General features: G+C 72.2%; 49 protein-coding genes and 1 pseudogene (1 of these 50 only partly in view). 20 read left to right on the top strand and 30 right to left on the bottom strand.

From position 1 onward, the window contains the following. A pseudogene (locus ACH4D3_RS38865) lies at positions 1–160 on the top strand (class II glutamine amidotransferase); the annotation flags it as partial. After that, positions 157–1,128, top strand: a complete 972-nt coding sequence (gene egtD / locus ACH4D3_RS38860; protein WP_398332497.1) for an L-histidine N(alpha)-methyltransferase — start codon at positions 157–159, stop codon at positions 1,126–1,128. The pseudogene ACH4D3_RS38865 and the gene egtD, both read left to right, overlap by 4 nt. Positions 1,129–1,164: 36 nt before the next feature. On the opposite strand, the gene ACH4D3_RS38855 is transcribed toward egtD, so the two are convergent. Then, positions 1,165–2,433 carry an extracellular solute-binding protein gene (locus ACH4D3_RS38855; protein WP_398332496.1) on the bottom strand — a complete coding sequence of 423 codons (1,269 nt, stop codon included), beginning with the start codon at positions 2,431–2,433 and terminating at the stop codon, positions 1,165–1,167. Between the two features lie 251 nt (positions 2,434–2,684). On the opposite strand from ACH4D3_RS38855, the gene ACH4D3_RS38850 reads away from it, so the two are divergent. Further along, entirely contained in the window at positions 2,685–2,900 is a 216-nt protein-coding gene (locus tag ACH4D3_RS38850; RefSeq protein WP_016325534.1) for a dodecin, read from the top strand. Positions 2,901–2,933: 33 nt separating this feature from the next. Here the strand turns inward: ACH4D3_RS38850 and ACH4D3_RS38845 are convergent, their stop codons facing one another. Continuing rightward, on the bottom strand, positions 2,934–3,425 hold the full coding sequence (locus ACH4D3_RS38845; RefSeq protein ID WP_398332495.1) for a hypothetical protein: 492 nt from the start codon (positions 3,423–3,425) through the stop codon (positions 2,934–2,936). 59 nt (positions 3,426–3,484) lie between these two features. Here ACH4D3_RS38845 and ACH4D3_RS38840 point away from each other — a divergent pair, with 59 nt between their 5' ends. Continuing rightward, complete coding sequence (locus ACH4D3_RS38840; protein ID WP_398332494.1) at positions 3,485–4,504, top strand: LLM class flavin-dependent oxidoreductase; 1,020 nt, start codon at positions 3,485–3,487, stop codon at positions 4,502–4,504. A gap of 41 nt (positions 4,505–4,545) precedes the next feature. After that, positions 4,546–6,891, top strand: a complete 2,346-nt coding sequence (locus ACH4D3_RS38835) for an ATP-binding cassette domain-containing protein (protein WP_398332493.1) — start codon at positions 4,546–4,548, stop codon at positions 6,889–6,891. Between the two features lie 45 nt (positions 6,892–6,936). Here ACH4D3_RS38835 and ACH4D3_RS38830 read toward each other — a convergent pair whose 3' ends face one another. The 6 genes from ACH4D3_RS38830 to ACH4D3_RS38805 form a co-directional block, all read right to left on the bottom strand. Further along, on the bottom strand, positions 6,937–7,899 hold the full coding sequence (locus tag ACH4D3_RS38830; protein WP_398332492.1) for a DUF2382 domain-containing protein: 963 nt from the start codon (positions 7,897–7,899) through the stop codon (positions 6,937–6,939). 72 nt (positions 7,900–7,971) lie between these two features. Continuing rightward, positions 7,972–8,799, bottom strand: a complete 828-nt coding sequence (locus ACH4D3_RS38825; RefSeq protein WP_398332491.1) for a lysophospholipid acyltransferase family protein — start codon at positions 8,797–8,799, stop codon at positions 7,972–7,974. Next, positions 8,799–9,569, bottom strand: coding sequence for a GNAT family N-acetyltransferase (locus ACH4D3_RS38820; protein ID WP_398332490.1), 771 nt, complete (start codon positions 9,567–9,569; stop codon positions 8,799–8,801). Before ACH4D3_RS38820 ends, ACH4D3_RS38825 begins: the two co-directional genes overlap by 1 nt. 231 nt (positions 9,570–9,800) lie before the next feature. Further along, a complete protein-coding gene (locus ACH4D3_RS38815; RefSeq protein WP_398332489.1) occupies positions 9,801–10,550 on the bottom strand; it encodes a succinate dehydrogenase/fumarate reductase iron-sulfur subunit in 750 nt (249 codons plus the stop codon). After that, a complete protein-coding gene (locus ACH4D3_RS38810; protein WP_398332488.1) occupies positions 10,547–12,496 on the bottom strand; it encodes a fumarate reductase/succinate dehydrogenase flavoprotein subunit in 1,950 nt (649 codons plus the stop codon). Before ACH4D3_RS38810 ends, ACH4D3_RS38815 begins: the two co-directional genes overlap by 4 nt. Before the next feature lies 1 nt (position 12,497). Next, positions 12,498–13,169 carry a succinate dehydrogenase gene (locus ACH4D3_RS38805; protein WP_398332503.1) on the bottom strand — a complete coding sequence of 224 codons (672 nt, stop codon included), beginning with the start codon at positions 13,167–13,169 and terminating at the stop codon, positions 12,498–12,500. A 131-nt stretch (positions 13,170–13,300) separates the two neighbouring features. Between ACH4D3_RS38805 and ACH4D3_RS38800 the strand changes: the two genes are divergently transcribed. Further along, positions 13,301–14,185, top strand: a complete 885-nt coding sequence (locus ACH4D3_RS38800) for a LysR family transcriptional regulator (protein ID WP_003977934.1) — start codon at positions 13,301–13,303, stop codon at positions 14,183–14,185. A 25-nt stretch (positions 14,186–14,210) separates the two neighbouring features. On the opposite strand, the gene ACH4D3_RS38795 is transcribed toward ACH4D3_RS38800, so the two are convergent. Next, positions 14,211–15,110 carry an NAD(P)H-binding protein gene (locus ACH4D3_RS38795; protein ID WP_398332487.1) on the bottom strand — a complete coding sequence of 300 codons (900 nt, stop codon included), beginning with the start codon at positions 15,108–15,110 and terminating at the stop codon, positions 14,211–14,213. 179 nt (positions 15,111–15,289) lie between these two features. Here ACH4D3_RS38795 and ACH4D3_RS38790 point away from each other — a divergent pair, with 179 nt between their 5' ends. Beyond that, positions 15,290–16,132, top strand: a complete 843-nt coding sequence (locus ACH4D3_RS38790) for a LysR family transcriptional regulator (protein WP_398332486.1) — start codon at positions 15,290–15,292, stop codon at positions 16,130–16,132. 204 nt (positions 16,133–16,336) lie between these two features. Here the strand turns inward: ACH4D3_RS38790 and rmdA are convergent, their stop codons facing one another. From rmdA to ACH4D3_RS38775, 3 genes are all read right to left on the bottom strand, one after another. After that, positions 16,337–18,481, bottom strand: coding sequence for a cyclic Di-GMP phosphodiesterase RmdA (gene rmdA, locus ACH4D3_RS38785; protein WP_398332485.1), 2,145 nt, complete (start codon positions 18,479–18,481; stop codon positions 16,337–16,339). Beyond that, positions 18,478–19,290, bottom strand: coding sequence for an SAM-dependent methyltransferase (locus ACH4D3_RS38780; RefSeq protein WP_398332484.1), 813 nt, complete (start codon positions 19,288–19,290; stop codon positions 18,478–18,480). The genes rmdA and ACH4D3_RS38780 overlap by 4 nt, the downstream gene beginning before the upstream one ends. Positions 19,291–19,515: 225 nt before the next feature. After that, positions 19,516–20,463 carry an SCO0930 family lipoprotein gene (locus ACH4D3_RS38775; protein ID WP_398332502.1) on the bottom strand — a complete coding sequence of 316 codons (948 nt, stop codon included), beginning with the start codon at positions 20,461–20,463 and terminating at the stop codon, positions 19,516–19,518. A 748-nt stretch (positions 20,464–21,211) separates the two neighbouring features. Here ACH4D3_RS38775 and ACH4D3_RS38770 point away from each other — a divergent pair. The 3 genes from ACH4D3_RS38770 (at position 21,212) to ACH4D3_RS38760 (ending at position 22,831) form a co-directional block, all read left to right on the top strand. Continuing rightward, positions 21,212–21,343, top strand: a complete 132-nt coding sequence (locus tag ACH4D3_RS38770) for a hypothetical protein (RefSeq protein ID WP_016325543.1) — start codon at positions 21,212–21,214, stop codon at positions 21,341–21,343. A gap of 15 nt (positions 21,344–21,358) precedes the next feature. After that, a complete protein-coding gene (locus ACH4D3_RS38765; protein ID WP_398332483.1) occupies positions 21,359–22,123 on the top strand; it encodes a hypothetical protein in 765 nt (254 codons plus the stop codon). A 189-nt stretch (positions 22,124–22,312) separates the two neighbouring features. After that, a complete protein-coding gene (locus ACH4D3_RS38760; RefSeq protein ID WP_398332482.1) occupies positions 22,313–22,831 on the top strand; it encodes a hypothetical protein in 519 nt (172 codons plus the stop codon). An 82-nt stretch (positions 22,832–22,913) separates the two neighbouring features. Here the strand turns inward: ACH4D3_RS38760 and ACH4D3_RS38755 are convergent, their stop codons facing one another. Further along, entirely contained in the window at positions 22,914–23,408 is a 495-nt protein-coding gene (locus ACH4D3_RS38755; protein ID WP_398332481.1) for a hypothetical protein, read from the bottom strand. Between the two features lie 330 nt (positions 23,409–23,738). Between ACH4D3_RS38755 and ACH4D3_RS38750 the strand changes: the two genes are divergently transcribed. After that, positions 23,739–24,404, top strand: coding sequence for a class F sortase (locus tag ACH4D3_RS38750; RefSeq protein ID WP_398332480.1), 666 nt, complete (start codon positions 23,739–23,741; stop codon positions 24,402–24,404). Positions 24,405–24,435: 31 nt separating this feature from the next. Here the strand turns inward: ACH4D3_RS38750 and ACH4D3_RS38745 are convergent, their stop codons facing one another. Beyond that, positions 24,436–25,275, bottom strand: coding sequence for a polysaccharide deacetylase family protein (locus tag ACH4D3_RS38745; protein ID WP_398332479.1), 840 nt, complete (start codon positions 25,273–25,275; stop codon positions 24,436–24,438). Between the two features lie 110 nt (positions 25,276–25,385). On the opposite strand from ACH4D3_RS38745, the gene ACH4D3_RS38740 reads away from it, so the two are divergent. Further along, positions 25,386–25,847: a universal stress protein gene (locus tag ACH4D3_RS38740; protein ID WP_398332478.1), complete on the top strand. Its 462-nt coding sequence runs from the start codon at positions 25,386–25,388 to the stop codon at positions 25,845–25,847. Between the two features lie 167 nt (positions 25,848–26,014). After that, the gene (locus tag ACH4D3_RS38735; RefSeq protein WP_398332477.1) at positions 26,015–27,421 is read left to right on the top strand and encodes an amino acid permease; all 1,407 of its coding nucleotides are present in this window, start codon (positions 26,015–26,017) and stop codon (positions 27,419–27,421) included. Here the strand turns inward: ACH4D3_RS38735 and ACH4D3_RS38730 are convergent. Next, positions 27,418–28,233 (bottom strand): alpha/beta fold hydrolase, encoded by an 816-nt coding sequence (locus tag ACH4D3_RS38730; RefSeq protein WP_398332476.1) that lies wholly within the window; start codon positions 28,231–28,233, stop codon positions 27,418–27,420. The genes ACH4D3_RS38735 and ACH4D3_RS38730 overlap by 4 nt on opposite strands. Before the next feature lie 58 nt (positions 28,234–28,291). Here ACH4D3_RS38730 and ACH4D3_RS38725 point away from each other — a divergent pair, with 58 nt between their 5' ends. Beyond that, positions 28,292–28,765, top strand: a complete 474-nt coding sequence (locus tag ACH4D3_RS38725) for a MarR family winged helix-turn-helix transcriptional regulator (RefSeq protein ID WP_398332475.1) — start codon at positions 28,292–28,294, stop codon at positions 28,763–28,765. Position 28,766: 1 nt separating this feature from the next. Here ACH4D3_RS38725 and ACH4D3_RS38720 read toward each other — a convergent pair whose 3' ends face one another. Beyond that, entirely contained in the window at positions 28,767–29,921 is a 1,155-nt protein-coding gene (locus ACH4D3_RS38720; RefSeq protein WP_398332474.1) for a CapA family protein, read from the bottom strand. Between the two features lie 275 nt (positions 29,922–30,196). On the opposite strand from ACH4D3_RS38720, the gene ACH4D3_RS38715 reads away from it, so the two are divergent. The 3 genes from ACH4D3_RS38715 to ACH4D3_RS38705 all read left to right on the top strand — a co-directional run bounded on the left by ACH4D3_RS38715 (position 30,197) and on the right by ACH4D3_RS38705 (position 32,242). Beyond that, positions 30,197–30,751: a sigma-70 family RNA polymerase sigma factor gene (locus tag ACH4D3_RS38715; protein ID WP_003977918.1), complete on the top strand. Its 555-nt coding sequence runs from the start codon at positions 30,197–30,199 to the stop codon at positions 30,749–30,751. A gap of 141 nt (positions 30,752–30,892) precedes the next feature. Next, the gene (locus ACH4D3_RS38710) at positions 30,893–31,408 is read left to right on the top strand and encodes a hypothetical protein (protein WP_264334485.1); all 516 of its coding nucleotides are present in this window, start codon (positions 30,893–30,895) and stop codon (positions 31,406–31,408) included. A 183-nt stretch (positions 31,409–31,591) separates the two neighbouring features. Continuing rightward, positions 31,592–32,242 carry a zf-HC2 domain-containing protein gene (locus ACH4D3_RS38705; RefSeq protein ID WP_398332473.1) on the top strand — a complete coding sequence of 217 codons (651 nt, stop codon included), beginning with the start codon at positions 31,592–31,594 and terminating at the stop codon, positions 32,240–32,242. Here the strand turns inward: ACH4D3_RS38705 and ACH4D3_RS38700 are convergent, their stop codons facing one another. Further along, the gene (locus ACH4D3_RS38700; RefSeq protein ID WP_398332472.1) at positions 32,243–33,106 is read right to left on the bottom strand and encodes an Fpg/Nei family DNA glycosylase; all 864 of its coding nucleotides are present in this window, start codon (positions 33,104–33,106) and stop codon (positions 32,243–32,245) included. It abuts the gene before it with no gap. Between the two features lie 40 nt (positions 33,107–33,146). Then, positions 33,147–35,237: a SpoIIE family protein phosphatase gene (locus ACH4D3_RS38695; RefSeq protein WP_398332471.1), complete on the bottom strand. Its 2,091-nt coding sequence runs from the start codon at positions 35,235–35,237 to the stop codon at positions 33,147–33,149. 126 nt (positions 35,238–35,363) lie between these two features. On the opposite strand from ACH4D3_RS38695, the gene ACH4D3_RS38690 reads away from it, so the two are divergent. After that, positions 35,364–36,776: a lipase maturation factor family protein gene (locus ACH4D3_RS38690; protein WP_398332470.1), complete on the top strand. Its 1,413-nt coding sequence runs from the start codon at positions 35,364–35,366 to the stop codon at positions 36,774–36,776. 19 nt (positions 36,777–36,795) lie between these two features. On the opposite strand, the gene ACH4D3_RS38685 is transcribed toward ACH4D3_RS38690, so the two are convergent. The 5 genes from ACH4D3_RS38685 to ACH4D3_RS38665 form a co-directional block, all read right to left on the bottom strand. Then, entirely contained in the window at positions 36,796–39,819 is a 3,024-nt protein-coding gene (locus ACH4D3_RS38685) for an alpha-mannosidase (RefSeq protein WP_398332469.1), read from the bottom strand. A 63-nt stretch (positions 39,820–39,882) separates the two neighbouring features. Further along, positions 39,883–41,175, bottom strand: a complete 1,293-nt coding sequence (locus ACH4D3_RS38680; protein WP_398332468.1) for a glycosyl hydrolase — start codon at positions 41,173–41,175, stop codon at positions 39,883–39,885. Between the two features lie 31 nt (positions 41,176–41,206). Further along, complete coding sequence (locus ACH4D3_RS38675; RefSeq protein ID WP_398332467.1) at positions 41,207–42,127, bottom strand: carbohydrate ABC transporter permease; 921 nt, start codon at positions 42,125–42,127, stop codon at positions 41,207–41,209. Then, positions 42,124–43,056 carry a carbohydrate ABC transporter permease gene (locus tag ACH4D3_RS38670; protein WP_398332466.1) on the bottom strand — a complete coding sequence of 311 codons (933 nt, stop codon included), beginning with the start codon at positions 43,054–43,056 and terminating at the stop codon, positions 42,124–42,126. The genes ACH4D3_RS38675 and ACH4D3_RS38670 overlap by 4 nt, the downstream gene beginning before the upstream one ends. A 6-nt stretch (positions 43,057–43,062) precedes the next feature. Next, positions 43,063–44,355 carry an ABC transporter substrate-binding protein gene (locus ACH4D3_RS38665; protein WP_398332465.1) on the bottom strand — a complete coding sequence of 431 codons (1,293 nt, stop codon included), beginning with the start codon at positions 44,353–44,355 and terminating at the stop codon, positions 43,063–43,065. Between the two features lie 243 nt (positions 44,356–44,598). Between ACH4D3_RS38665 and ACH4D3_RS38660 the strand changes: the two genes are divergently transcribed. Beyond that, complete coding sequence (locus tag ACH4D3_RS38660; protein WP_398332464.1) at positions 44,599–45,648, top strand: LacI family DNA-binding transcriptional regulator; 1,050 nt, start codon at positions 44,599–44,601, stop codon at positions 45,646–45,648. 91 nt (positions 45,649–45,739) lie between these two features. Here ACH4D3_RS38660 and ACH4D3_RS38655 read toward each other — a convergent pair whose 3' ends face one another. Together ACH4D3_RS38655 and ACH4D3_RS38650 are read right to left on the bottom strand one after the other, a co-directional pair. Beyond that, positions 45,740–46,222: a GNAT family N-acetyltransferase gene (locus tag ACH4D3_RS38655; RefSeq protein ID WP_398332463.1), complete on the bottom strand. Its 483-nt coding sequence runs from the start codon at positions 46,220–46,222 to the stop codon at positions 45,740–45,742. Positions 46,223–46,277: 55 nt separating this feature from the next. Continuing rightward, positions 46,278–46,454, bottom strand: a complete 177-nt coding sequence (locus ACH4D3_RS38650) for a hypothetical protein (RefSeq protein WP_398332462.1) — start codon at positions 46,452–46,454, stop codon at positions 46,278–46,280. 474 nt (positions 46,455–46,928) lie between these two features. Here ACH4D3_RS38650 and ACH4D3_RS38645 point away from each other — a divergent pair, with 474 nt between their 5' ends. Continuing rightward, a complete protein-coding gene (locus ACH4D3_RS38645) occupies positions 46,929–47,372 on the top strand; it encodes a hypothetical protein (protein ID WP_398332461.1) in 444 nt (147 codons plus the stop codon). A 22-nt stretch (positions 47,373–47,394) separates the two neighbouring features. Here ACH4D3_RS38645 and ACH4D3_RS38640 read toward each other — a convergent pair whose 3' ends face one another. The 5 genes from ACH4D3_RS38640 to glgC all read right to left on the bottom strand — a co-directional run. Then, on the bottom strand, positions 47,395–48,897 hold the full coding sequence (locus ACH4D3_RS38640; protein WP_398332460.1) for an SDR family NAD(P)-dependent oxidoreductase: 1,503 nt from the start codon (positions 48,895–48,897) through the stop codon (positions 47,395–47,397). A gap of 102 nt (positions 48,898–48,999) precedes the next feature. Further along, positions 49,000–50,340, bottom strand: coding sequence for a wax ester/triacylglycerol synthase family O-acyltransferase (locus ACH4D3_RS38635; protein WP_398332459.1), 1,341 nt, complete (start codon positions 50,338–50,340; stop codon positions 49,000–49,002). A 187-nt stretch (positions 50,341–50,527) separates the two neighbouring features. Then, positions 50,528–52,846 carry a GH92 family glycosyl hydrolase gene (locus ACH4D3_RS38630; protein ID WP_398332458.1) on the bottom strand — a complete coding sequence of 773 codons (2,319 nt, stop codon included), beginning with the start codon at positions 52,844–52,846 and terminating at the stop codon, positions 50,528–50,530. Between the two features lie 58 nt (positions 52,847–52,904). After that, on the bottom strand, positions 52,905–55,532 hold the full coding sequence (locus ACH4D3_RS38625; protein ID WP_398332457.1) for a PA14 domain-containing protein: 2,628 nt from the start codon (positions 55,530–55,532) through the stop codon (positions 52,905–52,907). 202 nt (positions 55,533–55,734) lie between these two features. Continuing rightward, positions 55,735–56,183, bottom strand: the final stretch of a protein-coding gene (gene glgC / locus ACH4D3_RS38620) for a glucose-1-phosphate adenylyltransferase (protein WP_398332456.1). It continues 772 nt past the right edge of the window; 449 of the gene's 1,221 nt are visible here — the last part of the coding sequence; the start codon falls outside the window, past its right edge — the gene reads right to left on this strand; its stop codon occupies positions 55,735–55,737.

The following is a 56,183-nucleotide window of genomic DNA, read 5'->3' as shown; positions in this document are numbered from 1 at the left end:
CGACGACGACCCGCACTGGCAGGAGGTCCCCGACCGCACTCTGCTCACGGCGAGCCGCACGGACGTGCGGCTCACCCCGCTCAAGGACCCGGGCGGGACCACCGCCCCCGCCCTCGGCCCGACCGACGCTTTCGTCTCTGCGAAGGAGCCCCGCACGTGAGCCAGTTCCGTCTGACCCGGACGCTGCCCGAGGACGCCACGGACGCCGCCCTGCGCGCCGACGTCCTGGCGGGCCTGACGGGCACGCCCAAGTGGCTGCCGCCGAAGTGGTTCTACGACGCGCGGGGCAGCGAACTGTTCGAGGCGATCACCGCGCTGCCCGAGTACTACCCGACCCGGGCCGAGCGGGAGATCCTCGTCGACCGGGCCGGGGAGATCGCGGCGGCGACCGGTGCCCGCACCCTGGTGGAGCTGGGCTCCGGCTCCTCGGAGAAGACGCGCGTGCTGCTCGACGCGCTCACCGGGCAAAACGGGCTGCGCGGCTACGTGCCGGTCGACGTGAGCGAGAGCGCCCTCACCCAGGCCGGACAGGCGCTCGTCGCCGAGCGCCCCGGCCTCCAGGTGCACGCGCTGATCGCCGACTTCACGGCCGGGCTGACGCTGCCCGACACACCGGGCCCCCGGCTGGTGGCCTTCCTCGGCGGCACCATCGGCAATCTGCTGCCCGGGGAACGCGCCGGGTTCCTGGCCTCCGTGCGCTCCCTGCTCGCCCCGGGCGACACCCTGTTGCTGGGCACGGACCTGGTCAAGGACGAAGGGGTGCTGGTCCGCGCGTACGACGACGCGGCCGGGGTGACGGCCGAGTTCAACAAGAACGTGCTGTCCGTGGTGAACCGCGAGCTGGAGGCCGACTTCGCGCCCGCGGCCTTCGATCACGTGGCGCTGTGGAACGCCGAGCAGGAGTGGATCGAGATGCGGCTGCGCTCGCGCACCGCGCAGACCGTGAAGATCCAGGCGCTCGACCTGGCCGTGGACTTCGCGGACGGGGAGGAGTTGCGCACCGAGGTGTCCGCGAAGTTCCGGCGGGAGGGGGTGCGGGCCGAGCTGGCGGCGGCCGGTCTCGACCTGGCCCACTGGTGGACGGACGGCGAGGAGCGTTTCGCCCTGTCGCTGAGCGTGGCGCGCTGAGTCCGGGGCGCCGGCCCGCGCCCCGGCACCCGTCGGTCAGCGCGTGTTGACGTCCAGCAGTTCGGTGATGCGGTCGGAGGCCTTCTGGGCCTCCGACTTCGCCTTCGCCCCCTTGAGCACGTTCGTCATGTACTCCTTGATCGGGTTGTCCGCCTCCACCGCGCCCCACCGGGGCGTACCGGGGGTCGCCCGGCCCTGTGCGGCGCCGGCCGCCATGGCCTCGATCCCCTCCTCGCCGGAGACGTCCTTGGCGAGCGACTTCTTGTTGGGCACGTAGTTCATGGTGCGGGCCAGGTCGGTGTTCCACTTGGTGCTCACGAGCGCCTCGACCACGGCACGGGCACCGTCCTCCTGGTCGGTGTTCTTCGGGACGACGAGGTCGGAGCCGCCGGTGAAGACGGCGCCGGGCTTGTCGGCGCTCTTGCCGGGCACGGGGAAGAAGCCGATCCTGCCCTTGAGTTCGGGGTTCTCGCGCAGGATGGACTGGGCCTGGCCCGGCACCGCGATGATCTGGGCGACCTGCCCCTTCGCGAAGACCCCGGCCTGCGGCGGATGCTCCTCGTCGGCGTCGACCGGGCCGTCGCCCAGGGCCTGCAGTTCGCGGTAGAAGTCCATGCCGCGCAGGGCCGCCGCGGAGTCCAGGGAACCCGTCCAGACGCCGCCGTCGCCCTCCTGGGTGGCGAGTTCGCCGCCCTCGTCCCAGATGAACCCGGAGAGCGTGTACCAGTCCTGGCCGGCCAGGTAGATGCCCTGGCCGCCGTTCTTGTCGAGCTTCTCCGTGGCGGTGAGCCACTCCTCGCGGGTGCGGGGCGGCTCGCCCACGCCGGCCTGCTCGAAGAGGTCCTTGCGGTAGATGACGACGCGGTTGGCGGCGTACCAGGGGATGCCGAACTGCTGGGACATCCACTGCCCCGGTTCGGCGAGACCCGGCAGCCAGTCGCGGATGCCCCAGTCGCGCATCGACTCCAGGGTCAGGTCCTGCAGCCTGCCGCCCTCCGCGTACTGCGGGACCTGGGTGTTGCCGACCTCGATGACGTCGGGGCCGTCCGTGCCGTCGGCCTTCAGCGCGGCCTGCACCTTGTCGCCGATCCCGGTCCACTCCTGGATGCGGACGTCCAGGTCGAGGTCGGGGTGGTCGGCCTCGAAGCCCTCGGTGAACCGCTTCAGGAAGTCCTGCGAGGCACTGTCCTTCATCAGCCACACGGTGACAGTGTGCCGCTCGCTCCCGCCGTCCTGCGAGATCAGGCCGCAGCCGCTGAGCACGGTGGCGGACACACAGACAAGGGCGAGGAGGCGACGTCTCACGAGGGGTCCTTCTGACTGACGAACAGAGGGCGCGGGCAGGAGGGTCCTGCACACGCGAAGGGAGACCCGACGTGGGGGACGAGCCCGAGGCTCGAACGGGTGTCTGGGATTTTGGTATGGACCATTACAAAGGTCAAGGGGAGGTACCGGAGGGTTTCCACCCCGAAGGCCGATGCCTCGCGCTCCGTCCCGTCTTGGGGCACGGTGGAGTGACGCAGGGCACACCGCTGCCCCGTGGAAGGGAGCACCGCATGTCGAACCACACCTACCGGGTCACCGAGGTCGTCGGCACCTCGCCCGACGGCGTCGACCAGGCCGTCCGCAACGCCGTCACGCGCGCCTCGCAGACCCTGCGCAAGCTGGACTGGTTCGAGGTGACGCAGGTGCGCGGCCAGATCGAGGACGGGCAGGTCGCGCACTGGCAGGTCGGGCTCAAGCTCGGCTTCCGCCTGGAGGAGTCCGACTGACGCCCCCGGAGCCCCCCGCGGCGACCACGTCCCTCAGGTGCGGCCCTCGCGCTCCTGCGCCACGCGCAGCTCGGCCGACCGGGCCGCCCAGCGTGCCCGGAGCACGGGGATTCCGGCCCGTTCGGCGTCGTCGCAGACCAACTCGTCGTCGTCCACCAGGACCCGGACCTCACGGGTCCGCGCGAGCCGCCGCAGGATCTCCAGCTTGGTGCGCCGGGCGGGCCTGCGGTCGGTGTTGCCGCGCATGTGCACGGCACCGTCCGGCAGGCCGTGCGCGGCCAGCCAGTCGAGCGTGTCGCGCCGGCAGCGCTCGGGCCGTCCGGTGAGGTAGACGATCTCGCACTCCTTCGCGCTCTCCCGCACCAGCGCGATGCCCTCCGCGAGCGGCGGATCGTGCGGCGCGGCGGCGAAGAAGGCGTCCCAGTCACGAGGCCTGCGCTCCAGGAACCGCTGCCGGTGCGCGGTGTCGGCGAGGGTGTTGTCCAGGTCGAACACGGCCACCGGGGGCCCACTGCTGTCGCTCACCCGCCCAGCCTAGGGCGCGCCGCCGGGAATCTGTGCGGTGTGCGGGCGTTGAAGTCCATGTGACCTCTGTACTCGACACCATCCGCTTCTCCGTCCTCGACCGCTCCCGCATCCGGGCGGGCCGCAGTGCCGGGGAGGCACTGCGCGACACCGTGCGGCTGGCCCGGGAGGCCGAGCGGCTCGGCTACCACCGGTTCTGGGTGGCCGAGCACCACGGCGTGCCCGGAGTGGCCGGCTCGGCGCCGACCGTCCTCGCGGCCGCGGTGGCCGGGGCCACGGGCCGTATCCGGGTAGGCACCGGGGGCGTGATGCTGCCCAACCACCGGCCGCTGGTGGTCGCCGAGCAGTTCGGCGTGCTGGAGTCGCTCTTCCCCGGCCGGATCGACATGGGGCTCGGCCGCTCGGTGGGCTTCACCGACGGCGTGCGCAGGGCGCTGGGCCGGGAGAAGGACGACGCCGAGGACTTCGACGCGCAACTGGCCGAGCTGCTCGGCTGGTTCCGGGGCACCTCGCCCACGGGCGTGCACGCGCGCCCCGCGGAGGGGCTGACCGTACCGCCGTTCGTGCTGGCCATGGGCGAGGGCGCGGCCGTCGCCGCCCGTGCGGGCCTGCCGATGGTCATCGGGGACCTGCGCGACCGGGACCGGATGCGGCGCGGCATCGACCGCTACCGCGCCGCGTTCCGCCCCTCCGAGTGGAGCCCGGAGCCGTACGTCGTCGTCTCCGGCACCGTCGCGGTGGCCGCCACGCCCGAGGCGGCCCGGCGGCTCCTGGTCCCGGAGGCGTGGTCCATGGCCGAGGCCCGCACGCGGGGCTCCTTCCCGCCGCTGCCGACGGCCGAGGAGGTCGAGGCCCGGACCATGACCGGCAAGGAGCGCGACCTGTACGAGGCCGGTCTCGCCGGCCACATCACCGGCACCGAGGAGCAGGTCGCCGACGAACTGGAGACGCTGGTGAAGGAGACGGGCGCACAGGAGGTGCTGGTCACCACCAGCACGTCCGACCGTGCCGCGCTGCTCGACTCCTACCGGCGGCTCGCCCGGGTCACCGGTACGGGGCCGCTCGGCGCCCCGGCGTAGAATCGCGGGGTTTGTCCCACCCACCGTACGGAGCCCCCGCGATGCACAGCCCCCACGACCCGTACGTCCGGGTGCGCGACGCCCGCGAGCACAATCTCAAGGGCGTCGACGTGGACGTCCCCCGGGACGTGCTGGCGGTGTTCACGGGCGTCTCCGGATCGGGGAAGTCGTCGCTGGCCTTCGGGACGGTCTACGCGGAGGCGCAGCGGCGCTACTTCGAGTCGGTCGCGCCCTACGCCCGGCGGCTGATCCACCAGGTCGGCGCGCCCAAGGTCGGCGGGATCACCGGGCTGCCGCCCGCAGTGTCGCTCCAGCAGCGGCGGGCGACGCCGACGTCCCGCTCCTCGGTCGGGACGGTCACCAACCTCTCCAACTCCCTGCGGATGCTCTTCTCCCGGGCCGGCACGTACCCGGCGGGCGCCGAGCGGCTGGACTCCGACGCGTTCTCGCCGAACACGGCGGCCGGGGCCTGCCCGGAGTGTCACGGGCTCGGCCGGGTGCACCGCACGACCGAGGAACTGCTGGTCCCGGACCCGTCGCTGTCCGTCCGGGACGGGGCGATCGCCGCGTGGCCGGGCGCGTGGCAGGGCAAGAACCTGCGGGACGTGCTCGACGCGCTCGGGTACGACGTGGACCGGCCCTGGCGCGAGCTGCCCGCGAAAGCGCGGGAGTGGATCCTGTTCACCGACGAGCAGCCGGTGGTCACGGTCCACCCGGTGCGGGACGCGGGCCGCATCCAGCGGCCGTACCAGGGCACGTACACGAGTGCCCGGCGCTATGTGCTGAAGACGTTCGCGGACTCGAAGAGCGCCACGCTGCGGGCGAAGGCGGAGCGCTTCCTGACGAGCGAGCCCTGCCCGGTGTGCGGCGGCGGCAGGCTGCGGGCCGAGGCGCTCGCGGTGACCGTCGGCGGCCGCGGCGTCGCCGAGCTGGCGGCGCTGCCGCTCGCCGAGCTGCCCGGCCTGCTGCCGACCGAGGGCGAGACGGCCAAGGTGCTGACCGAGGACCTCACCTCCCGGATCGCGCCCGTCGTGGAGCTGGGACTCGGCTATCTCAGCCTGGACCGGCCCACCCCCACCCTGTCGGCGGGCGAGTTGCAGCGGCTGCGCCTCGCGACCCAGCTGCGCTCCGGGCTGTTCGGCGTCGTGTACGTCCTCGACGAGCCCTCGGCGGGACTGCACCCGGCGGACACGGAGGCGCTCCTGACGGTGCTCGAACGGCTGAAGGCGGCCGGCAACTCGGTGTTCGTGGTGGAGCACCACCTCGCTGTGATGCGCGGCGCCGACTGGATCGTGGACGTCGGTCCGCTGGCCGGGGAGCACGGCGGGCGGGTGCTGTACAGCGGCCCGGTCGACGGGCTGGCCCGCGTCGCGGAGTCCGCCACCGCCCGTCACCTCTTCGACCGCTCCCCCGCGCCCGCCCGCACCCCGCGCACCCCGCGCGGCACCGTGACGGTCGGTCCGGTGACCCGGCACAACCTGCGCGAGGTGACCGCGCGGTTCCCGCTCGGGGTGCTGACCGCGGTGACCGGCGTGTCGGGCTCGGGGAAGTCGACGCTGGTCGGCGAGGTCACCGAGGACCTGCCGGGGGTGGACCGGCTGGTCTCGGTCGACCAGCGGCCGATCGGCCGCACCCCGCGCTCCAACCTCGCCACCTACACGGGCCTGTTCGACGTGGTGCGCAAGGTCTTCGCCGGCACCGACCGGGCGCGGGAGCGCGGTTACGGCGTGGGCCGGTTCTCCTTCAACGTGCCGGGAGGGCGCTGCGAGACCTGCCAGGGCGAGGGTTTCGTCAGCGTCGAGCTGCTGTTCCTGCCGAGTACGTACGCCCCGTGCCCGGACTGCGGCGGGGCGCGCTACAACCCTCGGACGCTCGAAGTGACCTACCGGGGACGGAACATCGCGGAGGTACTGGACCTGACGGTGGAGGGCGCGGCGGAGTTCTTCGCGGACACGCCGGTGGTGGCCCGCGCCCTGGCCGCCCTGCTGGACGTCGGTCTGGGCTACCTGCGGCTCGGCCAGCCCGCGACCGAACTGTCCGGGGGCGAGGCGCAGCGCATCAAGCTGGCCGGCGAGCTGCAGCGGGGCCGTCGCGGCCACACCCTGTATCTGCTCGACGAGCCCACGACCGGTCTGCACCCGGCCGACGTCGAGGTGCTGATGCGCCAGTTGCACGGTCTGGTGGACGCCGGGCACACGGTGGTCGTGGTCGAGCACGACATGATTGTGGTGGCGGGGGCCGACCACGTGATCGACCTCGGGCCGGGCGGCGGGGACGCGGGCGGCCGGATCGTCGCCGCGGGGTCGCCGGCCGAGGTGGCGCGCGCCCGGGAGAGTGCCACCGCGCCCTATCTGGCGCGGGCCCTGGACGGCGGGAAGCGCCGGTGAAGTCCGTTCACCGGCGCACGGTCCCGCGCTGACGACGGGGGACGGTCACTCGCGGCCCCGCCGCTTGCCGCCCCGGCCCGCCTCGTCCTCCGTGAAGGACTCGGTCTCGGCCTCGATGCGCTCCTTGCGGACCTGGCCGCGCACCGTCTCGTTCTCCGTGAGCTCCTCCGTGGTCATCCGGACGCGCTCCACCGGCACCGTCTCCGTCTTCACGACGGGGCGTTCCGCGTGCAGCGTGACCTCGTGCTCGGCCTCGCTGATCTCCGGCCCGGCCATGGCCTCGTCACGGTTGGCGTCCGTGATGGGCTCGCGCACCACGCGCACTTCCTCGTGGGTGACCGGAACGGTCTGCTGGACCTCTTCCGTGACCACGTACTTGTGCAGCCTGGCCCGGCCCGACTCGTGGCGTTCGACGCCGATGTGCATCTGCTCCTCGGAGCGGGTCATGGCCTGATCGCCGCGCATGCCCTCGCGTTCCATGGCGCCCTTGCGGCCGGTCATGCCGCCCGCGGTCCCGGCGGTGCCGCCGGTGCCGGCCGCGGAGCGCATGTCCTTCCCGCCGGCCTGGCCGGTCCGGCCGGCCATTCCCGCCGCGCCCGCCGCTCCGGCGGCGCCCGCGGCTCCGGCCGCGCCCGGTCCCGCGGCGGAGCGGCCGTCGTCGGTGCGCTCGGCCTCGGACAGCACGCTGTCCCAGTTGATGCCGTAGTAGTCGTAGAGCCGGTGCTCCTCGGTCTCCGACAGATGGCCGCCCGCGTCGACGTCGACAGAGGGCGCGCCCTTGACCTGGTCCTTGCCGTAGGGAACCTCGAGGTGGTCCTGCACCAGTGCGGCGTCCCGGATGGGCACGAAGGACTCGGTGGAGCCGAACATGCCCGTCTTGACGCTCACCCACTCGGGGCGCCCGGTCATGTCGTCGAAGAAGACATGCTTCGCGTCGCCGATCTTGTTGCCGTCACCGTCGTAGACCGGTTGGTCCAGGACGTTGGCGATCTCTTCACGGGTGATCATCTGCCATCACCCTCCTTTCGAGTGCCTGCTTTCCGGTTGTCCGCATCCAGCGGTACGGAAACGGCACAAACCTCACAAAGCACACATACTTTTCGAAGGTGCTTTCCCCTGGTCACCGTGGACCGCGTACTCGACGGCCCGGGCCAGGGCACGGCGGTCACGGTGGCGGCCGGGTGGTACGACCGGCCGCACCTCCACCTCGGCGGTCAGTCCGCGCGATGACGCCACCCGCCACAGGGAGGCGAGCAGCGTGTCCACGCCGACGAACGCGGGCGTCGTGCTCACCGCCCGTTCCCCGGCCCGGTAGCGGATCCGGACCGGCTGGACCGGCACCCCGGCGTCCAGGGCGGCCTGGAACACCGCCCGGCGGAAGGGTCCGTGGGCCCGACCGCACCACGTGCTGCCCTCGGGGAAGGCGGCCACGGCGGCGCCCGCGCGCAGGGCCCGCGCGATCGCGTCGACGGTGCCCGGCAGGGCCCGCGGCCGGTCCCGTTCGATGAACAGCACCCCGGCGCGCGCCGTCGGCCCGCCCGCCACGGGCCAGCGCCGGATCTCGCTCTTGGCCAGCATCCTCGCGGGGCGTACGGCGGCCAGCAGCGGGATGTCGAGCCAGGAGACGTGGTTGGCGACGAGGAGCAGCCCGCCCCGGGGGACGGCGGCTCCCGTGACGCGGACCCGGACGCCCGCGGCCCGCACCACCCACCGGCACCAGCGCCGCACCAGGACCGCGGGCAGCCTGCGCCGCAGGCCGGAGGGGGCCAGCACGACGGCGATCCCGGCGAGGAGCAGCACGGCGACCGCGGTCAGGCGCAGCACGGCCCGCGGTACGGCCGCCGCGGCCCGGGTCCGTTCCACGCACGCGGCGGGCGTGCAGGGCGCCACGGGCAGCCAGCCGCTCATCAGGCCGGGGCCAGCGAGAGGAAGTGCCGCAGGTAGCGCGGGTCGACCCGGTTCATCGGCAGCAGCACGTACAGGTCCGCGACGCCGAAGTCCGCGTCGTGCGCGGGCTCCCCGCAGACCCAGGCGCCCAGCCGGAGGTAGCCGCGCAGCAGCGCCGGCAGCTCGGTGCGGGCGGCGGGCGCCGCCGGGCGCGGAACCCACGGCAGCAGCGGCCGTACCCGGTACTCCTCGGGCGCCAGGTGCTTGGTCCGCACCCGGTCCCAGGCTCCGGCGGCCAGCGCCCCGCCGTCGGCGAGCGGGAGCGAGCAGCAACCCGCCAGCCAGGCGTGGCCGCGGTCGGTCATGTAGCGGGCTATGCCGGCCCAGACGAGTCCGATGACGGCGCCGTCGCGGTGGTCGGGGTGCACACAGGACCGGCCGACCTCGACCAGGGAGGGCCGGATCGCGTCCAGGGAAGTGAGGTCGAACTCGCCCTCCGCGTACAGCCGTCCGGCGACCGCGGCGCGCTCCGGCGGCAGCAGCCGGTAGGTCCCGACGACCTGCCCGGTCGTCTCCTCGCGCACGAGCAGGTGGTCGCAGTAGGCGTCGAAGGGGTCGACGTCGTACCCGGGCTGCGGGCTCGCCAGCAGCGCGCCCATCTCCCGGGCGAACACGTCGTGCCGCAGCCGCTGGGCGGCCCGTACGTCGTCCTCGTCGCGGGCGAGGCTGACGGTGTAGCGGCGGGGAGCGGCGGGCTTCGGGGGACGGTCAGCGGTCAGTACGCCGGTCATGGGTGCTCTCCTGGTCGTGAGAGAGGTGGTCGTGGGGACGGCTCCGCCCCAGTTCTTCCGACGCCGGCTGTACTGCACATGACGACTGCCGGGAGCGCGGATGTGCGCTTCCTGAATGCCGGGCTCCCGCTCGCGCTTCCCGGGCGCCGGGCGCGACCGAGCGAAACGGGGCCGGGAGGAGCACCTCTCCCGGCCCCGTCCGTCCGCACCTGTCGGCGAACGTCGTGGGTGCTACTTCTTGGCCACCTTGCGCGTGGCCCGCAGCCATTCCTTGTTCATGCTGGTGATGGAGACCAGCGGGATGCCCTTGGGGCAGGCCGTCGCGCACTCGCCGGTGAGCGTGCAGCCGCCGAAGCCCTCGTCGTCCATCTGGGCCACCATGTCGAGGACCCGCGTCTCGCGCTCGGGCGCGCCCTGCGGCAGGACGCCCAGGTGGTTCACCTTCGCGGACGTGAACAGCATCGCCGCTCCGTTCGGGCAGGCCGCCACGCAGGCGCCGCAGCCGATGCACTCCGCGTGCTCGAAGGCGAGGTCGGCGTCCGGCTTCGGCACCGGCGTGGCATGGGCCTCGGGCGCCGCACCGGTGGGCGCGGTGATGTAGCCGCCGGCCTGGATGATCCGGTCGAAGGCCGAGCGGTCGACGACGAGGTCCTTGACGACCGGGAAGGCGGAGGCCCGCCACGGCTCGATGTCGATGGTGTCGCCGTCCTGGAAGGACCGCATGTGCAGCTGGCAGGTGGTGGTGCGTTCGGGGCCGTGGGCGTCGCCGTTGATGACCAGCGAGCAGGCACCGCAGATGCCCTCACGGCAGTCGTGGTCGAAGGCGACCGGGTCCTCGCCCTTGAGGATGAGCTCCTCGTTGAGGGTGTCGAGCATCTCCAGGAAGGACATGTCGCTGGAGATGCCGTCCACCTGGTACGTGGACATGGCGCCGTCGGCGTCGGCGTTCTTCTGCCGCCAGACGCGCAGGGTGAGCTTCATGCGTAGCTCCGCTGGGTGGGGTGGACGTACTCGAAGACCAGGTCTTCCTTGTGCAGGGTGGGGGCGTCGCCGGTGCCGGTGAACTCCCAGGCGGCGGCGTAGCCGAACTCGTCGTCCCGGCGGGCCGCCTCGCCGTCGGGCGTCTGGGACTCCTCGCGGAAGTGGCCGCCGCAGGACTCGGCGCGGTGCAGCGCGTCGAGGCACATCAACTCGGCGAGTTCGAGGTAGTCGACGATGCGGTTGGCCTTCTCCAGCGACTGGTTGAACTCCTCGCCGGTGCCGGGGACCTTGATGCGCCGCCAGAACTCCTCGCGGATCTGCGGGATGCGCTCCAGGGCCTTGCGCAGGCCGGAGTCGGTGCGGGCCATGCCGCAGAACTCCCACATCAGCTCGCCCAGTTCCCGGTGGAAGGAGTCCGGGGTGCGGTCGCCGTCCACGGACAGCAGCAGGTTCAGCCGGTCCTCGGTCTCGGCCAGCACCTCCCGCACCACCGGGTGGCCGTCGTCGACGTCCTCCTCGTGGGGGTTGCGGGCGAGGTAGTCGTTGATGGTGGCCGGCAGTACGAAGTAGCCGTCGGCCAGGCCCTGCATCAGCGCGGAGGCGCCGAGCCGGTTGGCGCCGTGGTCGGAGAAGTTGGCCTCCCCGACCGCGAACAGGCCGGGGACGGTGGTCTGGAGGTCGTAGTCGACCCACAGGCCGCCCATGGTGTAGTGCACGGCGGGGTAGATCCGCATCGGCACCCGGTACGGGTCCTCGTCGGTGATCCGCTGGTACATGTCGAAGAGGTTGCCGTACTTGGCCTCGACCGCCTTGCGGCCCATGCGCTTGATCGCGTCGGCGAAGTCCAGGTAGACGCCCTGGCCGCCGGGGCCCACGCCCCTGCCCTCGTCGCACACGTTCTTCGCCGCGCGGGAGGCGATGTCGCGGGGGACGAGGTTGCCGAAGGACGGGTAGATGCGCTCCAGGTAGTAGTCGCGCTCGTCCTCGGGGATCTTGTTGGCGGGGCGGTCGTCGCCCTTGGCCTTCGGCACCCAGATCCGGCCGTCGTTGCGCAGCGACTCGCTCATCAGCGTCAGCTTGGACTGGTGGTCGCCGGTGCGCGGGATGCAGGTGGGGTGGATCTGCGTGAAGCAGGGGTTGGCGAAGTAGGCGCCCCGCCGGTGCGCCCGCCAGACGGCGGTCGCGTTGGAGTTCATGGCGTTGGTGGAGAGGTAGAAGACGTTGCCGTAGCCGCCGCTGGCCAGGACGACGGCGTCCGCGAAGTAGGTGTCGATCTTCCCGGTGATCAGGTCCCGGGCGACGATCCCGCGGGCCCGGCCGTCCACCACGATCAGGTCCAGCATCTCGGTGCGGGCGTGCATCTCGATGTTTCCGGCCGCGATCTGCCTGCTGAGCGCCTGGTAGGCGCCGAGCAGCAGTTGCTGGCCCGTCTGGCCGCGGGCGTAGAAGGTGCGGGAGACCTGCACACCGCCGAAGGAGCGGGTGTCGAGCAGTCCGCCGTACTCACGGGCGAAGGGGACGCCCTGCGCCACGCACTGGTCGATGATCTCGACCGAGATCTGCGCCAGCCGGTGCACGTTGGACTCGCGGGAGCGGAAGTCGCCGCCCTTGACGGTGTCGTAGAACAGTCGGTGGATCGAGTCGCCGTCGTTGCGGTAGTTCTTCGCGGCGTTGATGCCGCCCTGCGCGGCGATGGAGTGGGCGCGGCGCGGGGAGTCCTGGTAGCAGAACTGGACGACGTGGTAGCCCTGTTCGGCCAGCGTCGCGCCGGCGGAGCCGCCCGCGAGGCCGGTGCCGACGACGATGACGGTCTTGCCGCGCCGGTTGGCGGGGTTGACCAGCTTCGCCTCGAAACGGCGGGTGTCCCAGCGCTCGTTGACGGGTCCGGCGGGGGCCTTGGTGTCGGCGACCGGCTCTCCGGTCGTGTAGTCGGCGTAGGTTGTCATGTCAGCTCACCACTCCGGTCATGACGCCCACGGGTACGGCGATGAAGCCGATCGTGAGCACCAGCGCGAGGACGTTCGCGGTCGTCTTCAGGGCACGGTCGCGGGTGCGGCTTCCGGCGCCGAGTGTCTGGGCGGCGCTCCAGAAGCCGTGCTGGATGTGCAGGCCGAGGGCGAGCATCGCGACGATGTAGATCACGTTGCCGTACCAGGTGGAGAAGGTGTCCACGACGTTCTGGTAGGGCTTGCCCGTCTCGAAGCCGCCGGAGTGCACGGTGCCGGTGGTCAGGTCGAGGAGGTGCCAGACGATGAACAGGGCGAGGATGATCCCGCCCCAGCGCATGGTGCGCGTCGCGTAGCTGGAACGGGGCTTCTTGTGCACGTACTTGCTGGGCCGCGCCTTGATGTCGCGGCGGCTGAGCTGGTACGCGGAGACGGCGTGGGCGACGACGGCGACCACCAGCACGACGCGGATCAGCCAGAGCGTCCACTCGTAGTGCATGAACGGCTCGCCGACCGTGCGCAGCCAGTGGGCGTAGTGGTTGAACTCCTCGACCCCGAAGTAGATCTTCAGGTTCCCGATCATGTGGGCGACCAGGTAGAGCAGCATGACGAGACCGCTGACCGCCATCACTGTCTTCTTGCCGACGGTCGAGTCCCACACGGTGCGCGCCATGGACGGCCGTCGGTCCGTCCGCGTTGCCAGAGCCATGTCACAGGACGTTACGGGGGCGGCGCCTCATCGGTCCAAGACATGGAACGCCTGGATTCCATAGGGACTGCCTATCGACCACGTATGCTCGCGGTATGCAGTTGCAACAGCTCCAGTACTTCGTGGCGGTCGCCGAGACCCGGCACTTCACCCGGGCCGCCGAGGTGGTCCACGTGGCGCAGCCCTCGCTGTCGCAGCAGATCAAGGCGCTGGAGCGGGAGCTGGGCGCCGACCTCTTCCTGCGGGCGCGCGGGAACATCACCCTCACCGACGCCGGGGAGGCGCTGCTGCCGCTGGCCCGGCGCATCCTGGCGGACGCGGACACCGCCCGGCACGAGGTGCTGGAGCTGGCGCAGCTGCGCCGGGGCCGGGTCCGGCTGGGCGCCACCCCGAGCCTGTGCACCGGCCTGCTCCCGGACGTGCTGCGCGCCTTCCACGACCGCTATCCCGGCATCCAGCTGCTGATCGAGGAGGGCGGCTCGCACGATCTGGTGCGCGAGCTGGCGCGCGGCGCGCTGGACCTCGCCCTGGTCGTGCTGCCGCTGCCCACCGCGTCACCGGCGCTGACCACGGTGGAGCTGCTGCGGGAGGACCTGGTGGTGGTGTCGTCGCCGGAGTCGCCGCGGCCGGGCGGCGGGCGGCGTGCCGTGCGCATCACCGACCTGGAGGGCGAGCGTCTGGTGATGTTCCGGCACGGCTACGACCTGCGGGAGCTGACCGTGGCCGCGTGCCGCTCGGCCGGGTTCGAACCGGACTTCGCCGTGGAGGGCGGAGAGATGGACGCGGTACTGGGCTTCGTGCGGGCCGGGCTCGGCATGGCGGTCGTCCCGCGGATGGTGGCCGCCCGCTCCGGACGCGGACTGCGGGTGACCCCGCTGGCCCGGCCCGGCCTGTACCGGACGATCGCGCTGGCCCACCGCAGCGACGTGGCTCCACCGCGGGCGGCGCGGGAGCTGCAGCGGATGCTCCTGGAGCGGTGACGGCCTCCGGCCCGGGGGCTCGGTTTCAGGAGAGCGTGGCCGGCCTGAGGACCTCCTCGCACCAGCGGCGGAAGCTCGTGGGCGCGGTGTCCGGGGTGCTGGGCTCGGCCGCGCCGTAGAAGCCCTGGGCGTCCATCGCCGAGGCCATGTCGGCCAGACCCTGGGCCCCGCTCTCGCTCGCCCCGAACCGCAGGGCGGACGCCTTGTACGCCTCCGGGGTGGTCTCCCGTACCCGTACCGGACGGCCCAGTACGTCGGACAGCACCGTGGCCATGCCCTCCGGGGTGAGGTCGTCGGGGCCGACGAGCGGGACGTCGGCGCGGCCGGTCCAGGAGTCGTCGAGGAGCAGCCGGGCGGCGGTGGCGGCGATGTCGGCGGTCGCGCAGGTCCGCAGGACGCGGTCGGTGGCGTACGCCATGCGGAACTCGCCGGTGTCGCGCAGGGCGGCCGCCTGCCCGAGCAGGTTCTCCATCAGGAAGGGCGGGCACAGCGCCCGGTAGTGCACGCCGGTGGCCGCGATCCGGTCGTCCATGGCGAGCGAGGCGGAGACCGGTCCGGCGTCCTTGGCCACGCCGCGGCCCAGGCTGGAGACGGCGACGACCCGTGCGACGCCCTGCCGCGCGATCGCGTCGCACAGCGGCAGTGTGAAGTCGCGGAAGTGGCCCTCGACGCTGTCGGCGCCGGGCGCGGGCGGCACCAGCCAGAACACCTGGTCGGCGCCCTCGCAGGCCGCGCCCAGGACCTCGGGGTCGGCGTGCGAGCCCTGGAGCACCTCGGCCCGTTCGCGGGCGCGTGCGGTGAGCCGGCCGGGATCGCGGGCGACGACGCGCAGGGCGGTCCCGTCGTCGCGGGCGTCGAGGCCGTCCAGGACGTTGTCGAGGACCTGTCGGCCGATGCCGCCGGTCGGGGTGGTGATGACGATCACGAGCACAACTCCGGTTCGGGGAGGGAGAAGAGAGTGGATGCGCGCCGGGGCGGGAAGCCGGTTCCCTTCGCTCCGGGGCGCTCTTCCATCCTGTTCGCCGGGCTCGCGGAACTGAAGGACCGATCGGATCCCGCTTGTTACCCTGAAGGCAATACCGGGCGGCATCGGAGGAGGGGAGCATGGAGTCACGTCCGCTGCGCTACTTCTTGGCGGTCGCCGAGGAGCTCAACTTCGCGCGCGCCGCCGAGCGGCTGGGCATCTCTCCGCCGCCCCTGTCCAGGGCGATCCGCCGCCTGGAGAAGGAGCTGGGCGTCAGCCTGTTCGAGCGGACCACCCACAGTGTGACCCGGACCCCGGCCGGGGACGTGCTGCTCGCCGAGGCGCGCGTCGCGCTGGACGCCCTGGACGCCGCCGGGCGGCGGGCCGCACGGGCGGCCGAGGGGCCGAAGCTGGTGCTGGCCGTGAAGGCCGACGGGGACGCGGGGCTGCTGGAGCCGATCCTGGCGCGCTACGCCCGCGAGCCGGGGTCCGTGCCGGTCACCGTCCGGCTGTGCGGGTGGCAGGAGCAGCCGGGGCTGCTGCGCGCCGGTGAGGCGGACGCCGCCCTGGTCCACGCGCCGTTCGACGGCACCGGACTCGACACCGAGACGCTGGCCGCCGAACCGCGCGTCGCCGTCCTCGCCGCGGACCACCCGCTCGCCGCCCGCGACCGGCTGGAGCTGGCCGACCTGGGCCTCGACGCGGGCAGCGTGGAGCGGCACATCGACGAGGCCCGGCGCGGCCACGACGACCTGGCCCAGGTGCTCGCGGCCGTCTCCCTCGGCAAGGTCGTCACCCTGCTGCCCGCCTCGGTGACCGCCCGCTACCCGAGGCCGGGCGTCGTCTACCGCCCGGTCCCGGACGCGCCGCCGGTCGTCCTGGCCCTCGCCTGGCCCCGCCAGTCCCGCTCGACGGCGACCGCGGCCCTCGTCCGCGCGGCCACGGAAGTCGCCACAGCCGCCCGGGAACCGGGCGGCACGTGACCCGGGCGGTGCCCCGCCGAATCCCGGTACTCCGCCGCGACGGCGAGCGCCACCCGCGGCCGCGCCCAGCCCACCGCCCCGAACGCACCGCCCGCCGCCACGGAAGTCGCCGAAGCTGCCCGTAACGGGGCTTGAGCCGGGCGGTGGGCCCGCACAACCCCGCCGTTCGAGCCGCCGTCACAGGTCGTGAGCCGGGCGTCCCGCTCAGCCCGTCGCGTCGACCAGGGCGAGTTCGTGCAGCCGCTCCGGCGGGCCCGGGCGGGCGTAGTACCAGCCCTGGGCCGTGTCGCAGCCCAGTATGCGCAGCTGCTCGGCCTGGGCGCCGGTCTCCACGCCCTCCACGGTGACCGCGAGGTCCAGGCTGTGGGCCAGGGCGACGATGCCCTCGACGATCTTCAGGTCGACGGGGTCCGCCGGGAACTGCTGCATGCTCTGCGTGAACGAGCGGTCCAGCTTGAGGACGCTCACCGGCAGCCGGCGCAGGTTCGCGAGGTTGGAGTAGCCGGTGCCGAAGTCGTCCAGGGCGATGTCGACGCCCATCTCGGCCAGCCGGCGCAGCGGCTTCAGCAGGTCGTCGTCCGCGCCGATCAGCGCCGACTCGGTCACTTCCAGGCACAGCGCGTCGGGCGCGACGCCGGTCCGCTCCAGGATCTCCACGGTGTCCTGGACCAGGCCGGGATGGGTGAGCTGGCAGGGCGAGAGGTTGACGTTGATGCGCAGCGGGCCCGCGGCGCCGCTCTCGCCGTACCGTTCCCGCCAGACGCGGGCCTGCCGCACGGACTGCTCCAGGACCCAGCGGCCCAGCGGCACGATCAGCCCCGTGTGCTCGGCGAGCGGGATGAACCGGTCGGGGCCGAGCACCCCGTGCTGCGGGTGCAGCCAGCGCACCAGCGCCTCGGCGCCGCGCACACTCCCGTCGCCGAGGTGGACCAGCGGCTGGTACTCGATGAAGAACTCGCCGCGCTCCAGGGCCGCGGGCAGCGCCGTGGTCAGCCCGTGCCGGGTGATGACGCGGGCGTCGGCCTCCGGGTCGGCCAGCTCGAAGCGGTTGCCGCCCGCCGACTTGGCCCGGTACATGGTGATGTCGGCGCTGCGCAGCACCTCGGCCGGGCTGCGCTCCCCCGCCGGGCCCTCGACGATGCCGATACTGCCGCGCACGGTCAGTTCGCGGCCGTCGACGCTGACCGGGGCGAGCAGCGCGTTCATGATGCGGCCGGCCAGCTCGTCGACCTCGTGCCGGGTGTCCGGTCCGGTGGTCAGCGCCACGAACTCGTCGCCGCCCAGCCGGGCCACCATCTCGCCGGGCGCGGTGGCGCAGCCCTGGAGCCGGTCGGCGACCTCCACGAGCAGCCGGTCGCCGGCCGCGTGGCCGAGGCTGTCGTTGACGGTCTTGAAGCCGTCGAGGTCGAGGTAGCACAGGCCGAAGCGCTGGCCCTGACCGGCGTTCAGGGCCTTCTCCAGGCGTTCGAAGAAGAAGCTGCGGTTGGGCAGGCCGGTGAGCGCGTCGTGGGTGGCCTCGTAGCGCAGCCGCAGGTTGAGCAGCCGCCGCTCGGTGGTGTCCTCCATCAGCGCGAGCTGGTACTGGGGGATGCCGTCGGCGTCGCGCAGCAGGGAGACGGTGAGGTTGGTCCACAGGACGGTGCCGTCGGGCCGGTAGAAGGCCTTCTCCACGTGGTAGTGCTCGCGATCGCCGCGCACCAGCTCGTCGTAGAGCCGCCAGGTCTGCGGCGCGTCGTCGGGGTGTGTCCAGTCGGTGGCCCGGCGGCCGCCCAGCGTGGGGTCGGCGATGCCGAACATGCGCATCAACGCCTCGTTGACCTGGAGGACGTTGCCGTCCAGGTCGGCGATGCCGATGCCTATGGCGGCACCCTCGAAGACCGCGCGGAAGCGGGCCTCGCTGGCGTGCAGGGCCTCGGCCACCACGCCCTGCGCCTTCAGGGCTGCCTGCGCGATGGCCTCCTGCTCGGCGAGGGTCCTGGCGCGCAGCGCCCCGGCGAACCCGGCCGCCATGGCGTGCTGGAGCCGCGCCGAACGGGCCCGCAGATCCTCCGGGTCGCCGTCCTCGCCGCAGTACAGCACCAGGTAGGCGTCGACGCAGTCCAGCGTCCGGGAGAGCGCCTCCGGGTCGGTGCAGTGCGAGTCGACGAGGGCGGCGCCGACCGCCGTGGCCTCCTCCGCGTCGAAGCCGCGGGAGCGCAGCACGTCGCTCAGCCGGCGGGCCAGCGGCAGCAGTTCCGCCTCGAACTCGGGCCGGGTGGACGACGTCGAGGTCACCGGGAAGACCGCCCGGCTCCAGATCGTCGCGAACCGACGCAGCCTGTCCTCCGGCCCGTCCGGCTCGGCGCTCACGCCGTACGCCCCACGCCGGCGAACCCGGAGAACGCGTACGGGTCCTCTTCCTCCGGCTCCCCCTCCGGCCGCCAGCGCGGCATCGGAACCAGTCCGGGTTCCACCATGTCGTACCCCTTGAAGAACCGCGCGATTTCCTCGCGCGAACGCATGATCAGCGGATTGCGGATGTCCTTGTACACGTCCACCGCGCCCCCGGCACGCTCGGCGGGCAGCGGGATGTTCTCGTACGAGGCGTGTGTGAGGACGAGCAGGCTGCCGGGCGCGAGCGCGTCGCTCAGCTCGGCCACCGCGGCGTACGGGTCGTCCTCGTCTTCCACGAAGTGCAGTATGGCAACCAGCAGCAGGGCGACCGGCCGATTCAGGTCGATCAGCCGCTCCACCTGGGCGCTGGCCAGGATCTCCCGCGGCTTGAGCAGGTCGCCCGCCACGACGTCCGCGTCGTCGTGGCCCGCCAGGACGGCCTCGCTGTGCGCGACCGCCACCGGGTCGTGGTCCACGTACACCACGCGGGCGCCGGGGCGGCTGCGTCCGGCCACCTCGTGGACGTTCCCGAAGGTCGGGATGCCGGAGCCGATGTCGAGGAACTGGTCGATGCCCTCGCCGGCCGCGAAGCGCACGGCCCGGCGCATGAACGCCCGGTTCGCCTGCATGATCTTGGGGAGCCCCGGCATGAACTCCATGGCCTTGCGGGCCGCTTCGCGGTCCACCTCGAAGTTGTGCGAACCGCCCAGGTAGAAGTCGTAGATCCGGGACACGCTGGGCACCGAGATGTCGATGCTGCGAGGGGCCCAGGCGGGACGCTCCATCTAGCTCTCCAAGGCATAGGCGATCCGGTGTTCGAGCTGAGGCTACTGATCGCCCGCCAAAGGGGCGAGCCCAAACGGAAATTGACCGTCCGTTCCCGGTCACTGCCCCGGGCACGTGCCGTGGGCGAAGGCATGCCAAAGCACACGAACGGGACCGTCCCCTCCGCTGGGCACGGAGAGGACGGTCCGATGGCCGGACGCCGAAGGGCGGCGGGCGGGAGGTCGCTACTTCTTCGGCGCGCCGACCGGCTTTCCGTCGGGCTTGACGGCGTACCAGGTGCCGCCGACGCCCTGACCGTTGGTGTCCCCGGCCTTCTTGTCGCCGGCGAAGGTGTAGATGGGCCAGCAGTCGATCGTCTGCTGGGCGGCGCCGTCGGGCCGGGTGAAGCTCATCAGGCCCTTCTTCTCGACGCCCTCGGTGTCGTTCGCCTCGACGGGCGCCACGACCGGCCACTTCTCCAGGCAGGCACCGGTGCAGGCCGACACCGGCTTCGGCCAGGCCTCGTCCTTCATGAAGCGGTAGACGGTCATGCCGTTCTTGTCGACGACGATCTCGCCGAGCTTCGGGTCCTCGCGGGTGGACAGCCCGGCGGCCGGCTCGGCCTTGGCCTTCTTGCCGTCGGCGGCCAGCGCGTACCACTTCTTGCCGACGCCCTGGCCCTTGACGTCCCCGGCGGCGGTGTCCTTGGCGTAGCGGTACGCGGGCCAGCCGCCGATCGTCAGCTGCTTGGTGCCGTCGGGGCGGGCGACCTCGCCGAGCAGGTCCTTGTCGATGCCCTCGCCGGCGAGGGCGTCGTCCGCGGCGACCGGCGGCCACTTGGTGGCGCAGTCGTTCTCGCAGGTGGTCTTGGGCGGCTGGGCGGTGTCGGCGTCGAAGCGGTACAGGGTGCGGCCCGCTCCGTCGGTCACCAGATCGCCGATCTCGGCGTTCGCGGAGACGGACAGCTTGCCCGCCGGCTCCGGAGCGCTCGCCGAGGTCTGCCCGGCGCCCGCGCCGGTACCGAGTCCGTCGCCGGCGCCGGTGCCGAGGTCGCCGACGTCGCCGGGCGCGGCCGTCGCGCCCACGTTCTGGCTGCCGTTGGCGCCGCCGCCGTCCTGGCCGCACGCCGTCGTCAGCGCCAGCAGCGCCGCGGCGCCCGCCACGAGTGAGGCGCTCCGCCAGGAGGTCTTCATCGTCAATCCCCGATCGTCACGAAGGTGTTGGGGCGCCCTGCTGGGCCGCCGCACGACACTGGGTACGCGCGGGGAAGCCCGTTGTGTTCAACCCGTCGCGGGTTTTCTTCCCGTCCGCCACCGGCGCGCGGTGCCTCGTACAGGTTTGCGGGCCTCGGCGGGGGCAGGTCCGCCGTCGTCAAACCCCTGGTGGGGCCATGTCCCTCCTTCGAGGCAATCGCCGGGCACTCGGGCGTGGGGCGGTGCGCCAGGCTTCATGATCTGCGTCGTGCATGGACCCGAACCGACCCGATCCGCTGCTGCCGGACGGGTGTTGGCCCTGGTGACGTTGACGTTCACCCTCGTCGGCATACCGGTCGGCGCGGCCCGGGCCGACGCGTGTGCGTACGCGTCGACCGGACCGGACGGCACCGACGCGGTGGCGGTCGCCGGGAGCGCCTCCTGGCCCACCTTTCCGCCCTGCCCCAAGCCGACACCGACACCGACGCCGACTCCCCCGCCGGACCCCGAACCGACGCCTCCGCCGCCCGAGCCCACTCCGCCGCCCGCCCCGAAACCGCCCCCGCCGAAGCCACCGGCGCCGGAGCCAGAACCGCCGCCGCCTCCCGCCCCGCGACCGGCGCCGCCGCGGCCCGCCCCGGAGCCGAGCCCGACGCCGACGCCCGTTCCCACTCCGCCGCCGGTCCGCCCCGCGGCGCCCGCCCCCGCGCCCTCGGTCACGCCCACGCCCCGTCCGTCGCTCAGCCCGGTGCACTATCCGCGCCACCGTGCCGCCCGGGCGCCGCAGCGTTCCTCGCGCGGGACCACGTCACCGCTCGTCTTCGTCCTGCTCATCACGGTGCCCGCGGTGGTCGCCGTCGCCGCGCTCCGTGCGCGCTGATCCTGGAGGCCTCTCTTGCCGGAATGGCTTGTTCTCACCCTCGCGATGCTGGCCGCCTGCGTCGTGGTGGTCATCATCACCCTCCTGCGGCACCGCGCCGCGTCCGACGACGAGGACATCACCGAGACCCCGGACGTCATCGAGTACATGACGATGTGGATCGGCGTGGTGTACGCCATCGTCCTGGGCCTGGCCATCGCCGGGGTCTGGGAGGCACGCAGCGCCGCCGAGGCCGACGTGCAGACGGAGGCCGTCGCGCTGCACGAGGTCTCGGAACGGGCCCGGGTCTACCCGGACGACGTCCGTGACCGCATCCGGGCGGATGTCAACGCCTATGTCGGACACGTCGTCACCACCGAGTGGAAGGCCATGGCCGACCACGGCGAGGTGACCGAGCGCGGCACCGAGCTGCTCGACCGGGTACGCGCGGACGTCACGGACTACGAACCGAGGTCGGACTTCGAGGCGCAGGCGTACCAGCCCCTGGTGGACCAGGTGGCCATCGCGGACCAGGCGCGCAACGCCCGGGCGCAGTCGACCGGGGCGACCATGCCGGGGGTGGTGTGGTTCGGGCTGATCGCCGGCGCCGTCATCACCATCGGGATGGTCTTCGCCCTGCAGATCCGGCGCACCACCCGCGAACTGGTCCTCGCGGGGCTGTTCTCCGCACTGATCGCCTTCCTGCTCTTCCTGATCTGGGACTTCGACGCCCCCTTCAGCCGGGGCGTCGCGGCGTCGACCGACCCGTTCCTGAGCCTGTTCCCCGGCGCGGGGGACTGACACGACACCGGGGACGGCGACGGCCGACACGCCGTCACCGTCCCCTGAGCGGCCCACACTCTTGCCCCATTCGCGCGACTGCGATCGCGGCGACGTGCACGGCTTCCTAGCGTTTCGGACATCGAGGTGCATTCCTGGCGCGAGCGGAACAGGTCCGCCGCTGCTCCTCGGGGACCCGGAGGATTCACCATGCGCGCGATACCCGTCGCCTCGGTCGCACTGCTGGGCGCCGCCGCCCTCTCCGCCTGCGTACCGGCCGGGGCCGTGGGCTCGAACACGTTCGGCTTCACCGTCAGCCCCGCCACCGTGGCACCCGGCGGCCAGGTCACGCTGGGGGTGGGCCGTACCGAGGCGGGCTGCCGGGGGCGGGTCACGGTGACCTCGCCGGTGTTCGACACGGTCACCATCCCCCGGGACGAGTCGTCCGCCACGGCGCGGGTCGACCGGGACGCCCGGCGCGGGGCGGTGTACCGGGTGACGTTCGCCTGCCGGGACAAGACCGGCACGGTGGACCTGACGATCGCGGGCGGCGGCTCGCACCGCCCGACCGACGAGCCCTGGCACGACAAGGGCGTGCACGCCGGGCAGGGCGGCAGCGTCGCGGGGTTCGACCTGAAGCAGATCGGGCTCGGCGCGGCGCTCATCGCGGGCGCGGTGGGCACCGCTTACCACCTCTCGCGCCGCCGTTCCGGCGAGGACCGGGCCTGACCCGTCCGCACCGCGCGCGGCACTTCGCCCCGGATCCCACCGGATCCGGGGCGAAGTGCCGCTGCCGTCCTCCGCCGTGCGTTCAGATCCGCCGCTCGGACCGGCGACGCATCCAGAACAGTCCGCCACCGGCGACGGCCGCGGCGACGAGCCCGCCGCCGATCGCGATGTCGGTCGGGGTCGCCCCGCTGGAGCTGCTGCCGCCGAGGCCGCCGCGGACCCCGCCGATGACGGTGAAGGCGGCCGGCCGGGTCAGCCGGCGGCCCGAGCAGTTGACGGTGATGTCGTACGAGCCCGGTCTGGCGTCCTGCTTGATGGTGGCGGTGCCCTTGGACGTCTCGTTGGCTCCCCTGACCGGGGTCAGGTGGGTGGTCCGGAACGCGTCCGAGGTCATGGTGCCGCCCTGGGGGCAGCCGTCGACCGTGACGGTCATCTGGCCGCCGCGGGCGATCACGCTGGGCAGCGCGACGATGTTGCTCGGCTGGTTGTGGTCACCGCCCGCGGTGGCCGCGGGGGCGGCCAGTCCGAGGACAGCGACGGCGGCGCCGGCTGCCGCGAGGGCACGAGTGTTGCGCATGTGATCCTCCGCGGAAGACGCCCCGGGTCCCGTCCCCGGTCGATCGGCGAGAAAGCGCCTCCCAGAAAGACCCTCAGTTGCCGTGCCCGCAGTCGCATTTCGGGAATGGTCCGTCCTGGTGAGCGGCTTGCCGGACCGAAACCGCGCGAGTGGATATCGCCGCAGGTCACGCCCCGTCAGAAAATCTTGCCGGTCGTCTCCCGGATGGCGCACGGAAGGAGGCGCGCACCACCCGTTCGCCGCCGCCCCGTCGCCGGTGTCCCGCACGGCGCTTAGCGTGCTCGTATGCGCGGATGATCCGGCGACGGCCGGGTCGAGAGGGGATGGCGAATGTACGACTCCGAGTTGGCCGAAGAGGAGGAGCGGCGCAGGAAGCGCGCTCCCTGGGGCGTGATAGCGCTTGTTCTGCTGACCGGTCTCGCGCTCATCCGCAACGGCTCCGGGGAATTCGACGTGGGCCCCCCGCAGCCCGCGTCGGCCGCCGCGTCGGACACCCGCTCGGCGGCCGGCGACGGTGCCGCGGCCGGAGTGACCCCGCTGGCGTACTCGGTGCCCGACCAGGTCTCCATCCCGGCCATCCAGGTCGACGCGCCGGTCATGGGGGTCGGTCTCGACGCGGACGGCTGGGTCGACGCGCCGCCGCCCGAGGACCCGAACCTGGCCGGCTGGTTCACCGGCGCGGTCTCCCCGGGGGAAAAGGGCACAGCGGTCGTGGTCGGCCATGTCGACAACCAGCAGGGCCCCGCCGTCTTCTACGGACTCGGGGCCCTGAAAAAGGGAAACAAGGTGGAAGTGCACCGCCAGGACGGAAAGACGGCGGTTTTCGAGATCTACGGCATCGAAGTGTTCGAGAAGAACAATTTCCCCGGCGACCGGGTCTACGGCTCGAAGGGCAGTCCCGAATTGCGGGTCATCACCTGCGGCGGCGGTTTCACCAAGCAGAACGGCTACGACGGGAACGTCGTCGCCTTCGCCCGCCTGGTCGGGGTCCGCTGAGCGTGCCCCGGCCGGGCGGGCCCGGCGGCGGTCAGATCAGGCGCCGCCGGGGGACGGTGAGGTGGTAGCCGGAGTCGAGCAGTTCGGGCAGATAGCGCCGCAGGGCGCGGACACTCTGCGAACGGTCGCCCCCGGCGTCGTGCGAGAGCACCACGACACCGGGGGCCGCGCCTTCCTCGACCCGGTCGACGATGGTGCCGGTGCCGGGCGTCGTCCAGTCCAGGGTGTCCACGGTCCAGGCGAGCGGCTCCATGCCGAGTTCCGCGCCGAGCTGGAAGACGGCCCGGTTCCACGCGCCGTACGGGGCCCGGAACCAGCGGGGCGCCTCGCCGTAGGCCTGCTCTACGACCTCGCTGGTGCGCTCCATCTCGGAACGGATGCGGCGCCGGGTGAGTTTGGTCAGCAGCGGGTGGGACCAGGTGTGGTTGCCCACCACGTGTCCCTCGTCCGCCATCCGGGTCAGCAGGTCCCGGTTGTAGTCCGCCATCTCCCCGCACACGAAGAACGTCGCCCGCACCTCGTACTTCGCCAGGGTGTCCAGGATCGGCGGGGTGTACTCGGGGTGGGGTCCGTCGTCGAAGGTGAGCAGCATGGTGCGGCCCCGGCCCGTCATGCGCAGGATCGGCTCGCTGCGCACCGGGGGCCGGCCGGACGCGGCACGCGGTGCGCCGTATCCGGTCAGGGGCTCGAGCCGGTAGGCGGAGGGTTTGAGCGGGCTGCGCTGCGGAGGTCCCGGGGCGGGTACGGGGGCGGGCGGCCGGGACGGTCCGTGTCCCAGGCCCGCCGCGAGTGCGCCGCCGGCGCCGGCCGCGCCCAGGGCCGCGACGCCGGTGAGCAGGGTGCGACGGGTGAGCAACTGGTCCTTCTTCATGACTCATCAGTCGCCCGGTCACGGCACGCCGCACCTGTGCAACACCGGGGCGGCGGCATGAAACCACCCGCCCGGCTCAAGATCGCCGGGGACTCCGATAACCTCGCCGCGTGACGGAACAGCACTCCCATCAGTTCGAACGCGGCACGGACGGACCCAAGGTCATCGTCGTCGGTGTGGACGGCTCCGACTCCTCACTGCGGGCCGCGGCCTACGCCGGTGGGATGGCCCGGCGGCAGGGCGCCCTGCTCGCCGTGGTGTACGTGCAGCCGGTGCTGGCGGGTGGCGCGGCGCTCGGGGCGTCGGTGGCGGAGACGACCGACGAGATCGCGGAGGAACTGGTGGCCCAGATCCGGGAGGCGACCGAGCGGGCGAAGGGGATATTCGACATCCGCTGGGAGTTCCACACCTTCCGCGGCGACCCGTACAGCGGTCTGAAGCAGACGGCCGACGAGCTGAAGGCGGACGCGGTGGTGGTCGGCGCCTCCGAGCAGGCCGGTCACCGGTTCGTCGGCTCGGTCGCGGTGCGGCTGGTGAAGGCGGGGCGCTGGCCGGTGACGGTGGTGCCATAGCGCCGGTGACGGTGGTGTCGTGGCGCCCGGTCGCGTCGGTGTCGTAGCGCCGGTCGCGTCGGTGTGTGCGTCTTGGGACCTTTGTGCGTCGTGACTTCCGTCACGGACGTGTGTGCGTCATCATGATCCACCGTCAGCCGTTTGCCGTTCACGAAGAGGTGAGGCGCATGGCCCGGTTCCGCATGGGTGAGGGTGTTCTCCGCCGCAAACCCATCGAACACATCGAGGAGACGGAGAGCGGCGGGGGCCTGGTGCGCTCGCTGGGGCTGTGGCAGCTCACCGCGATCGGTGTCGGCGGCATCATCGGGGCCGGCATCTTCACGCTGGCCGGCACGGTCGCCAACGGCACGGCGGGTCCCGCGGTCCTGATCTCCTTCCTCATCGCCGGTGTGGCGAGCGCCGCGGCCGCCCTGTCCTACGCCGAGTTCGCCGGGCTGATCCCGAAGGCGGGCTCCGCCTACACCTACGGCTACGCGGTCCTGGGCGAGCTGGTGGGCTGGTTCATCGGGTGGGACCTGCTCCTGGAGTACACGGCGATCGTCGCGGTGGTCGCGATCGGCATCTCGGGCTACTTCAGTTTCCTGGTCGGCGAGATGGGTGCCGACCTGCCGAACTGGATGCTGGGGGCGCCGGGCACCGGGGACGGGCACAAGGTCGACCTGTTCGCGGCCGTGCTGTGCCTGCTGATCGCGTACCTGCTGACGCTGGGCATCAGGAACGCCGCCCGCTTCGAGATGGTCGTGGTGGTGCTGAAGGTACTGGTGGTGCTGCTGGTGATCGGGGTCGGCGTCTTCCACATCAACAGCTCGAACTACCACCCGTTCTTCCCGTTCGGTGTCGGCGGGGCGTTCACCGGTGCGGCGACGGTGTTCTTCGCGGTCTTCGGCTACGACGCCATGTCGACGGCGGCCGAGGAGTCGAAGGACGCCCAGCGGCACATGCCGAAGGCGATCATCTACTCGCTGATCATCTCGATGGTGCTGTACGTGGCGGCCTGTCTGGTGCTGACGGGCATGCAGAACTACAAGGACATCGACCCCGAGAGCGGCTTCTCGACGGCGTTCAAGTCGGTGGGGCTCAGCTCGCTGGCCGACATCATCGCGGTGGGCGCCATCATCGGCATCCTCACGGTGATGTTCACCTTCATGCTGGGCGTGACCCGGGTGTGGTTCTCCATGTCGCGCGACGGGCTGCTGCCCAAGTGGTTCGCCAAGACGCACCCGACGCGGCACGTGCCGACCCGGGTCACCTGGATCGTCGGGGTCGCGTCCGCCGTGATCGCCGGGTTCCTGCCGATCGGCGAGGCGGCGGAGCTGACCAACATCGGCATCCTGCTGGCGTTCGTGGTGGTGTGCGCGGCGGTGATCGTGCTGCGCTACCGGCAGCCGGAGCTGCCGCGCACCTTCCGTACCCCGTGGATGCCGTTCGTGCCGGCGCTGGGCATCGTCTTCTCGATCTGGCTGATCACGTTCCTGCAGTGGCAGACCTGGGTGCGGTTCGCCGTGTGGTTCCTGGTCGGCCTGGTGATCTACTTCGCGTACTCGTACCGGAAGTCGGAACTGGCGCGGCGTTAGAGGGTGCGCAGGAAGTCCAGCAGGATCTTGTTGAACTCCTCCGGCCGCTCCAGGTTCGTGTAGTGGCCCGCGCCGTCGACGGTCACGGACCGGCCGTCACGGACGGTGCGGACCAGCCGCTCGGCCGCGCCGGTGAGGTCGTCCGGTTCGAGCGTGCCGTTGACGGCGAGGACCGGCACGTCGATTTCCGGCACCCGAGCCCACGTGTCGGTCATCGGCGTGTGCAGGTCGGGTTCGCCGGGACTGTGCTTGGACATCGTGTGGAGGGCCATCTCGCCCAGCCGGCGCATGACGCCGGGGTCGATGTCGTCCGCCGTCCGGGCCGGCCCATGGACCACGCGCAGGAACGCGGCGAGCCAGCCGTCGAGGTCGCCCGCCGCCAGGGTGCGGGCGTATTCCGCCTGAATCCCCCGGTACCAGGGATCGGTGTACTCGAAGTCGCTGGTCGCGGCGCCGCAGGCGACCACCGCCCGGACCAGCTCCGGGTGTTCGAGGGCGGTGTCGGTGGCGATCCCGCCGCCCATGGACAGACCGACGAGCACCGCGGGACCGGCGTCCAGGTGGCGCAGCAGCCCGGCCAGGTCGTCCGCCCAGCGGAAGCGCTCCGTGGCGTTGGCCGAGAAGCCGTGGCCGCGCACGTCGGGAGCGATCACGCGGTGGTCGGCGGCCAGGGCCGGGATCTGGGCGTCGTACAGACGGTGGTCGACGAACCCCGAGTGGATGAGCACCACGAGGTCCCCGGATCCGGTGTCGCGGTACGCGAGGTCCCCGTCCGAGGAGGTGAAGAAGCGGAGATCCGAAGCGGTATTCATGACAACCAGGGTGTCATGTCACTCCCGGCTTTGGCAACCAAGGTGTCATGATGGCGGGGTGAACGACATCGACGCACCCCTCCCCCCGGACGCCCTCGCCCGGCGGCTCACCGAGGTGTACGACCTGGTCGGCCCGCTCTACCGGCGCGCGCAGCGCGACGTCGAGCAGGGCCTGGCCGCCGACGGCCTGTCCGTGGGCGTCCGCGCCGTGCTGACGATGCTGCGGCGCGGCGGGCCGATGACCGTGCCGCAGATGGGCCGGGCCCAGGCGATCAGCCGTCAGTTCGTCCAGCGGATGGTCAACGACGCCGCGGCCCAGGACCTGGTGGAGAGCACCCCCAACCCGGCGCACCGCCGGTCCTCGCTGATCCGGCTGACCGCCAGGGGCCGGGACACGATCGACGCGGTCCTCGACCGGGAGCACCGACTGCTGCGCGAGGTCGGCTCGGACCTCACGGACGCCGACGTCACCACCTGCCTGCGGGTGCTCGGCGCCATGCTGACGGCGCTGGACCGCGTGGCGGACGCCTGACCTACTTCCCCATCACGAGCCCGTCCTCGGCGGCGCCCCGGCTGAGCACCACGTCGCGGATGCGGTCGCGCACGCCGCGCAGCTCGGCGCCCTTCTCCAGCGCCCGGTTGAGGTTCACCACCCGGCCGGCGTCGACGTCGAACAACTGCGGGACGAACTCGGCCTTCGTCACCTTCCAGCGTTCGCCGTCCCGGTCGGGCGGCGCGAAGGTGAAGCGGCCGACCGCCGACTGGTTGCCGCGCGGATCGCGGACGCCCTCGTCGTTGACCATCTCGCCCGCGATCTGGTCCCCCATGCCGTACACCACCCAGGTGCCGTTGACCTTCTCGTAGGCCTGCGGGACATGGGCGTGGGTGCCGAGGATCAGGTCGATGTCGGGGCGGTCGCCGGTGCGGGCCGCGGTCAGGCTCCGGGCGAGGGCCAACTGGTCCTGGTCGGGCTCGTCCTGCCATTCGGTGCCCCAGTGCATCGACACGACGACGACGTCGGCGCCGGCCTTCCGGGCGGCCCGCGCGTCCTCGACGATGCGCGCCTCGTCGATCAGACCGACCGCCCAGGGCTGGTCCGCGGGCAGCGGGTGGCCGTTGGTGTGGAGGGTGTAGGCGAGGTGGGCCACCTGGGCCCGGCCCGCGCGCAGCACCGTCGCGATGTCCGCCTCGGCCTCGGTGCGCGCCGTACCGGCGTGCCGTACGCCCGCCCGGTCGAGGGCGTCCAGGGTGCGGCAGATGCCGTCCGCGCCGTCGTCGACGCTGTGGTTGGAGGCGGTGGAGCAGCCGTCGTAGCCGGTGGCGGCCAGCGCCTTGGCCACCTCGGGCGGGGACTTGAAGAGCGGGTAGCCGCTGTAGTCGCCGTTCGCGCCGTAGACGGTCTCCATGTGGCACAGCGCGAGGTCGGCCGGCGCGACGACGGGCCGGGCGCCGGCGAGCATGGGGCGGAAGTCGTAGCCGGTGCCACCGGCGTCGAAGCGGGCCCGTTCGATGATCGAGTCGTGCGGGAGCACGTCTCCGGAGGCGACCAGGGTGAAGGCACCGGTGTCCGCGGCGGACGGGGCCGGGGCCGGCGGCTTCGGCGGTTCGTGGTCGCGGGCCTGGCAGGCCGCGCCCGCGGTGAGGAGGGCGGTCAGGGCCAGGGCCACCTGCCGACTGCGTGTGATCATCCGTTCACTCCGCTGGGTCGCACACACCGATGAAAAGTCACATTTACGTATGAACAGGTAAAGAGTCACGTCCCGTCACGGGCGGCTCCGACACGCCCATTAGCCCGTCCGGCGTGCGCGAACCGGGTGTCCGGACCACACGCCCACCACACGCCCACCACGCGCCGACCGCACGCCGACCGTTCGTCGAACCGTTCGTCGACGCGATCGACCGTCCGCCGCACGCCCGTGCGTACGCCCTGTCCCCGCACGGTCCCCTGCGGTGCCATACGGCCATGACGGCCGGAATCACCCTCACGGACACAGCGAACGGGACGACCGCCGAGCACGAGCTCGCCGCACTTCAACGCGAGCACGGCCGGCCGCTCTTCGCGCTGCTGCTGCGGCTCAGCGACGGCGACCGGCAGCGCGCCGAGGACCTGGTGCAGGAGACCCTGGTCCGCGCCTGGCAGCATCCCGAGGCCCTGCGCGCCGACGACTTCGACTCCGTACGGCCGTGGCTGCTCACCGTGGCCCGGCGGCTCGCGATCGACGCGCGCCGCGCCCGCCAGGCCCGCCCCCCGGAGGTCGGCGACGCCGTGCTGGAGAACGCGCGCGTCTGCGCGGATCACGCCGAACGGGCCGCCGCCGCCCTCGATGTGCGCGAGGCTGTGAAGACTCTCACTCCGGAGCACCGTGAAGTCCTGGTGCTGGTGTATTTCCAGGGGGCGAGTGTGGCGGAAGCCGCGGCCGCCCTCGGCATCCCACCCGGTACCGTGAAGTCCCGCGCGTACTACGCGCTGCGCGCCATGCGCAGGGTGCTACCGGGATACGCCGCCGACCTGCGGTGAAACCGACCTTTTGGTCAAGCCTCCGTAAAGCGCCTTGCCCGGGACCCCGGTTGAGCAGTCGGCTGTCCTCATCCGTGTTCCGTACGGGGGTCCATGACCCGGGTCGGGCGACGCGCACGCACCGGAGGAAGGCAGGAAGGGATGCTGCACAGAGGTCAAGAGAGCACGGACGGCACCGGCGGGGGCGAACTGAGCGTTCCCATGGCGTGGTTGTACGCCGAGTACATCGCCGACGAGCTGCTGCGGACCGGCGACCTGATGCCGCCGACGTCCTTCGAGTTCCGCGCCGGACGCGACGCGCTCGCACTCACCGTCTTCCTGTCCGACACGGAGAACGAACTGAGCGGCATCCGGGTCGTCACCCACCTGGAGACCTGGCTGTCCCTGACGGCGTACGACCAGCCCTGGCACGAGTGGGTGCACGGGCGGCTGGCCGAGGTCACGGCCGACGCCCTCGCCGCCGGACGCCACTCGCCGGACCTGGAGCTGGCCCGGGCGGCCTGGCGCTGGCTCCAGGACACCGAACTGCTCGCCCCGGACCTGAACGCGGTGCCCGGGGGTGCGCCGGTGACCGGAGAGGACGAGGGACCGAAGGTGTGGACGCCCGCCTGGCAGCTCGGGCTGCCGCTGGGACACCTCGCCATCCACCTGTTCTAGCCTCCCCGGCCGGTCCCGCGAACTTCCCGCGAACTTTCCGGCGGGACGGACCAATCCGCGCCCCTGGCCGCTCCGAACACCTTGGTTGCGATTCCGGGGTGGCTTGAGTGATTCGGCTGTCGGGTGCGTACGGGTGGGAGCAAGGAGTAACCCCACCCGCACCCAACGGTACGAGGATTCGGCATGAGGTCCCTGGAAAGGCATCGTGACGTCGGCGCCTACGCGCTCGGCGTGCTGGACGAAGCGGAAGCCTTCCGCTTCGAGGACCACCTCATGGAATGCCCCCGGTGCGCGGCCCAGGTGACCGAATTCGGTCCCGCCACCCGCCAGTTGATGCTGTTCCGGCAGGCGACACCCCGTATCGTCCACCCCCTGACCAGGCCGGGACCCCGGCTGCTCGACCGGCTGCTGTCCGAGGTGACCACGCGCCGGCGGGCCGGCCGGCGGCGGGTGCTGTACGCCGTGGCCGCCGCCGTCGTGTGCGCCGTGGCCGGGCCCGGCGCCGTGCTGTACGCGAGCCAGGGCGACCCGGCGGGGCCGGTCACCGCGACCGATGCCCGGTCCGGGGTGTGGGCGCGGATCACGACCGAGGACGAGACCTGGGGCACGGACGTGCGGTTGGAGGTCAGGGACGGGGGCGGCCCGCGGTCCTGCCGGCTGGTCGCCGTGGGCCGCGACGGGTCCGAACAGACGATCACCAGCTGGATGGTCCCCGGGCACGGCACCCGGCCGCACACCATGCGCGGCGGCGCCGCCCTGCATCCGGGCCAGATCGACCGCTACGAGGTGCGGACGGCGGACGGCGAGCACCTGGTGACGCTGCCGGCCGGATGACTACTTCAGCAGCCGGGACATCCTGCGGTCCGCCAGCGGTTTGCCGCCGGTCTGGCAGGTCGGGCAGTACTGGAGCGAGGAGTCGCTGAAGGAGACCTCACGGATGGTGTCCCCGCACACCGGACAGGGCTCTCCGGTGCGGCCGTGGACCCGCAGCCCGCTCTTCTTCTCGGCCTTCAGGCGTCCGGCGGCGATGCCCCGGGAGCGTTCCACGGCCTCGGTGAGCGTGCCGCGCAGGGCCGCGTACAGCCGGGCGGTCTCCTCGCCGGTCAGGGAGGCGGCCAGCTTGAACGGGGACATCTTCGCGGCGTGCAGGATCTCGTCGCTGTACGCGTTGCCCACGCCCGCGATCAGGCTCTGGTCGCGCAGGGCGCCCTTGAGCTGCCGCCGCTCGCCGTCCAGCAGGGCGGCGAAGCGTGCCTCGTCGAAGTCGTCGGCGAGCGGGTCGGGGCCGAGCCGGGCCACGCCCGGCACCTGCCGCGGATCGGCCACAACGTACACCGCGAGCCGCTTCTGCGTGCCCGCCTCGGTCAGGTCGAAGCCCGCGCCGGTCTCCAGGGCCACCCGCAGCGCGAGCGGGCCCTTGCCCGGCCTGGGCATACCGCTGGGCAGGCTGTCCTTCCAGTGCAGCCAGCCGGCCCGGGCCAGATGGGTCACCAGGTGCGGGCCGCCGGCGGTCTCCACGTCGAGGAACTTGCCGTGCCGGTGCACGGCCGCCACCCGGTGCCCCTCCAGCGCCGTGAGCGGGGGGTCGTACGTCTTCAGGACGCTGATCGCCACGGGCAGCACCCGGACGATCTCGCGGCCGGTGAGGTGCTCGGTCAGGAAGTCGCGGAGCGCCTCGACCTCGGGCAGTTCTGGCATACGTCCAGAGTGCCACCGGCCGCCGGCGGCGCCAGTGGGTTCAGCCCGCCCCGTGCGCCACCACGAACTCCGCCCAGACGACCTTGCCGCCGCCGCGCGCCTCCACGCCCCACTCGTCGGCGAGCGTGTCGACCAGGAGCAGCCCCCGTCCGGACACCCCGTCGTCCCCGGCGTCCCGGCGGCGCGGCAGGGCGCTGGAGGAGTCCTCGACCTCGACCCGCAGCCGCCGGTCGGTTCCGGTGAGCAGCCGCAGGGTGACGACGGCGGAGCCCTCGGTGTGCATGAGGGCGTTGGTCGTCAGCTCGTCGGCGACCAGCTCGATCTCGTCGCTCTGCGCCTTGGCTCCCCAGGACCGGACGGCGGCCCGGATCATGTGCCGGGCCTCGGTGAGGCCCTCCGGGTCGCCCGGGGAGACGTGCTGCTGGACCCGGCCGAAGGTCCGCGGGGCGCCCAGGCCGTGCCGGCGCAGCACCAGCAGCGCCACGTCGTCGTCGCCGCGCCGCTCGTCGACCACGTCGATCAGCCGGTCGGCCAGGTCCCGCACGTCCTGCGGCCCGGAGGTGATCAGCGCGGTGAGGACGTCCATGCCCTCGTCGAGGTCGGCGCCGGGCTGCTCGACCAGGCCGTCGGTGCACAGCAGCAGGGTGTTGCCCGGGTCCAGCTCCAGGGTGGCGACCGGGTAGGCGAGGCGCCCGAACTCGGCGGACAGGCCGAGCGGCAGCCCGCCCTCGACGCGCACGAGGCGGCAGCTGCCGTCGCCGAAGCGCAGCAGCGGGTCGATGTGTCCGGCGCGGACCACCTGGACCACTCCGGTGCCCAGGTCCGCCTCCGCGTACAGGCAGGTCGCGAAGCGGTCGGTGTCCAGCTCGTGCAGGAAGACGGAGGCCCGCGCCATGACCGTGGCCGGTGGGTGGCCCTCCGCGGCGTAGGCGCGCAGCACGATCCGCAGCTGGCCCATGACGGCGGCGGCGTGCGTGTCGTGGCCCTGGACGTCGCCGATCACGGCGCCGACGCGGCCGCCGGGCAGCGGGATCAGGTCGTACCAGTCGCCGCCGATGTCCCGGCCGAGCGCGCCGCCGATGGAGGCCGCCCGGTAGCGGACGGCGACGTCGCAGCCGGGGACGCTGGGGATGGTGCGCGGCAGCATGGCCTGCTGGAGGCCCTCGGCGAGGTCCATCTCCTGCTCGTAGAGCATGGCCCGCTGGAGGCTCTGCGCGATGCCGCTGCCGAGCGCGACCAGGACGTTGCGGTCCTCCGGGGAGAAGCCGCGCCGGTCGCTGTAGAGCAGCCCGATGGCGCCGATGGGCCGGGCCTGGGCGATCAGCGGCAGATAGGCGGCGGCGGTGATGTCGAGGTGGGTGATGTCCTTCCACAGCCCCGGGTAGCGCTCGGCGAACTCCTCGGGCGACTCGATGAAGCGGGGGCTGAGGGTCCGTACGGCCTCGCTCATCGGGTACGGCTCGTCGATCCGGGTGACCCGGGTCCCGGGGATGAAGCTGTTCTCGGGGCCGTCGGCGACCAGCCGGATACGACCGGCCTCGACCAGGCCCATCACCAGGCTGGTGGCGCCCAGCCGGGTGAGTCCGTGGGTGTCGCGCAGGACCTCGATGACGTCGTCCACGGTGCGGGCGTGCGCGAGGGCGGCCGTGGCGAGCTGGACGACGTTGGTGAGCCGGCGGCGGGCCTCGTCCTGCACGGCCTGGTCGCGGCTGGCCGCGGTCTCGGCCATCTCCTGGGTGGCGTCGCGGACGATGCCGATGATCCGGCGCGGGCGGCCGGTCTCGTCGCGGCGGATGTAGCCCTGGGTACGGGTCCAGCGCAGGGTGCCGTCACGCCGGCGCAGGCGGAAGTAGGTGCCGTAGTTCTCGCTGCCGTCCTTCATGGCCTGGGCGACGATGGCGTCCATGCGGCGGCTCTCCGCCGTGGGCACGCGCAGCGACAGCGACTCGGGGCGCCCGTCGTACTCCTCCGGGCGCAGGTCGAACACCTCGTGGGCCTGGGCGTCCATGTGGAACAGCCCGGCGTCCAGGTCCCAGTCGAAGCTGCCCATGCGGTTGAGCGCCAGGATCGGGTCCGGGTGGGCGGGCCAGTCGTCCGGGAGTGACGGGGCGCTCGCTCCCCGATCAGACATGGACCCCACCTTGCCAGGATTTGTCGGAATCTTCGACTCCTGGTCGCCGGACAGGGGACGAAGAGGTCCGGAGGGGGGTGGCGGCCGGGCGGGGGTACACGGAGCGGGTACGAGAGGAGCCCGGCCGTGGAGTGGTTCACCGCACCCGACTACTGGCTGGCCCGGCTGGTCTTCCAGCGGGCGCTGGCCGTCGTCTACCTGGTCGCGTTCCTGACGGCCGCCCTGCAGTTCCGGGCGCTGCTCGGCGAGCGCGGTCTGACACCGGTGCCCCGCTTCGTCGAGCGGGTGCCGTTCCGGCGGGCGCCGAGCCTGTTCCAGTGGCGCTACTCGGACCGGCTCTTCGCGGGCTGTGCCTGGGCGGGCTGCGCGGTGTCGGCGGCGCTGGCGGCCGGGCTGGACGCGCTGCTGCCGCTGTGGGGCGCGATGCTGCTGTGGCTGGTGCCGTGGGCGCTGTACCTGTCGATCGTCAACGTCGGACAGACCTGGTACTCCTTCGGCTGGGAGTCGCTGCTGCTGGAGACCGGCTTCGTCGCCGTGCTCCTGGGCAACGAGGAGGTGGCGCCGCCGGTCGTGGTGCTGTTCCTGCTGCGCTGGCTGCTGTTCCGGGTGGAGTTCGGGGCGGGGCTGATCAAGATGCGCGGCGACGAGTGCTGGCGGAAGCTGACCTGCCTGGACCACCACCACGAGACCCAGCCGATGCCGGGCCCGCTGAGCTGGTTCTTCCACCGCCTCCCCCGCCCCCTGCACCGCGTCGAGGTCGCCGCGAACCACGTCACGCAGTTGCTGGTGCCCTTCCTACTGTTCGCCCCGCACCCGGTGTCGACGGCCGCCGCGGCGCTGATGATCGCAACCCAGCTGTGGCTGGTGCTCTCGGGCAACTTCTCCTGGCTCAACTGGGTCACCATCGTGCTGGCCCTGTCGGTGGTCCGCTTCCCGGCCGACGCCCCGTCCGTGGCCGCCGCGCCGCTCTGGTACGAGGTGGTGGTCCTGGCGGTGGCGGCGCTGCTGGTGTTCCTGAGCCACCGGCCGGTGCGCAACATGATCTCCCGCCGCCAGGTGATGAACCGCTCCTTCGACTCCCTCCACCTGGTCAACACCTACGGTGCCTTCGGCTCGGTCAGCCGGGTCCGCTACGAGGTGGTGATCGAGGGCACCGCCGACGAGGTGGCCCGCGAGGACGGGGACTGGCGGGAGTACGAGTTCAAGGGCAAACCCGGTGATCCCCACCGCTGGCCGCGCCAGTTCGCGCCGTACCACCTGCGGCTGGACTGGCTGATGTGGTTCGCCGCGCTGTCGCCCTCCTACGCCGGATCGTGGTTCGGCACCCTGGTGGAACGGCTGCTGGAGAACGACCGCACCACGCTGCGGCTGCTGCGCCGCTCCCCCTTCCCGCCGGACGCACCGCCGCGCTTCGTGCGCGCCCGGCTGTTCCGCTACCGGTACACGACCTGGCGCGAGCTGCGGGAGACGGGCGCGTGCTGGGAGCGGACGTATGTGCGGGAGTACCTGCCGCCGACCCGGCTCACCTCTTCCGGGTGAGCCGGGTCGGTCGGAGGCGCTAGGAGCGCTTCAGCCGCAGGGTCACCAGCTCGAACGGACGCAGGCGTACGGCGATCCGGTCGCCGTCCGCCCGGGGGGCCTCCGCGTCCGCCAGCGGGCGCTCCATCAGGTCGGTCACCTGCACGTCCGCGACCGCGAACCCGGCCGTCAGCGTGGCGCGGGCCCGGCCGCCGTGGGCCTCGTGGAAGCGGACCACGACGTCGCCGCTGCCGTCGTCGGCGAGCTTGACGGCGGTGACGACGACCGCGTCCCGGTCCACCGTGACGAGCGGCGCGACCTCCGCGGCGCCGCCCGTGAGGTGCCGCTCGGGCAGGTTGATCCGCCAGCCCTCGCGCACCGCGTCCCCGATGCCCGCGCCCGGCACCAGCGCGTGCCGGAAGCGGTGCACGCCCTGGTCGGTCTCGGGGTCGGGGAAGCGCGGGGCGCGCAGCAGGGAGAGCCGGACCGTGGTGGTCGTACCCGCGTCGGCGTCGGTGCGGACGGTGCGGGTGACGTCGTGGCCGTACGTCGAGTCGTTGACGAGTGCGACGCCCCAGCCGGGCTCCTCCAGGTGCACGAAGCGGTGGTTGCAGGCCTCGAACTTGGCCGCCTCCCAGCTGGTGTTGGTGTGGGTGGGCCGGTGGAAGTGCCCGAACTGGGTCTCCGACGCGTACCGTTCGGCGTGCACGTCGAGCGGGAAGGCGAGCTTGAGGAACTTCTCCGTCTCGTGCCAGTCCACCTCGGTGTCCACCTCGAGCCGCCGCTCCCCCGGTGCCAGGGTCAGCACCTGGGTGACGCGGGAGGAGCCGAAGGAGCGCACGATCCGCACCGAGGCGCCGTCGCCGCCGGGGGCGACCTCGTCGGCGTCGGTGAGATCGGTGACCGTGTTGCGGTAGAACTCGTCGACGTCCCAGGCGTCCCACATGTTCGGGAAGTCGGGGTGGAGCTGGAGCAGGTTGCCCGCCCCGCCCGGCGCGATCGTCTCGCGGTCGGCGGCGAGGTCGTACGCCGACACCACCAGGCCCCGCTCGTCGATCTCGACGCGCAGCAACCCGTTGTCCAGGACGTGACCGCCGCCGGAGCGGGAGGTGACGTCGGTGCGCCCCTCGGCCGCGGGGGACGTGGCGGCGCCCGCCGGGACCCCGGCCCGTGCGTGCGGTGCGGAGTTGAAGACCAGCGGGGTGTCGCCCTCGCCGGCCAGAGCACGCTGGGCGGCGTCGACGATGCCGTTCAGTTCGGCGGCGACCCGGTCGTAGGTGGCGCGGGCCTCGCGGTGCACCCAGGCGATGGAGGAGCCGGGCAGGATGTCGTGGAACTGGTGCAGCAGGACCGTCTTCCAGATCCGGTCCAGGTCGTCGTAGGGGTAGGGGAACCCGGCGCGCACGGCGGCCGTGGCCGCCCACAGCTCGGCCTCGCGCAGCAGGTGTTCGCTGCGACGGTTGCCCTGCTTGGTCTTGGCCTGGCTGGTGAGGGTGGCGCGGTGCAGCTCGAGGTACAGCTCGCCGACCCAGACCGGCGGGGCGGGGTTCTCGGCCTCGGCCTTCTCGAAGAAGGCGTGCGGGGTCTCCCACTCGACGGTCGCCGAGCCTTCGAGGTCGCGCAGCCGGGCCGCCTTGGCGACCATCTCGCGGGTGGTGCCGCCGCCTCCGTCGCCCCAGCCGGTGGGGGCCAGGGAGTGCCGGGCGACGCCCTTGTCCTTGAAGTTCTTCGCCGCGTGGGCGATCTCGCTGCCCTTCATCGAGCAGTTGTAGGTGTCGACGGGCGGGAAGTGGGTGAAGATCCGGGTGCCGTCGATGCCCTCCCAGCGGAAGGTGTGGTGCGGGAACTTGTTCGTCTGCGACCAGGAGATCTTCTGCGTCAGCAGGTACTTGGCGCCGGCCGCCTTGATGATCTGCGGGAGCCCGGCCGCGAAGCCGAAGGTGTCGGGCAGCCACGCCTCGTCGTTCTCGACGCCGAACTCGTCGAGGAAGAACCGCTTTCCGTGCACGAACTGCCGGGCCATGGCCTCCGAGCCGGGCATGTTGGTGTCCGACTCCACCCACATGCCGCCGGCCGGCACGAACCGGCCGTCCGCGACCGCCTTCTTGACCCGTGCCCACACCTCGGGCCGGTGGTCGCGCACCCACGCCCACTGCTGGGCCTGGGACATGGCGAAGACGAAGTCCGGCTCGTCCTCCAGGAGGGCGGTCATGTTGGAGGTGGTGCGGGCCACCTTGCGCACGGTCTCGCGCAGCGGCCACAGCCACGCCGAGTCGATGTGCGCGTGTCCGACGGCGCTGATGCGGTGCGCGGAGGGGACGGCGGGGGCCGACAGCACCTCGGTGAGGCGCGTGCGCGCCGCTTGCGCCGTGCCGCCCACGTCCTGGAGGTCGATGGCGTCCAGCGCCCGGTCGACGGCGCGCAGGATCTCCCAGCGGCGCGGCGAGTCCACCGGCAGTTCGGCCATCAGCTCGCCGAGCACCTCCAGGTCGAGGATCAGGTTCCACACCGTCTCGTCGAGGACGGCGAGGTCCATGCGGGCGAGGGTGTACTGCGGTTCGCTGCCCGCCGTGTCCTTGTCGCCGAGCCGGGTGGGCACGAAGGGGTGGTAGTCGAGGACGACGGGGTTGGAGGCGGCCTCGACGTGCAGGCGGACCTCCTCGCCGCCCTCGACGGGGGCGCCGATCCGCACCCACTGGTTGCGCGGGTTGAGGCCCTTCACCGGGGTGCCGTCGGGGCGGTAGACCAGCCCCTCGCACTGGAAGCCGGGCATGTTCTCGTCGAAGCCGAGGTCGAGGATCGCCTCGACGGTCTTCCCGGCCCACTCCTTGGGCACGGTGCCGGTGACGCGGAACCAGCTGGTGCCCCAGGGCGCGCCCCAGCGGGCGCCGACCTCGATGGGTTCGGGTTCGGCCGCGAGTCCCTCCTCCACGGGCACGGGTTCGCCGGGCGCGTTCCAGACCGCCACGTCCAGCGGCACGGACTGGGGGTAGAGGGCGGGGCGGATGCGCTCGTCGAGGACGCGCTTGAGGCGGGCTTCGACCAGGTTGCGGTCGTCATGCATGAGGGTGCTCCGGGGTCGGGGGCGGGTGGTTGCCAGGGGTGGGTCGCGACGACGGGGCCGACGTCAGGTACAGCTCCCCCGCCGGGCGCGGTCCGAATCGTCCGGGGCGGGGGCGGCGAGTACCTCGCCGGGAGTGACGACCTCGGTGATGCCCCGCGCGGCGAGGTGTCCGGTGTCGGCGGTGTGCGTGTCGAGGACGGTGGTGGGACGCGCGCCGTCGGCGACCAGCCGGAAGAAGGCGTCGAAGACGGCACCGCCGGGGGCGCACGCCGAGCGCGCGGCCGGGTCGGCCGGAACGGCGAGGGCCGTGGTGCGCGGGGCGGGGGCGGGACGGGCTCCGTCCCGGGCCGCGCGCGCCGCCTGCGCCAGGACCCGTGCCGTGTCCTTGGGGCGCCGGTCGTTGGTGAGGAGCCCGAGCCCGTACTCCAGCTCCGGGAAGTCGGCCAGCGCCCGGGACACGTCGTGGGAGCACCACCAGGTGACGCCCCACAGGTCCGGGCAGTCCAGGGCGTTCTCGACGGTCGCCTCGGTGAAGGCGGCGGCGTGCTCGGCGGGGACCAGGGGTGCGGGCGCGCCGACCTCCTGGAGCCACACCGGGCGGTGCGGGTCGTCGGCCCAGGCCTTGCTCAGCTCGACGAGGTAGGCGGCGTGGTGCTCGCTGGGCACGGAGGTGCGGCCGTGGCGCTGGGCGGTGCCGTTGAAGACCCAGGAGTGCACCGCCGTGACGGCGCCCTGCCGGGCGGCCTGGGCCGGGGTGAAGGGCTGGTCGTCCTGGTACCAGGTGGCGTCGTACTCGGCGTGCAGGTGCATGCGGCCCGGGGCGCCCTCCTCGCAGGCGGCCAGCATCCGCTGGAGCCAGGCGTCGATCTGGGCGCTGGTGGCGCGGTCCGGGTCGGGGTGGGGTCCGGCGGAGAACTGGTTGACCTCGTTGCCGAGGGTCATGCCGAGGAAGTTGCTCCGTCCGGTGAGCGCGGCGGCGAGGGTGCGCAGGTAGACGGCCTGGCCCTGGACGACGTCGGGGTCGGTGAACAGGTTGCGCCGGTGCCAGGTGCGGGTCCAGGCCGGCACGTAGTCGAAGCTGCTCAGATGGCCCTGGAGGCCGTCCACGTTGACGTCGAGGCCGCGTTCACCGGCCGCGTCGACCAGTGCCACCAGGTGCTCGACCGCGCGCTCGCGGATCAGGGCGCGGTTGGGCTGGAAGTACGGCCACAGCGGGAAGACGCGGACGTGGTCCACGTCCAGTGCGGCGATGGAGTCCAGGTCGGCGCGTACGGAGTCGAGGTCGAAGTCGAGCCAGTGGTGGAACCACCCCACGCTCGGGGTGTAGTTGACGCCGAAGCGCACGGCAGAAGGCATGCGGTGTCCTTGAGAGGGGGAAGCGGGTGGTTCAGCCCTTGACGGCGCCCTCGCCCACGCCGCGGAAGAAGTACCGCTGGAGGCAGGCGAAGAGGACGATGAGGGGCGCCACGGCGATGATCGTGCCGGCGGCGACGAGGCGTTCGTCGTTGGCGAAGGTGCCGTGCAGGTAGTTCAGGCCGATGGTCAGGGTGAACTTGGACGGGTCGCTGAGCACGATCAGGGGCCACAGGAAGTCGTCCCAGGCGCCCATGAAGGCGAAGATCGCGACGACGGCGAGGGTGCCCTTCACGGCGGGCAGCGCGATCCGGTAGAAGCGCTGCCAGACGTTGGCGCCGTCGACGAAGGCGGCCTCCTCGATCTCGTAGGGGAGGTTGAGGAAGGCGTTGCGCATCAGCAGCACGTTCAGGGCGCTGACGCAGCCCGGCAGCACCACGCCGACCAGGGTGTTGTTGAGACCCAGCTCCCGCATGGTGGTGAACTGGGCGATGATGATGCCCTCCACCGGCACGAGCATGGCCAGGATGAACACCAGGGTGGCGACGCGCCGGCCGCGGTAGCGCAGGCGGGCCAGGGCGTAGCCGGCGAGGGCGGCGCCGACGCAGTTGGTGACGACGTTGGCGGCGGCGACCTTCAGCGAGTTCAGGGCGTAGTCCCACACCGGGATGGTGTCGGCGACCCGCTCGTAGTTGTGCAGGGTGGGGTCGGCGGGCAGGAACTTCGGCGGGGAGCTGAAGATGTCCTCGGTGGGGCCCTTGAGCGAGGTCGACAGCTGCCACAGGAACGGCCCGATGGTCAGGGCGAGGACGCCGAGCAGCAGCAGATAGCGCAGGGCCAGTTCCCAGCCGCGTACCCGGCGGCCGTGCTCGTCGGTGATGCGCGGTTCGCGTTTGCGTTCCGGGTCGGCGGCCCGGGTCCGCTCGGCGGGCCGGGTCTTCTCGGCGGTGCTCACGCGTCCTCCTTCCGGTCGGCGCGCAGGACGAGCAGCATCAGGACGACGGTGACGACGAAGACGACGACGGAGATGGCGGAGGCGTAGCCGACCCGGCCGGTGAGGCCGGTGCCGGTGCGCTGGACCAGCATCACGAGGGTGGTGTCCTCGCCGGCCGGTCCGCCGCTGGGGCCCGCCATCAGGTACACCTCGGAGAAGACCTTGAAGGCGGCGACCGAGGAGAGCGCCGCGACCAGGACCATGGTGGAGCGGACCGCGGGCACCGTGACGGTGAGGAAGCGGCGGACCGCGCCCGCGCCGTCCACGGCGGCGGCCTCGTGCAGTTCGCGGGGCACGTTGGCGAGCGCCGCCAAGTAAATGATCATGTAGTAGCCGAGGCCCTTCCAGACCGTGACGCCCATCGCGCTGAGCAGGATCAGCCACTGGTCGCTGAGGAAGCCGACCGGACTGGCACCGAGCGTCTCCAGCAGGGAGTTGACCAGGCCGCGCTCGTCGAGGAGCCAGACCCAGATCAGCCCGACGACGACGATCGAGGCGACGACCGGGGTGTAGAAGGCCGAGCGGAAGAAGGTGATGCCGGGGATGTTCTTCTGCACCAGCAGTGCGAGCAGCAGCGGCAGCAGGACCAGCGCGGGGACGACCCCGAGGACGTAGAGGGAGCTGTTGCGCAGGCCGATCCAGAACATGTCGTCGTGGAGCAGCTCGCGGAAGTTGGCGAGTCCCACGAACTCGCCCGGGACCAGCGTGCGGCGGTCGGTGAAGGAGTTGATGAGCGTGGAGACGAACGGGTACAGGATGAACGCGCCGGTGATCAGCAGACCGGGTGCGGCGAACAGCCAGGGGCTGGCCGGCAGTTGCCGTCGCACGCGCCGGGCGCCGCCGCCCTTGCGGGCGTCCGGTGTGCCGGTGGTGAGGGTGGGACTCGCCATGATGTCTCAGCCCTGCTGCTGGAGGAGCCGGTCGCACGCCTTGACAGCGTTGTCGAGGGCTTCCTTCGGGCTCTGCTTGCCCTGGAGCGCCTTGGCGACCTCGTTGCGCAGCTCGGTCTTCATCTGCTCGCTGAACAGCACGGGCGTGTAGTTGACGGCCGTCTTCAGCGACTTGGCGGCGGCGACCCGGACGCGGGTCTCGTCGGTGCCGTCCTCCTTGGTGAAGTACGGGTCGTCCAGCGAACCGGCGGTGCTCGGGAAGATGGCGACCTGCTTGGCGAACGACATCTGGTGCGCCGCGTCGGTGACGTAGTGCGCGAAGGCGACCGCGGCGGGCTTGCGCTGGCTCTGCGCGTTGACCATCAGGCCCATCACGTACATGTTGACGTGGCCGGTGCTGGTGATCTGGTCGGTGATGCCGATGTTCTCGTACAGGTTCGGCGCCTGCTTCTTGAAGTTGGCGAGGTCGAGCGCGCTGCCCGGGTTCATGGCGACGGCGCCGGTGAGGAACTTCTTCCCGGAGGACTCGGGGGTGGCGGTCAGCGCCTGCGGGTCGAGGGCCTTGGCGTCGTACAGCTCCTTGTAGCGGGTGAGGAGTTGGACGCCCTTGGCGTCGTTGAACGCGAAGGCGGTGCCCTCCTTGTTCATGAGCGGGACGCCGTAGCGGCCGAAGTCCTCGATGGTGGGCACGTTGGCGAGCGTGGCGACCTCGCCGTCGGTCTTGTCGGCGATCTTCAGCGCGGCGTCGAAGACGTCGTCGTACGTCTTCGGCGGCTGCTCGGGGTCGAGTCCGGCCTTCTCGAAGAGGGACTTGTTGTAGAAGAGCGGGCCGGTGTTGAGGTACCAGGGGAAGGCGTACGTGCCGTCCATGCCCGGTATCCGGTGGCTGGCCCAGGCGCCTTCCAGGTACTCCTTCTCGTACTGACCGGCGGCCTTGTCCAGGTCGAGGGCGAGGCCCGCCTTGGCGAGCGGCGCGACCAGGTCCGGGGAGACGTTGACGACGTCGGGCAGGGTGCCGCCGGCGGCGTCGGCGCTGATCTTGTCGGCGTAGCCCTCGCCGGGCTGGTCCACCCACTTGACGTGGGTGTCGGGGTACTTCTTCTCGAAGTCGGCGATCAGACCCTCGAAGTAGTCCTTGAAGTTGGCCCGCAGGTTCCAGGTCTGGAAGGTGATGTCGCCCTCGACCTTGCCCGAGGCGTCGGTCGAAGAACCGCCGTCGCCTCCGGAACCGCAGGCGCTGAGCGGCAGGACGAGAGCGGCGACGGCGGCGACGGCGAATGTTCTGCGCGAGGTGGGCACGGTGACACGTCTCCCTGAAGGACGTCGGCGGTGGGATGCCAGCGACCATGCACGGCGATTCCGCGGAAAGTCAATGGATTCACCCCAACTAAAGCCGAAGGCATAGCATTAGCCCAGGTCAGAGCGGTATGAGCAGGAACTTGCCAGGAACTACTAATGCGCTTTAGGATCTTCGCACTCAAGCGCTTTAGCTGAGACGCTCGCAACCGCTCGCAACCGCTCGCACCGAGGAAAGGAGCGCGCATGCCCGCCAAGCGGCCCGCCGCGCGCCGGCCGACGATGAAGGACATCGCGCGCCGGGCCGGGGTCTCCGAGAGCGCGGTGTCGTTCGCGCTGAACGACCGGCCGGGGGTCTCCGAGATCACCCGGGACCGGGTGCGCCGGGTGGCCGAGCAGCTCGGCTGGCGGCCCAGTACGGCGGCCCGCGCGCTGTCCGGGGAGGGCGCCGCGACGGTCGGCTTCGTGCTGGCGCGGCCCGCGCACACCCTCGGCGTGGACTCCTTCTTCCTGCAACTGGTCTCGGGCATCCAGGAGGTGCTGGCGGAGCGGCATCTGGGGCTGCTGTTCCAGGTGGCGCAGGACGTCGCGGACGAGTGCGCGGTCTACCGGCGCTGGTGGGCCGAACACCGGGTGGACGGGGTCCTCGTGGTGGATCCGCGCACCGACGATCCACGCCCGGACCTGCTCGACGAACTCGGCCTGCCCGCCGTGGTGATCGGCGGCGCCCCGGACGAGCGCCACCCAGGGCTGTCGACGGTGTGGGCGGACGACGCGGGTGCGATGGCCGCGCTGGTGGACGGGCTGTACGCGCTCGGGCACCGGCGGATCGTGCACATCGCCGGACTGCCGGACCTCGCCCACACCGAACGCCGTATCCGCGCCCTGCGCGCGGAGGCCGGGCGGCGCGGTCTGGGCGAGGTCGAGTCGGTGACCACCGACTACTCCGACGCCGAGGGCGCGGCCGTCACCCGCCGCGTCCTGGAGGCGCCCACTCCCCCGACCGCCCTGATCTACGACAACGACGTGATGGCCGTCGCCGGGGTCGCCGCCGCGGCCGAACTCGGCTTCTCGGTACCGGCGGACGTGTCCGTGGTGGCCTGGGAGGACTCGGCACTGTGCCGCATGGTCAAGCCCTGGCTGTCCGCCCTGTCCCGGGACAGCGTGGAGTTCGGCCGTACGGCGGCCACGGAGCTGACCGCCCTCCTCGACGGCGGTCCGGCCCGGACGGTGCGGGTACCGGTGCCGCGGCTGATCGAGCGGGACAGCACGGGAACGGCCCGGCCGCGGGCCTGACGGCCGGGCGCGCGTTCGGCGTGCGCGCCCGGGAGCCCGCGGATCGAGGAGCTGCCGTCCCGGCGGACGGCGCCGCCGAACCGAGCGGGTCCTACAGGGCGCAGTGCATGATGTGCAGGCCGACCCGCCCGTGCCGCGGGTGGTCGAAGGCGTCCGGCACCGTGCCGAGGATCGTGAAGCCGAGGGAGGTCCACAGCCGGACGGCGGGGTTGGTCTCGACGACGGCGTTGAAGACCATGCCCCGGTACCCGTCGGCCCTGGCGGCGTCCAGGACGTACTCGGCGAGAGCCCGGCCGGTGCCGCGTCCGGCCCGGTCGGGGTCGACCATGAACCCGGCGTTGGCGATGCGGTCGGCGGGGCCGCCGTAGTTGGGGGTGAGATAGGCGGAGGCGACGACGGCACCGGTGTCGTCCTCGGCGACGTAGACGCGTTTGGCGGGGCTCGTCCACAGGGCCCGGGCGTCCTCCTCGGAGGTTTCCGGGTCCCAGGCGTAGGTCTCGCCGGCGGCGACGATGCGGTGCCAGAAGGGCCAGACGTGCGGCCAGTCGCCGGCCGTGGCTTCCCTGATCAGCATGGGCGTGAGTGTGGCACGCCCATGCGTGCGTCGGCCTCGGCGGGTGGCGGGCGGGTCAGTCCACGCTCGGCAGGATGTGCGGCTCGGCGAGGTCCTCCTCGTAGCCCGCGAGGCGGATGGGGGCGGAGCGCGCCCACACGTCGAGGCTGCCGATCTCGCCGGGCCGGCGGCCGGCCCGCCCGGTTGCTTCCTCGGTGCGTTGCTCTGGGGTCGTCGTCGTTTCCGGTGTCACCGCGCACTCCTTATGTGTCGGGTCACCCTGGGGGCCTGCCGACGCCAGTCTCCTGTCCGGCACCCGGCGCCCGCTCGGGTGTGGGTCGAATGCAGTCAGGACGCGGTGGCGCCGGCAACTCGTGCGGGAGCAGGCCGTTGTGAACGGCTTGTCCCGATGACGGACCTGGGTGTGGGTAGTGCCCTGTACTGCCGTCCGTCCGGACCAGATTAACCAAATGAGCGGGGGTGCGCTCTATGGGGCTCAAAAGATGGGAGAACCATTGCCCTTCGCTCCGCGCGCAGTTGACCCGAGTCTGCACCGATTTAACCGCTTCCGCACGGTGCGCAACTCACCCGTTCGGCCTACATCGGCGTCCGCGCCTTCGAATGTCGGCGGCGCCGGGTCGGGCAGTTAAGTTGCCGTTGGCTGCGGCGCAAGCTCGCCATGGTCTGCTGCTCGTCGGCAACGGCTGTCTCGTGGGAGGACCGAGGCATGGAACTGCGCAGTGTCGAGGAGCTGATGGACCTGCTGTACGCCTGCCGGGGCGAACGGCCCGCCGGCGGGGCCGACGGCGGGCCCGGGGATCCGCACGCGCACGCGCTGCGCACGGCCGCGCTGCTGCGTCGGCGCCGCCCGGCGGACAAGGAGCTCCAGGTCGCGGGGCTGGTGTCGCCGGTGGGACGGCTGCTGTGGCCCGGCAGCCCGGCCGCCAGGACGGCCGACGCGGTACGGCCGCTGCTCGGCGCCCGCGTCGCCCGCCTGGTGCGCCGCCGGGCCCACCCGGAGGCCTGGGACCACGACGACGACCTGGTCAGCCTGCGTCAGGCCGACGAGGAGGCGCGCACCGCCGTCTTCGACGCCGGGGTCCTGGAGGACTGGCGCACGGTGCTGGAGCTGACGGCGGCACGGAACTCGCGGCTGGGCGCGGTCGACTGAGGCACCGTCCGGTGCGGCCCGGTCACCACTTGCCGGGCGCGTAGTCCTTGAGGAAGACGCCGTACAGATCCTCGCCCGCCTCGCCGCGCACGATGGGGTCGTAGACGCGGGCGGCGCCGTCGATCAGGTCGAGCGGGGCGTGGAAGCCCTCGTCGGCCAGGCGCAGCTTGTCGTAGTGCGGGCGCTCGTCGGTGATCCAGCCGGTGTCGACGGAGGTCATCAGGATCCGGTCGGTGTCGAACATCTCCTGGGCGCTGGTCCGGGTCACCATGTTCATGGCGGCCTTGGCCGCGTTGGTGTTGGGGTGACCGGCACCCTTGTAGCCGCGGGCGAACACGCCCTCCATCGCCGAGACGTTGACGACGTAGGCCCGGCCCGCGGGCGCCTGGCGCGCGGCCTCGGCCATCGACGCGCGCAGCGCGCTGATGAGGATGAACGGCGAGGTGTAGTTGCACAGCTGGGTCTCCAGCAGTTCCACCGGGGAGATCTGCTCGATGGTCTGGACCCAGGTGTTGGAGTCGACGACGTCGGGCACCAGGCCGCCCGCGTCGATGGCGGTGCCCTCGCGGTGCCGGACCACACTGGCGTTGCCGCCGACCAGGGCGAGGTCGGCCACCTGCTGCGCGTCGAGCCCGGAGGTGCCCAGCGGAAGCGCGGCCAGACCGTCCACCGCACCGGAGTTGAAGGCCCCGATGACCTGGTGCGCGGGCAGTTCACCGGCGGGCAGCGGGGCGCTCTCGCCCTCGACCAGCGCGGCGTACGCGGAGGGCAGGCGGCGCACGGTCTGGGTGGCGTTGTTGATCAGGATGTCGAGCGGGCCCTGCTCCGTGATCCGCTCGGCGAGGGCCACGGCCTGGGCGGGGTCGCGCAGGTCGATGCCGACGACCTCCAGGCGGTGCAGCCAGTCCGCGGAGTCGTCCATCGCCTTGAAGCGGCGGATGGCGTCCTTGGGGAAGCGGGTGGTGATCGTGGTGTGCGCGCCGTCGCGCAGCAGCCTGAGCGCGATGTACATGCCGATCTTGGCGCGGCCGCCGGTGAGCAGCGCGCGCTTGCCGGTGAGGTCGGCGCGGGCGTCGCGGCGGGTCCGGTTCTCGGCGGCGCAGTCCTGGCAGAGCTGGTGGTAGAAGTAGTCGACCTCGGTGTAGCGCTGCTTGCAGACGTAGCAGGAGCGGGGCCGCTGGAGTATTCCGGCGATCGTGCCCTGCTCGGTGCGCGAGGAGGGCAGCAGGCCCTCGGTCTCGTCGTCGATGCGCTCGGCCGACCCGGTGGCGGTGGCCTCGGTGACCGCCTTGTCGTGCGCGGTCTTGGCGGCGCGGCGCTCCTGGCGGCGGCGCTGCTTGACCGTGCGGTAGATGTGCGAGGTGGCCCGGCGGACCGCGATCGCGTCGGGGTGGTCGACGTCCAGCTCGTCGAGTTCCTTCAGCACGCCGAGGCAGACCGCGAGCCGTTCCGGGTCGATGCCGGGGGCGTCCGCGGGCGCCGCCACCTCGTCCGTGGTCGCCGCACCGTCCTGTGTCACCGTCATCGCCGCTGCCGTTCCCTGGTCACCGTTGCGGCGCTCCGGGGGCGACCGCTGTCGAACAGCGGATTTTATTCAGCGCGCGGCCTGGATCCAAACCCGTCGGGGTCAGGGACGGCACGCCGTGAGCAACGTCTCCACCTCCTCGGCCACCGCCATTGCGAACCGGTCGAGGTCGGGTACCGCCTTCGCGTCCGCGAGCAGGCCGTAGTGGACCCGTCCGCGGTACGTCGAGACGGCCACCGCCAGGGAGTGGCCGCGGGCCAGCGGGGCCAGCGGATAGACCTCGGTGAGCGGGTGCCCGCCCAGCCGCAGCCCGAGGCTGGGCAGGGGCACGCTGGTGACCAGGAGGTCGAACCAGAGCCGGGCGGCCCCGGAGACCAGTGGCCCGCCCAGCCGGTGGCCGAGCGCCGGGACGTGGTCGGCGAGCAGGGCGACGGCTCCGGCGCCGCGTCCGGGCCCGGCGTCCTTGTTGCGGTCCATGGCGGCGCGGACCGTGCCGAGGCGGGAGAGCGGGTCGGGATCGCCGACCGGAAGCCGTATCAGGTACCCGGAGAGCCGGTTGCCCTGTGGGTGGGCGCTGCGCGGGCGGCGTTTGGAGACGGGGATGAGGGCGCGCGGCGCGACGCCCTCGCTGCCGTCGCCGCGCTCGTCCAGCCAGCGGCGCAGGGCGCCCGCGACGACCGCGATCAGTACGTCGTTGACGGTGCCGCCGGTGGTCTTGCGGACGTGGTGCACGTCGTCGAGGTCGACGGACACCCCCGCGGTCCGGCGGGTCCCGGAGGACGCGGCGGTGAGCGCGGGCGAGGAACGCACGTCGAGGGTGGACAGCGCCGCCGCGGCGCCGATGTCCAGGGCGCGCCCGGCGTCGGACAGGGCGCCGCGCAGCCGGTCGGGCAGGGCGCGCACGTCCGGCAGGAGTCCGCGCGGCGGCTGCTCGGGGCGGGGCCGGGGCGCCGGCAGGTCCATCGGGTCGAGGACGCCCGCGGCCAGGGTCAGGGCGCGCAGACCGTCGGCCAGGGCGTGGTGGAACTTGAACAGCACGGCGAAGGAGCCGCCGTCGGCGCCCGGCAGCACGTGCGCCTCCCACGGGGGCCGTCCGCGCTCCAGGGGGCGTTCCATCAGGCGTCCGGCCCGGGCGTGGAAGTCCGTGGCCGGGGCGTGCAGCCGCACGTGGTCGAGCGGGTCGAAGCGGGGGTCGGGCTCGCGGGTCGCGCCGCCGAACGCGAACGGCCGGCGCAGGGCCAGCGGCGGCTGCCAGGTGTCCCGGATCCTCATCCGCAGTCCGGGCACCGCGGGGGCGCGGGCCGCGAGCAGGTCCGCCGCGAGCGCGCCCGCGGTGGGCGAGTCGGCCTCGAAGACGCCGAGCGCGCCCAGGTGCATGGGGTGCTCGGCGGACTCGATGTTCCAGAACGCGAGGTCGAGGGGAGCGAGCGGATCGGGAGTCAAGGGCTTGCCTCGCAAGGACGACGCATGGGCGGTGGATGGACAACGGGTGGACAAGCAGTCAATCGCTCTCCGACGATTACGGTCAAGTACGATCAAGCTACGCACAGTTAACAAGAGATTAAAGTCCCGCCCCTTTCGGCAGGGGCGGGACTGCTGTGGCTCATGGGGCGCCTGAGCTCGCGTCGGCTCAGGTCAGCGGCGGCGGCACCGCCTCCGCCCCGGTACCCCACCCGGACGGCTGCGGGCCGACCGTGAACGCGAGCGACCGCACGGAGCGCAGGGCGTCCGTCGTCAGCCACGTCCGGGCGTAGGCCGAGCCGTCGGTGCGGGCCGACTGGACGTACCGGTCGGTGTCCGAGGTACCGGGCGCGGTGATCGTCAGGGCGCCGCGCGGGTAGTAGCGGCGGTCGAGGGTGAGGTCGACGCGGTCGAAGACCGGGGTGGACAGGCCCCAGGTGTCGTAGCCGGGCTGGATCGGGAAGATCCCGATCGAGGACAGCACGTTCCACGCGGACATGGTCCCGAGGTCGTCGTTGCCGGTCATACCGGTCGGCGTGTCCGTGAACAGGGTGAGCGCCGCGTGCACCACGTCGGTCGTCTTCCAGGGCTGCCCGGTCGACAGGTAGGTGTACGGGGCGATGAGGTCGGGTTCGTTCTGCGGGTTGTACTTGTCGGCGTTGTAGTAGTCGTACGGCCCGTTGACCCACACCTCGCGGGCCGTCTTCGCCGGGTCGGCGAGGAGCTGGTCGTAGGCGAAGAAGGAGTCGAGCCGCGCGTTCGCCGCCTCGGTCCCGCCGATGAGGTCGATCATGCCGGGCAGGTCCTGCGGCACCAGCCACTGGTACTGCCAGGACGTGCCCTCGTGGAAGCCCTCGCTCTGCGCCGGGTCGGCCGGCCCGGTGAAGGCGCCCTCGGCGTCGCGGGCGCGGAAGAAGCCGGTCGAGGGGTCGAAGACGTTGCGGTAGCTCTGGGCGCGCTCGGCGTACCGCTGCGCGTCCGCGTCGTGGCCGAGGTCGCGGGCCATGCGGGAGAGCATGGCGTCGGACAGGGCGTACTCCAGGGTCGCGGACGCGCCGTGGTCGTAGTCGGAGTCGCCCGGCTTGGCGTGCGGGCGGCCCTTGACGTACGGCGCGAAACCCTCGGCGAGGTACTCGCGGTTGGCCTCCCGGCCGACGGCCGGCGAGTCGGCGGGCGGGACCCCGTCCGCGTTCTTCCTCAGCGCCCGGTAGGCCTTCTCCTCCCAGCCGTGCAGCAGGCCCTGCTGGTAGGCGTTGGTGAGGAAGGGGGTCACCGGGTCGCCCGTCATGATGTTGGTCTCGACGGTGCCGTAGCCCCACTTGGGCAGCCAGCCGCTCTCCTCGTCGATCTTGATGACGGAGATGGCCATGTCGCGAGCCTCGCGGGGTGCGAGCAGGGCGAGGAGCTGGGACTGGGTGCGGTAGGTGTCCCACAGGGACCAGTTCTGGTAGTACGTGAAGCCCTTGGCGCGGTGGATCTGCTGGTCCCAGCCGGTGTAGCGGCCGTCGACGTCGCTGCCGACGTTGGGGGCCAGGAAGGACCGGTACAGGGACGAGTAGAAGGTGCGGCGCAGGGTGTCGTCGCCCCCACGGACCCGGACGTCCGCCAGCCGCTTCTCCCAGGTGCGGTCGGCAGCGCGGCGCACGGAGTCGAAGGAGTGCCCGCCCTCGGCGCGCAGGTTGAGCGCGGCGCCGCGCGCGTCCACGTAGGACAGCGCGGTGGTGGCCTCGACGGTGCGGTCCTTCGTGGTGTCGAAGCGGACGTAGGCGCCGTCCCCGCCGCTCTTCGCGCCCGCGGTCACGGTGCCGTCGTCCCAGGTGCCGTAGGAGGCGAAGGGACGGTCGAAGCGGGTGATCGTGTAGACGGTGTACGGCTTCGTGTCCTGGCAGAAGCCGCTGCCGGTGATCGCGGTGCGCACGGTGCGGCTGTCGAGCACCTCGACCTTGGTGCTGATGTTCCTGTGCAGCGACTGGCCGGCGTTGAGCAGGACGTTGGCCTTGTCGGTGGCCGGGAAGGTGTAGCGCTGCACGCCGGTGCGTTCGGTGGCGGTCAGCTCCGCGTCGACGCCGGAGTCGAGGCCGACGCGGTAGTAGCCGGGGCTCGCCTCCTCGTCGTCGTGGCTGAAGGAGGCGGCGTACTTCGCGTAGTCCGTCTCGGTGACGTCCCCGGTGGTCGGCAGCACCGGCAGGTCGCCGCCGAGCCCGCAGCCGACGCCGGAGAGGTGGACCAGGGAGAAGCCGCGGATGTGGGTGTCGGAGTGGTCGTAGCCGGTGTTGTGGCCGGTGTCCGGCGAGAACTGCACCATGCCGAAGGGCACGGCGGCGCCGGGGTAGGTGTTGCCCTCGTTCTCGGTCCCTATGAAGGGGTTCACGAGGTCGGTCAGGTGCGGGGCGGTCGTCGGGACGGCCTGCGCCGCCGGGGCGGTGAGCAGCGCGGACGCTGCCACCACCCCGGCCACGCACAGCCGCAGACGCCGGGTGCCTCTCATGTGCGGTGACCTCCGGAAGGTCTGCTGTGTCGTGCGGTTCCGCTTCGGGTGCGGGTGATCAGTCGGTGCAGCCCGCAGGGGTGGGCCGGGACGCGTCGTGGATGAGTGCCTCATGGGCGGCCTTCACCCGCTCGACGTCCGGCTTGAGCACCTTGCGGTCGTACGTCGTCAGGCCGTTCAGCTCGCCTTCGACGTCCGAGATCTGGGTGTACACGGCGCCGTTGCTGCCCCGGCAGACCAGGGCGCGCACCTCGTCGAGCTTGGTGAGGTAGTCGTCCGTGTACGTCTGCGGGTCGACGTCGACGTACGACTGCTGCACGGACCAGGCGTGTCCGGGCACCGCCAGGCCGAGGCCGCCGTACTCGCCGGTGACCAGGGCGCGTTCGCCGTCCGGGGAGGGCGGCAGCGCGGGGCTCGGGTAGCCGTGCTCGTCCATGATGTCGCCGGCGCCGCCGTCGGCCCCGAGGTTCAGGCCCGACTGGTTGTTGACGAGCCGGGTCGGGTCCCAGGCCTTTGCCTGCTCTGCGACGCGGCCGATGTCGTACTGGCCCCAGCCCTCGTTGAAGGTGACCCACATGATGATCGACGGGTGGCTGACGTGCTCGTCGATCATCTCCTTCATCTCCCGCTCGTACTCGGCGCGGGCGGCGGTCGACGGGTTCTTCCCGGCGGTCATCGCGGGCATGTCCTGCCACACCATCAGGCCCAGCTTGTCCGCCCAGTAGAACCAGCGGTCGGGCTCGACCTTGATGTGCTTGCGCACCGAGTTGAAGCCGAGCTGCTTGTGCAGCCTGAGGTCGTACGCGAGGGCCTCGTCGGTGGGCGCGGTGTGCAGTCCGTCCGGCCAGAAGCCCTGGTCGAGGGTGGCCATCAGGAAGGTGGGCTTCCCGTTGAGCAGGGTGCGCGGGACGCCGTTCACCTTCTCGACGGCGATGGAGCGCATCCCGAAGTAGCTCTCGACGTGGTCGCGCCCGACGGTGACCTTCAGGTCGTACAGGAACGGGTCGTCGGGCGACCACTGGCGCGGGTCGCGAATCTTCAGGGTCAGCGGCTCGCCGGTGCGGCCGCTCACCGTGGCGACCTCGCGGTGCCCGGCGTACGCCGTGGCCCTGACGCGTACGCCGTCGCGCACGCCCTTGGGCTCGACGGTCAGGGTGCTCGCCGCGCCGTCGACGTGCGGGGTGAGCTTGAGGGAGTCCACGTGGTCCCGGGCGACCGGCTCCATCCAGACGGTCTGCCAGATGCCGGAGCTGGGCGTGTACCAGATGCCGCTCGGGTCCAGGCGCTGCTTGCCGAGCGGCGGGTTCTCGCCGTTCGCCGCGTCGGTCGGGTCGTAGACGCCGACGATCAGCTCCTGGGTGCGGCCGGGCTTGAGGGCGTCGGTGACGTCGGCGCCGAACTTGTCGTAACCGCCCTTGTGGTCGGCGACCTTGGTGCCGTTGACGTACACCTCGGACTGCCAGTCGACGGCGCCGAAGTTCAGCTTCAGCCGCTGGGCGGAGCCGATGTGCCAGTCGCGGGGCACGGTGAAGGTGCGGCGGTACCACATGCGGTCCTCGTGCCGCTGGATGCCGGAGAGCTGCGACTCCACCGGGTACGGGACGAGGATGCGCTCCTTCAGGTTCTTGCCGACCGGCGGCTGCTCGCCCGCCTCCGCGGCGGCGAACTGCCAGCGGCCGTTGAGGTTCTGCCAGTCGTCGCGGGTCAGTTGCGGGCGCGGGTACTCCGGGAGGGCGTTGTCCGGCCCGACCTCGTCGGCCCAGTCGGTGCGCAGCTCGTAGGTGGACTCGTTGCCGCCGCTGCTCCAGAAGGCGTTGACAACGTTGCCTTCGGTGTCGGTGAGGCCGCCTTCGCCGTCGTAGCGGACGTCGGCGGTGCCGGGGGCGTCGCCGTTCTTGTTGCCGACGACGGGCTGGTCGAGGGCGACGAGCAGGGCGCTGGGGTCGGCGGGGTCGAGCTTGGTCTCGCCGAGCGGCCACGTGGCGCCGCCGATCACGGCTTCGAGGTGGTCGGTCAGACCGGCCGGGGGCGCGGTCAGCGGGCTCGCGAAGTCCAGCTTGAGGGTGCGGCCGGTGGACTGGACGGTGGTCGCCGTCGCACCGTTGTAGTCGAAGCCGTCGGGCAGGCGGAACGCCGACTGCGGGATCGCCTCCTTGCTGCCGCCGGGCTCGGTCCAGCGCAGGTGGAGGTTGGAGCCGCCGTAGTGCTCGAAGTACTCCAGCTTGATGTCGTAGGACTGGCCGGCCGTCAGCTCGATCGGCTGGGCGGTCTGTTCGCGGTCCCAGTCGTCGACCCAGTGGTCGATGGCGAGCTGCCCGCCGATCCAGAGGCGGAAGCCGTTGTCGCCGATGATCGAGAAGGTGTGGGCGCCGGTCTCCTCCGGGACGAGCTTGCCGGTCCAGCGGACGCTCACGTCGTCCGACTGCCCGGTGGCGAAGGCGAGTCGCGGCTCAAGGGTGTTGAAGTCGACCTGCGGGTCGAATCCGGTGGCCTTGAGCTCGTGGAAGTCGAAGGCGCCGGGGGCGGACTGGGTGTAGTACTCGCCCTTCAGACCGTGGATCTCCGCGGTGTCGCCGGTGCCCGCCGGGTCGGCCGCGTTGGCGGCCGGCACGGCGGCGAGTCCCGCGACGCCGAGGGCGGCGGCCAGCAACAGGGCGAGTTTGTCTCTGAGTCGTTTGGTGCGCACGGACCCTCTCCTCGAGAACGGGTGGTGGCTGATGGCTCAGGACATCGATGTCATACATCGATGTAACGGCAGCGGTGCAGAGGCATGACAACACGGATTCCGCTTGACGTCCAGGGACATGACAACGGCCCCGGGCTCAACGCGCGTATCACACGCGCCCGGAGCCGTCGCCCGTCCCCTCGCCCGTCCGGGCGGGTGTCCGTCACGGCACCCGCTGCCCCTTGCCCAGCGCGATCACGCCGCCCTTGGAGACGGTGTACAACTCGCCGTCCCGCTGCGGGTTGACGCCGATCGTCGCGCCCGGCGGCACCTCCACGTTCTTGTCGAGGACCGCCCCGCGCACCACCGCACCGCGGCCGATGTGCACGTTGTCGTGCAGCACCGAGCCCTGCACGACGGCACCCGGATCGACCAGCACGCCCGGGGAGAGCACGGACCGGGTGACCTGGCCCCGGATCAGGCAACCGGCGCTGACGATCGACTCGCTGGCGATGCCCCCGGCGTTGAAGCGGGCCGGGGAGAGCTGGGTGGAGTGGGTGTAGACCGGCCAGTCCCGGTTGTAGAGGTTGAAGGCGGGCCGCTCGGCGATCAGGTCCATGTGGGCGTCGTAGTAGGCGTCCAGCGTGCCCACGTCCCGCCAGTACCCCTGGT

The organism is Streptomyces sp. NPDC018026, assembly GCF_044327745.1.
Taxonomy (GTDB): Bacteria; Actinomycetota; Actinomycetes; order Streptomycetales; family Streptomycetaceae; genus Streptomyces; species Streptomyces rubrogriseus.
Note: the sequence above shows the minus strand (reverse complement) of the source record. Positions and strands in the feature narration are given on the sequence as shown.

Bases quoted from the DNA above. Each gene is read 5' to 3' on its own strand.
- ACH4D3_RS38805 (WP_398332503.1), bottom strand. From the start codon at position 13,169: ATGGCGCGCACCGTGTGGGACTCGACCGTCGGCAAGAAGACAGTGATG.
- ACH4D3_RS38815 (WP_398332489.1), bottom strand. From the start codon at position 10,550: ATGAAGCTCACCCTGCGCGTCTGGCGGCAGAAGAACGCCGACGCCGAC.
- ACH4D3_RS38745 (WP_398332479.1), bottom strand. From the start codon at position 25,275: ATGAAGAAGGACCAGTTGCTCACCCGTCGCACCCTGCTCACCGGCGTC.
- ACH4D3_RS38670 (WP_398332466.1), bottom strand. From the start codon at position 43,056: ATGGCGAGTCCCACCCTCACCACCGGCACACCGGACGCCCGCAAGGGC.
- ACH4D3_RS38640 (WP_398332460.1), bottom strand. From the start codon at position 48,897: ATGACGGTGACACAGGACGGTGCGGCGACCACGGACGAGGTGGCGGCG.
- ACH4D3_RS38800 (WP_003977934.1), top strand. From the start codon at position 13,301: ATGCAGTTGCAACAGCTCCAGTACTTCGTGGCGGTCGCCGAGACCCGG.
- ACH4D3_RS38680 (WP_398332468.1), bottom strand. From the start codon at position 41,175: ATGCCTTCTGCCGTGCGCTTCGGCGTCAACTACACCCCGAGCGTGGGG.
- ACH4D3_RS38780 (WP_398332484.1), bottom strand. From the start codon at position 19,290: ATGGAGCGTCCCGCCTGGGCCCCTCGCAGCATCGACATCTCGGTGCCC.
- ACH4D3_RS38655 (WP_398332463.1), bottom strand. From the start codon at position 46,222: ATGCTGATCAGGGAAGCCACGGCCGGCGACTGGCCGCACGTCTGGCCC.
- ACH4D3_RS38715 (WP_003977918.1), top strand. From the start codon at position 30,197: ATGACGGCCGGAATCACCCTCACGGACACAGCGAACGGGACGACCGCC.
- ACH4D3_RS38695 (WP_398332471.1), bottom strand. From the start codon at position 35,237: ATGTCTGATCGGGGAGCGAGCGCCCCGTCACTCCCGGACGACTGGCCC.
- ACH4D3_RS38710 (WP_264334485.1), top strand. From the start codon at position 30,893: ATGCTGCACAGAGGTCAAGAGAGCACGGACGGCACCGGCGGGGGCGAA.
- ACH4D3_RS38790 (WP_398332486.1), top strand. From the start codon at position 15,290: ATGGAGTCACGTCCGCTGCGCTACTTCTTGGCGGTCGCCGAGGAGCTC.
- ACH4D3_RS38645 (WP_398332461.1), top strand. From the start codon at position 46,929: ATGGAACTGCGCAGTGTCGAGGAGCTGATGGACCTGCTGTACGCCTGC.
- ACH4D3_RS38730 (WP_398332476.1), bottom strand. From the start codon at position 28,233: ATGAATACCGCTTCGGATCTCCGCTTCTTCACCTCCTCGGACGGGGAC.
- ACH4D3_RS38750 (WP_398332480.1), top strand. From the start codon at position 23,739: ATGTACGACTCCGAGTTGGCCGAAGAGGAGGAGCGGCGCAGGAAGCGC.
- ACH4D3_RS38820 (WP_398332490.1), bottom strand. From the start codon at position 9,569: ATGACCGGCGTACTGACCGCTGACCGTCCCCCGAAGCCCGCCGCTCCC.
- ACH4D3_RS38700 (WP_398332472.1), bottom strand. From the start codon at position 33,106: ATGCCAGAACTGCCCGAGGTCGAGGCGCTCCGCGACTTCCTGACCGAG.
- ACH4D3_RS38755 (WP_398332481.1), bottom strand. From the start codon at position 23,408: ATGCGCAACACTCGTGCCCTCGCGGCAGCCGGCGCCGCCGTCGCTGTC.
- ACH4D3_RS38835 (WP_398332493.1), top strand. From the start codon at position 4,546: ATGCACAGCCCCCACGACCCGTACGTCCGGGTGCGCGACGCCCGCGAG.
- ACH4D3_RS38685 (WP_398332469.1), bottom strand. From the start codon at position 39,819: ATGCATGACGACCGCAACCTGGTCGAAGCCCGCCTCAAGCGCGTCCTC.
- ACH4D3_RS38720 (WP_398332474.1), bottom strand. From the start codon at position 29,921: ATGATCACACGCAGTCGGCAGGTGGCCCTGGCCCTGACCGCCCTCCTC.
- ACH4D3_RS38705 (WP_398332473.1), top strand. From the start codon at position 31,592: ATGAGGTCCCTGGAAAGGCATCGTGACGTCGGCGCCTACGCGCTCGGC.
- ACH4D3_RS38810 (WP_398332488.1), bottom strand. From the start codon at position 12,496: ATGACAACCTACGCCGACTACACGACCGGAGAGCCGGTCGCCGACACC.
- ACH4D3_RS38760 (WP_398332482.1), top strand. From the start codon at position 22,313: ATGCGCGCGATACCCGTCGCCTCGGTCGCACTGCTGGGCGCCGCCGCC.
- ACH4D3_RS38660 (WP_398332464.1), top strand. From the start codon at position 44,599: ATGCCCGCCAAGCGGCCCGCCGCGCGCCGGCCGACGATGAAGGACATC.
- ACH4D3_RS38630 (WP_398332458.1), bottom strand. From the start codon at position 52,846: ATGAGAGGCACCCGGCGTCTGCGGCTGTGCGTGGCCGGGGTGGTGGCA.
- ACH4D3_RS38830 (WP_398332492.1), bottom strand. From the start codon at position 7,899: ATGATCACCCGTGAAGAGATCGCCAACGTCCTGGACCAACCGGTCTAC.
- ACH4D3_RS38735 (WP_398332477.1), top strand. From the start codon at position 26,015: ATGGCCCGGTTCCGCATGGGTGAGGGTGTTCTCCGCCGCAAACCCATC.
- ACH4D3_RS38850 (WP_016325534.1), top strand. From the start codon at position 2,685: ATGTCGAACCACACCTACCGGGTCACCGAGGTCGTCGGCACCTCGCCC.
- ACH4D3_RS38775 (WP_398332502.1), bottom strand. From the start codon at position 20,463: ATGAAGACCTCCTGGCGGAGCGCCTCACTCGTGGCGGGCGCCGCGGCG.
- ACH4D3_RS38825 (WP_398332491.1), bottom strand. From the start codon at position 8,799: ATGAGCGGCTGGCTGCCCGTGGCGCCCTGCACGCCCGCCGCGTGCGTG.